Source organism: Bacteroidales bacterium (assembly GCA_012517825.1).
In the GTDB taxonomy this organism is placed as follows: domain Bacteria; phylum Bacteroidota; class Bacteroidia; order Bacteroidales; family JAAYUG01; genus JAAYUG01.
The window spans coordinates 1-55773 of the sequence record JAAYUG010000154.1 but is presented as its reverse complement, the minus strand read 5'-3'; the positions used below and the strand labels follow the sequence as shown (position 1 = coordinate 55773).

54 protein-coding genes and 2 tRNA genes are annotated in these 55773 nt (G+C 45.5%); 18 read left to right on the top strand and 38 right to left on the bottom strand.

Translation table 11 applies throughout. From position 1 onward, the window contains the following. The 5 genes from GX419_10960 to GX419_10940 all read left to right on the top strand — a co-directional run. A partial coding sequence (locus GX419_10960) for a tetratricopeptide repeat protein (GenBank protein ID NLI25212.1) occupies nucleotides 1-201 on the top strand: 201 nt, incomplete at its 5' end. A 283-nt stretch (nucleotides 202-484) separates the two neighbouring features. Further along, complete coding sequence (gene lptC, locus GX419_10955) at nucleotides 485-1063, top strand: LPS export ABC transporter periplasmic protein LptC (GenBank protein ID NLI25211.1); 579 nt, start codon at nucleotides 485-487, stop codon at nucleotides 1061-1063. Further along, nucleotides 1044-1244, top strand: a complete 201-nt coding sequence (locus GX419_10950; protein ID NLI25210.1) for a hypothetical protein — start codon at nucleotides 1044-1046, stop codon at nucleotides 1242-1244. Before lptC ends, GX419_10950 begins: the two co-directional genes overlap by 20 nt. Further along, nucleotides 1241-2506 carry an HlyC/CorC family transporter gene (locus GX419_10945; protein NLI25209.1) on the top strand — a complete coding sequence of 422 codons (1266 nt, stop codon included), beginning with the start codon at nucleotides 1241-1243 and terminating at the stop codon, nucleotides 2504-2506. Before GX419_10950 ends, GX419_10945 begins: the two co-directional genes overlap by 4 nt. 128 nt (nucleotides 2507-2634) lie before the next feature. After that, the gene (locus tag GX419_10940; GenBank protein ID NLI25208.1) at nucleotides 2635-4755 is read left to right on the top strand and encodes a hypothetical protein; all 2121 of its coding nucleotides are present in this window, start codon (nucleotides 2635-2637) and stop codon (nucleotides 4753-4755) included. Nucleotides 4756-4881: 126 nt separating this feature from the next. Here the strand turns inward: GX419_10940 and GX419_10935 are convergent, their stop codons facing one another. The 14 genes from GX419_10935 to GX419_10870 all read right to left on the bottom strand — a co-directional run bounded on the left by GX419_10935 (nucleotide 4882) and on the right by GX419_10870 (nucleotide 20744). Further along, complete coding sequence (locus GX419_10935) at nucleotides 4882-5331, bottom strand: GatB/YqeY domain-containing protein (GenBank protein NLI25207.1); 450 nt, start codon at nucleotides 5329-5331, stop codon at nucleotides 4882-4884. Between the two features lie 67 nt (nucleotides 5332-5398). Further along, nucleotides 5399-6868 (bottom strand): cell division protein FtsZ, encoded by a 1470-nt coding sequence (gene ftsZ, locus GX419_10930; protein ID NLI25206.1) that lies wholly within the window; start codon nucleotides 6866-6868, stop codon nucleotides 5399-5401. 31 nt (nucleotides 6869-6899) lie between these two features. Then, on the bottom strand, nucleotides 6900-8285 hold the full coding sequence (gene ftsA, locus GX419_10925) for a cell division protein FtsA (GenBank protein NLI25205.1): 1386 nt from the start codon (nucleotides 8283-8285) through the stop codon (nucleotides 6900-6902). Continuing rightward, nucleotides 8267-9043, bottom strand: a complete 777-nt coding sequence (locus GX419_10920; protein ID NLI25204.1) for a hypothetical protein — start codon at nucleotides 9041-9043, stop codon at nucleotides 8267-8269. Before GX419_10920 ends, ftsA begins: the two co-directional genes overlap by 19 nt. Next, nucleotides 9040-10428 carry a UDP-N-acetylmuramate--L-alanine ligase gene (locus GX419_10915; protein NLI25203.1) on the bottom strand — a complete coding sequence of 463 codons (1389 nt, stop codon included), beginning with the start codon at nucleotides 10426-10428 and terminating at the stop codon, nucleotides 9040-9042. Before GX419_10915 ends, GX419_10920 begins: the two co-directional genes overlap by 4 nt. After that, nucleotides 10418-11536 (bottom strand): undecaprenyldiphospho-muramoylpentapeptide beta-N-acetylglucosaminyltransferase, encoded by a 1119-nt coding sequence (murG, locus tag GX419_10910; GenBank protein NLI25202.1) that lies wholly within the window; start codon nucleotides 11534-11536, stop codon nucleotides 10418-10420. The genes GX419_10915 and murG overlap by 11 nt, the downstream gene beginning before the upstream one ends. Beyond that, entirely contained in the window at nucleotides 11526-12701 is a 1176-nt protein-coding gene (locus tag GX419_10905; GenBank protein NLI25201.1) for an FtsW/RodA/SpoVE family cell cycle protein, read from the bottom strand. Before GX419_10905 ends, murG begins: the two co-directional genes overlap by 11 nt. A 1-nt stretch (nucleotide 12702) precedes the next feature. Further along, nucleotides 12703-14043: a UDP-N-acetylmuramoyl-L-alanine--D-glutamate ligase gene (gene murD / locus GX419_10900; protein ID NLI25200.1), complete on the bottom strand. Its 1341-nt coding sequence runs from the start codon at nucleotides 14041-14043 to the stop codon at nucleotides 12703-12705. Between the two features lie 101 nt (nucleotides 14044-14144). Continuing rightward, nucleotides 14145-15395 carry a phospho-N-acetylmuramoyl-pentapeptide-transferase gene (locus GX419_10895; protein NLI25199.1) on the bottom strand — a complete coding sequence of 417 codons (1251 nt, stop codon included), beginning with the start codon at nucleotides 15393-15395 and terminating at the stop codon, nucleotides 14145-14147. 12 nt (nucleotides 15396-15407) lie between these two features. Then, nucleotides 15408-16871: a UDP-N-acetylmuramoyl-L-alanyl-D-glutamate--2,6-diaminopimelate ligase gene (locus GX419_10890; protein ID NLI25198.1), complete on the bottom strand. Its 1464-nt coding sequence runs from the start codon at nucleotides 16869-16871 to the stop codon at nucleotides 15408-15410. A 1-nt stretch (nucleotide 16872) separates the two neighbouring features. Further along, nucleotides 16873-18990 (bottom strand): transpeptidase family protein, encoded by a 2118-nt coding sequence (locus GX419_10885; protein NLI25197.1) that lies wholly within the window; start codon nucleotides 18988-18990, stop codon nucleotides 16873-16875. 12 nt (nucleotides 18991-19002) lie between these two features. Next, complete coding sequence (locus GX419_10880) at nucleotides 19003-19380, bottom strand: hypothetical protein (protein NLI25196.1); 378 nt, start codon at nucleotides 19378-19380, stop codon at nucleotides 19003-19005. Nucleotides 19381-19382: 2 nt separating this feature from the next. Beyond that, entirely contained in the window at nucleotides 19383-20279 is an 897-nt protein-coding gene (gene rsmH / locus GX419_10875) for a 16S rRNA (cytosine(1402)-N(4))-methyltransferase RsmH (protein NLI25195.1), read from the bottom strand. After that, nucleotides 20280-20744 carry a division/cell wall cluster transcriptional repressor MraZ gene (locus GX419_10870; GenBank protein NLI25194.1) on the bottom strand — a complete coding sequence of 155 codons (465 nt, stop codon included), beginning with the start codon at nucleotides 20742-20744 and terminating at the stop codon, nucleotides 20280-20282. 429 nt (nucleotides 20745-21173) lie between these two features. Here GX419_10870 and GX419_10865 point away from each other — a divergent pair, with 429 nt between their 5' ends. Both GX419_10865 and GX419_10860 read left to right on the top strand, forming a co-directional pair. Next, on the top strand, nucleotides 21174-22019 hold the full coding sequence (locus tag GX419_10865) for a glycerol acyltransferase (protein NLI25193.1): 846 nt from the start codon (nucleotides 21174-21176) through the stop codon (nucleotides 22017-22019). 130 nt (nucleotides 22020-22149) lie between these two features. After that, nucleotides 22150-23127: a GNAT family N-acetyltransferase gene (locus GX419_10860; GenBank protein ID NLI25192.1), complete on the top strand. Its 978-nt coding sequence runs from the start codon at nucleotides 22150-22152 to the stop codon at nucleotides 23125-23127. Here the strand turns inward: GX419_10860 and GX419_10855 are convergent. The 6 genes from GX419_10855 to GX419_10830 all read right to left on the bottom strand — a co-directional run bounded on the left by GX419_10855 (nucleotide 23121) and on the right by GX419_10830 (nucleotide 28300). Further along, nucleotides 23121-25022 (bottom strand): amidophosphoribosyltransferase, encoded by a 1902-nt coding sequence (locus GX419_10855; GenBank protein NLI25191.1) that lies wholly within the window; start codon nucleotides 25020-25022, stop codon nucleotides 23121-23123. The genes GX419_10860 and GX419_10855 overlap by 7 nt on opposite strands. A 24-nt stretch (nucleotides 25023-25046) precedes the next feature. Then, the gene (locus GX419_10850) at nucleotides 25047-25481 is read right to left on the bottom strand and encodes an SPOR domain-containing protein (GenBank protein ID NLI25190.1); all 435 of its coding nucleotides are present in this window, start codon (nucleotides 25479-25481) and stop codon (nucleotides 25047-25049) included. 125 nt (nucleotides 25482-25606) lie between these two features. Next, complete coding sequence (locus GX419_10845) at nucleotides 25607-26038, bottom strand: IPExxxVDY family protein (GenBank protein ID NLI25189.1); 432 nt, start codon at nucleotides 26036-26038, stop codon at nucleotides 25607-25609. A gap of 10 nt (nucleotides 26039-26048) precedes the next feature. Further along, nucleotides 26049-26717 (bottom strand): ribonuclease III, encoded by a 669-nt coding sequence (gene rnc / locus GX419_10840; GenBank protein ID NLI25188.1) that lies wholly within the window; start codon nucleotides 26715-26717, stop codon nucleotides 26049-26051. A gap of 74 nt (nucleotides 26718-26791) precedes the next feature. Then, nucleotides 26792-28042, bottom strand: coding sequence for a beta-ketoacyl-ACP synthase II (gene fabF, locus GX419_10835; protein NLI25187.1), 1251 nt, complete (start codon nucleotides 28040-28042; stop codon nucleotides 26792-26794). A gap of 18 nt (nucleotides 28043-28060) precedes the next feature. Further along, on the bottom strand, nucleotides 28061-28300 hold the full coding sequence (locus tag GX419_10830; protein NLI25186.1) for an acyl carrier protein: 240 nt from the start codon (nucleotides 28298-28300) through the stop codon (nucleotides 28061-28063). 173 nt (nucleotides 28301-28473) lie between these two features. Between GX419_10830 and purN the strand changes: the two genes are divergently transcribed. Beyond that, nucleotides 28474-29052 (top strand): phosphoribosylglycinamide formyltransferase, encoded by a 579-nt coding sequence (gene purN / locus GX419_10825; GenBank protein NLI25185.1) that lies wholly within the window; start codon nucleotides 28474-28476, stop codon nucleotides 29050-29052. 17 nt (nucleotides 29053-29069) lie between these two features. On the opposite strand, the gene GX419_10820 is transcribed toward purN, so the two are convergent. The 4 genes from GX419_10820 to GX419_10805 all read right to left on the bottom strand — a co-directional run bounded on the left by GX419_10820 (nucleotide 29070) and on the right by GX419_10805 (nucleotide 35376). Continuing rightward, nucleotides 29070-29933, bottom strand: a complete 864-nt coding sequence (locus GX419_10820; GenBank protein NLI25184.1) for a YitT family protein — start codon at nucleotides 29931-29933, stop codon at nucleotides 29070-29072. After that, on the bottom strand, nucleotides 29933-32692 hold the full coding sequence (locus GX419_10815; GenBank protein NLI25183.1) for a leucine--tRNA ligase: 2760 nt from the start codon (nucleotides 32690-32692) through the stop codon (nucleotides 29933-29935). The genes GX419_10820 and GX419_10815 overlap by 1 nt, the downstream gene beginning before the upstream one ends. Before the next feature lie 197 nt (nucleotides 32693-32889). After that, entirely contained in the window at nucleotides 32890-34446 is a 1557-nt protein-coding gene (locus tag GX419_10810; protein NLI25182.1) for a hypothetical protein, read from the bottom strand. Between the two features lie 6 nt (nucleotides 34447-34452). Then, a complete protein-coding gene (locus GX419_10805; GenBank protein NLI25181.1) occupies nucleotides 34453-35376 on the bottom strand; it encodes a glycosyltransferase family 2 protein in 924 nt (307 codons plus the stop codon). A 163-nt stretch (nucleotides 35377-35539) separates the two neighbouring features. Here GX419_10805 and GX419_10800 point away from each other — a divergent pair. The 3 genes from GX419_10800 (at nucleotide 35540) to GX419_10790 (ending at nucleotide 38561) form a co-directional block, all read left to right on the top strand. Further along, nucleotides 35540-35613: transfer RNA gene (locus tag GX419_10800), tRNA-Arg, on the top strand. 318 nt (nucleotides 35614-35931) lie between these two features. Next, nucleotides 35932-37611 (top strand): glycosyltransferase family 39 protein, encoded by a 1680-nt coding sequence (locus GX419_10795; protein ID NLI25180.1) that lies wholly within the window; start codon nucleotides 35932-35934, stop codon nucleotides 37609-37611. Between the two features lie 5 nt (nucleotides 37612-37616). Then, nucleotides 37617-38561, top strand: coding sequence for a glycosyltransferase family 2 protein (locus GX419_10790; GenBank protein NLI25179.1), 945 nt, complete (start codon nucleotides 37617-37619; stop codon nucleotides 38559-38561). A 192-nt stretch (nucleotides 38562-38753) separates the two neighbouring features. Here the strand turns inward: GX419_10790 and GX419_10785 are convergent, their stop codons facing one another. The 10 genes from GX419_10785 to GX419_10740 all read right to left on the bottom strand — a co-directional run bounded on the left by GX419_10785 (nucleotide 38754) and on the right by GX419_10740 (nucleotide 46404). Beyond that, on the bottom strand, nucleotides 38754-39221 hold the full coding sequence (locus GX419_10785) for a biopolymer transporter ExbD (protein NLI25178.1): 468 nt from the start codon (nucleotides 39219-39221) through the stop codon (nucleotides 38754-38756). A 20-nt stretch (nucleotides 39222-39241) separates the two neighbouring features. Beyond that, entirely contained in the window at nucleotides 39242-39832 is a 591-nt protein-coding gene (locus GX419_10780; protein ID NLI25177.1) for a biopolymer transporter ExbD, read from the bottom strand. A gap of 11 nt (nucleotides 39833-39843) precedes the next feature. Then, the gene (locus GX419_10775; GenBank protein NLI25176.1) at nucleotides 39844-40284 is read right to left on the bottom strand and encodes a hypothetical protein; all 441 of its coding nucleotides are present in this window, start codon (nucleotides 40282-40284) and stop codon (nucleotides 39844-39846) included. Nucleotides 40285-40288: 4 nt separating this feature from the next. After that, nucleotides 40289-41077, bottom strand: coding sequence for a MotA/TolQ/ExbB proton channel family protein (locus tag GX419_10770; GenBank protein NLI25175.1), 789 nt, complete (start codon nucleotides 41075-41077; stop codon nucleotides 40289-40291). Nucleotides 41078-41173: 96 nt separating this feature from the next. Beyond that, nucleotides 41174-41264 (bottom strand) — tRNA-Ser (locus tag GX419_10765). 64 nt (nucleotides 41265-41328) lie between these two features. Then, a complete protein-coding gene (locus GX419_10760; protein NLI25174.1) occupies nucleotides 41329-42357 on the bottom strand; it encodes an asparaginase in 1029 nt (342 codons plus the stop codon). A 94-nt stretch (nucleotides 42358-42451) separates the two neighbouring features. Further along, a complete protein-coding gene (locus GX419_10755; GenBank protein NLI25173.1) occupies nucleotides 42452-43222 on the bottom strand; it encodes a TatD family hydrolase in 771 nt (256 codons plus the stop codon). Between the two features lie 99 nt (nucleotides 43223-43321). Further along, on the bottom strand, nucleotides 43322-44662 hold the full coding sequence (gene gdhA / locus GX419_10750; GenBank protein ID NLI25172.1) for an NADP-specific glutamate dehydrogenase: 1341 nt from the start codon (nucleotides 44660-44662) through the stop codon (nucleotides 43322-43324). A 169-nt stretch (nucleotides 44663-44831) separates the two neighbouring features. Next, entirely contained in the window at nucleotides 44832-45938 is a 1107-nt protein-coding gene (gene dprA, locus GX419_10745; GenBank protein ID NLI25171.1) for a DNA-protecting protein DprA, read from the bottom strand. Then, nucleotides 45925-46404, bottom strand: coding sequence for a hypothetical protein (locus GX419_10740; protein NLI25170.1), 480 nt, complete (start codon nucleotides 46402-46404; stop codon nucleotides 45925-45927). The genes dprA and GX419_10740 overlap by 14 nt, the downstream gene beginning before the upstream one ends. Nucleotides 46405-46519: 115 nt before the next feature. Between GX419_10740 and aroA the strand changes: the two genes are divergently transcribed. Beyond that, entirely contained in the window at nucleotides 46520-47746 is a 1227-nt protein-coding gene (gene aroA / locus GX419_10735) for a 3-phosphoshikimate 1-carboxyvinyltransferase (GenBank protein NLI25169.1), read from the top strand. Between the two features lie 84 nt (nucleotides 47747-47830). Here aroA and nadA read toward each other — a convergent pair whose 3' ends face one another. The 3 genes from nadA to GX419_10720 form a co-directional block, all read right to left on the bottom strand. Continuing rightward, the gene (gene nadA / locus GX419_10730; protein NLI25168.1) at nucleotides 47831-48766 is read right to left on the bottom strand and encodes a quinolinate synthase NadA; all 936 of its coding nucleotides are present in this window, start codon (nucleotides 48764-48766) and stop codon (nucleotides 47831-47833) included. Nucleotides 48767-48780: 14 nt separating this feature from the next. Further along, nucleotides 48781-48972 carry a ferredoxin gene (locus GX419_10725; GenBank protein ID NLI25167.1) on the bottom strand — a complete coding sequence of 64 codons (192 nt, stop codon included), beginning with the start codon at nucleotides 48970-48972 and terminating at the stop codon, nucleotides 48781-48783. A gap of 145 nt (nucleotides 48973-49117) precedes the next feature. Beyond that, complete coding sequence (locus GX419_10720; protein ID NLI25166.1) at nucleotides 49118-49570, bottom strand: nucleoside deaminase; 453 nt, start codon at nucleotides 49568-49570, stop codon at nucleotides 49118-49120. Between the two features lie 68 nt (nucleotides 49571-49638). On the opposite strand from GX419_10720, the gene aspS reads away from it, so the two are divergent. The 3 genes from aspS to GX419_10705 all read left to right on the top strand — a co-directional run bounded on the left by aspS (nucleotide 49639) and on the right by GX419_10705 (nucleotide 52722). Continuing rightward, complete coding sequence (aspS, locus tag GX419_10715) at nucleotides 49639-51405, top strand: aspartate--tRNA ligase (GenBank protein ID NLI25165.1); 1767 nt, start codon at nucleotides 49639-49641, stop codon at nucleotides 51403-51405. Between the two features lie 61 nt (nucleotides 51406-51466). Then, nucleotides 51467-52117 carry a hypothetical protein gene (locus tag GX419_10710; GenBank protein ID NLI25164.1) on the top strand — a complete coding sequence of 217 codons (651 nt, stop codon included), beginning with the start codon at nucleotides 51467-51469 and terminating at the stop codon, nucleotides 52115-52117. 242 nt (nucleotides 52118-52359) lie between these two features. Continuing rightward, entirely contained in the window at nucleotides 52360-52722 is a 363-nt protein-coding gene (locus GX419_10705) for an STAS domain-containing protein (protein ID NLI25163.1), read from the top strand. Between the two features lie 291 nt (nucleotides 52723-53013). Here the strand turns inward: GX419_10705 and GX419_10700 are convergent, their stop codons facing one another. Further along, nucleotides 53014-53694, bottom strand: a complete 681-nt coding sequence (locus tag GX419_10700) for a zinc metallopeptidase (protein NLI25162.1) — start codon at nucleotides 53692-53694, stop codon at nucleotides 53014-53016. Between the two features lie 241 nt (nucleotides 53695-53935). Between GX419_10700 and GX419_10695 the strand changes: the two genes are divergently transcribed. The 3 genes from GX419_10695 to GX419_10685 form a co-directional block, all read left to right on the top strand. Next, on the top strand, nucleotides 53936-54361 hold the full coding sequence (locus tag GX419_10695) for an Hsp20/alpha crystallin family protein (protein NLI25161.1): 426 nt from the start codon (nucleotides 53936-53938) through the stop codon (nucleotides 54359-54361). 152 nt (nucleotides 54362-54513) lie between these two features. Beyond that, a complete protein-coding gene (locus GX419_10690; GenBank protein ID NLI25160.1) occupies nucleotides 54514-55149 on the top strand; it encodes a hypothetical protein in 636 nt (211 codons plus the stop codon). Between the two features lie 117 nt (nucleotides 55150-55266). Then, a partial coding sequence (locus GX419_10685) for a serine acetyltransferase (GenBank protein NLI25159.1) occupies nucleotides 55267-55773 on the top strand: 507 nt, incomplete at its 3' end.

Sequence of the window (55773 nt, the reverse complement as noted above, 5' to 3'; positions counted from 1 at the left end):
TTCTGGGTTGCCGTCGACGAACTGATTAAAGCAAAAAATGCCGATCCATCGGCTGCTGATAAAATCAATGATCTCCTGGGCCAGTATTCAGCAAGATTCCCCAATACCGAAGAAGCTTTCTTCAATGGATATACCGACGGACAGACTTACACTGTAGGCTGCTGGATCGGGCAAAACACCATTGTCAGAACACGCAAGTAATCCGATCCTATAACATAATCGATGCCGGGGTTATCCTCCGGCATCTTTTTTTTCTGACCAATCCTCTCTTTTTGCTGTACAGGTCAACCAACATAAGGTGCATAAACCCATTTTACGCATTGAAAAAAACGCAATCTGCCTGCTCAAGGGAATGTTCTGTCTTCATTTCAATGGTATTAACCCGCGGAATGGATCACAGCCGGATATTTCTCTGCATCAATCTTTTCCTGACCCTGTGCTTTTGGAAAGCTAATTCCTATCTTTGCAGAAGATTCATCGAAGCATGATAAAGACATCTGTCTACAGGGAAACTGTTTTTTTGATCATTCTGGCGGCATGTGCCCTCACCGGCATGCCAGGCTGTGAGAATTCGATTGAAACCATCAATACCCTCACCAAAAACCCTTCTTTCCCCACCTTGTCGCGCAATGATACCGAAATACGCTATTCCGACTCGGCCAGACTGAAGATCGTTGTGTATGCTCCGCGCCTTGAGCGCTATACCAATACCGACAAACCCTATATCGAATTCCCTAAAGGTATTCATGTCAATTTTTATAACGACAGTGCGCAGATAGAATCAACCATAACAGCAAAATATGCCCGGTATGACGAGAAAGAAAGGATCTGGACAGCACGAAATGATGTTGTGGCCCGCAATATCAGAAAAAATGAACAGCTTAATACAGAGGAAATTTTCTGGGATGAAAACAAAAAAATTATTTACTCACTGAAATTTACCCGTATAATGACATCGGACGGAATTTTTTACGGGGAAGGAGGATTTGAGGCTGACCAGGAGTTTACCCGCTGGAAACTTAAAAAAACACGCGGCTCTGTCAATGTTAAAGATGAAGAATAATCCGGCACGCATACTTGAATGGGGCTGGCTGATTGCCTCTCTCCTGGGACTTTTTGCCTCAGCACACAGCCTGATAACACACGGATTCAGGAGCAGTATTCCCCTTTTCCTGGTAACTTTTTTCTGCGCAATGATATACCTTTTACGCCGTAATAACAGGAAAAAATCTCAGGCAGAATGAAACCTTCCGTGATTTATATTTTTATCACCCTTCTTTTTTCAGCCTTTTTCTCGGGCCTTGAAATCGCTTTTCTTTCGTCCAACAAACTCCGCATTGAACTTGACAAAAAACAGGGAAAGCTTTCGGCCCGCATTCTCTCATATTTTCTGAAAAAACCGGGAGAATTCATCGTGACCATGCTCATAGGAAACAACATCGCCCTGGTTATTTATGGTATACTGATGGCCGCTCTGTTGAATCCGTTTCTGAGCCGCTATATTTCTTCGGAATTCTGGAATCTCACCATACAAACTCTCCTGTCGACACTGATTATTCTTTTTCTTGCCGAATACCTGCCCAAATCGCTTTTCAGAAACAATCCCAACCTGTTTATCAACTTATTGTCAGTGCCGGTTTTACTGCTATACATTCTTTTCTATCCTGTTATTCGCTTTTCGGTTCTTCTATCACATGGCATTCTGAGAATTCTTTTCCCGCGTCAGCATATTACTTCTGAACGGCTGCGGAATTTCGGAAGGGTAGATCTGGATCATCTGGTCAGCTCGGTTGAACCGGATGAGGATCTTGATTCAGAAAATGAAATCAGGCTTTTTCAGAATGCGTTGGATTTTTCGGGAGTCAGACTGCGCGACTGCATGATTCCCCGCACCGAAATTGTGGCCATTGATAAGGAAGCATCGCTGGAAGAAGCTTCAGCACGCTTCATAGAATCAGGGTATTCAAAAATTCTGGTTTACGAAACCAACATTGACCGTATTGTCGGATATATCAGTTCAAAAGACCTGTTTAAAAACCCTCCCGACCTGAAATCCATAATCGCAAGTCCACTTTTTGTCCCGGAAACCATGCCCGCCAATAAACTTCTCAAAAACCTCCTGCAGCAGCATAAAAGTATTGCCGTGGTGGTCGACGAATTCGGAGGCACGGCAGGATTGATTACCATCGAGGACATCCTTGAGGAAATCTTCGGCGAAATTGAAGATGAGCATGACACTCCCGACATGATCGAAAAACAAACCGGCGCAAATGAGTATATTTTTTCAGGCCGACTGGAAGTTGAATACCTGAATGAAAAATATGAACTCGGCATTCCCGAATCAGAGGAATATGAAACGCTGGCCGGATTTATCCTTTACCATTTCCAGAATCTCCCCAAACCGAACGAAATTGTCCAGATCGATCCTTTCAGAATTCAGGTACTCAAAATGAATAACACCCGGATTGATCTTGTTCACCTCGTCAAAACCGAACCAGCAGAATAGCATACTTTTCCCCATACCGGAAAGATTCTCTCTTTGGATCGCCTTTTCGTATTTCCAAATTTTATTGCTGAATCACTCTTAATTGTTATATTCGTAGCCTCAAATTTTTACACTATTTATTACGATATATGGCAACACTGGAGAAAATAAGAAACAGGATCGGCGTTTTGGCTGCCGTTTTAATCGGGTTTTCGTTACTTGCGTTTATTCTGGGCGACCTTTTGACCTCAGGTCAGTCGATATTCAGGCAGTCGCAGATGAATGTCGGTGTAATTAACGGCAATTCTATCCGTTATGAGGAATATAATGCTCTTGTTGAAGAAATGAGCAATATATACAAAGCCAACACGAACTCCCAGGCCCTTGACGAAACGATGATGGAAAACATCAGGGAGCAGGTCTGGCAGCAGCTTTTACAGGAAAATGTTCTCGGGCCTGAATTCAAAAAGCTTGGGATTGCAGTAAGTTCGGAAGAACTTTACAATATGGTAGCCGGCCCGAATCCGCATCCTTTTGTGCGGCAAATTTTTGTCAATCCTCAAACCCGCCAGTTCGACCCCTCTTTTGCCATTCAGTTTCTGAAGGCCTTTAATGCCGGTGAACTTTCTGAAGAACAGGCTGCCCAGTGGAAGTTCTACGAAAACGAGTTATACCGTGAGAAGCTGGCAGAAAAATTCAATACATTGGTGGCCAAAGGCATGTACGTTACCAAACTTCAGACACAGGAAGGGTACAAGGAAATGAGCCGTCTGGCTAATGTCCGGTTTATCGGCAAACGGTACACTGAGGTTTCAGACAGCCTGATAAAAATTTCCGACAAGGATCTGCGGGCATATTACAATGATCACAAAGCAAGTTTTCAGCAGGATGCATCGTTCGACCTGGAATATGTTTCATTCGATATAGTACCCTCGGACGCTGATTTTGCAGCCGCCCAGAAATGGATCAACGATATCAGAAATGACTTTGCTGCAGCTGACGATCCTGCCGGTTTTGTCAATGCCAATTCCGATGAATCGTACGTTGACAGATATTTTAAGAAGGAAGAGCTTACCCCTCCTGTCGACAGCTTTGCATTTGCTGCCAAACCGGGAACTACTTTCGGGCCATTTTTTACTGACAACAGTTTCCGTTTGGTTCGCTTAATTGAAACGGGCTTGGTGCCCGACTCAGTGAAGGCACGGCATATTCTTATTCAACCTACTGCCCAAACGACAGAAGCGGTGGAAAAGGCTAAAAAGCTGGCTGACAGTATTGAACAGGTTATCCGTAAAGGAGCCGACTTTACCTCACTTGCCATGCGTTTTTCGGCCGATGAAGGAAGCAAAACAAAAGGAGGCGATCTGGGCTGGTTCACCGAAGGCCGCATGATCAAACCCTTTTCCGATGCCGCCTTCTCCATGCAGAAAAATGAAGTTAAGGTGGTGGAAACCCAGTACGGCTACCATGTACTCCAGGTAACGGATATAGGCCCCAAAGTAAAGAAAGCTAAAATAGCACAGCTTGTGAGGAAAGTTGAAGCCAGCAAAGAAACCTATGAACGCATTTACGAGCAGGCAAACCGCTTTGCCTTTACCAACAATACCGGGGAGAAATTTGAAAAAGCTGTAAAAGAACAAAACCTCGTTCCCCGTTATGCCATGAGCATTAAGCCTACCGACACCCGCATCAGCGGTCTGGAATCCCCCCGGGAAATCATCCGCTGGGCCATGGAAGGAAAGGTGAATGATGTTTCTTCTGTAATGCAGGCAGGAAACCGCTTTATTGTGGCGCGGGTTACCGCTGTACGCAAGGCCGGAATTGCTCCTTTTGAGCAGGTTAAACCGCAGATTGAAATGGCCGTCACCAGAATCAAAAAGGGAGAATATCTTGCAGAGCAGTTGCAAAAGAAAATGGCTGATCATCCGTCACTCGACCAGCTTGCTCTGGCTGAAAATCTTCCCGTGAATGAAGCCAATAATGTAAGTTTCGCTGCTACTACCATTGCAGGCGCGGGTTTTGAACCAGCTCTTACCGGTACCATAGCGGCATGGCCGGCCAATAAGCTCAGTAAACCCGTCATCGGAAACAACGGAGTGTATGTTTTTGAAATTACCTCTGTGCAGGAACCATCAGAACCTGATCAATTGGCTATTACAATGCAGAAAAGCAGAATGGAAGGCATGTATCAGATGCGGGCTGCCTATGAATCGTTCGAAGCATTGAAAAAGCTTTCCAAAATTGAAGACAACCGTGCCAGGTTTTATTGATTCGGCTACCAACTGCACGCATAGAATCAAAAAGCCCCTTTTTTCGGGGCTTTTTTATTTCTGTTCGTTCACCAGGGATTTCCTACAGCATGGCAAAGCCGGTATTGCCTTATGTCATTTCTTTTATCAGCCCAGCATTTCTTTCAATTTGGCCGCTACTGTTTTATTGTCTGCTTTTCCGGCAAACCGTTTTGTTGCTGCCCCCATAACTTTCCCAAAGTCAGAAGGCCCTGAGGCTCCCATTTCAGCTATTAAAGCTTTCAGCTCTTTCTCAATTTCCTCAGCACTCATCATAGGCGGAAGGTAGGCTGAAATAAACTTTGCCTCATTTATTTCTTTCTGGTAAAGGTCGTCTCTCCCTTCCTTCTTATAGATTTCAGCAGCCTCTTCCCGCTGGCTGATAAGCTTACGGATAACCTTCAGCTCGGCCTCGTCGGTAAGAGGTTCGGAAACGCCTTTTTCGCTCCTTGCAAGGAGTAGAGCGGTTTTCACCGCCCGCAGTGCTTCCAGTTTTTCCTTTTCGCGGGCCAGCATGGCAGCCTTGATGTCAGCGTCGATGCGTTCAAAGATTTTCATGGCAATAATCTTTTAACTATGAATATCAGTACTTTAAGCTAAGGTAAGAAACAATTTTCAAATACCACTAATCCACATTGTCGTGCAGATAAGGATTGTCAGGCCGGAGAACAATTCCGTCACTCCCTTCATCAGCAATGGTAAACCGGCTTATCTGGCTATCGCGGGAATATTTCCTGGGGGAAATGGGTAATTTTTTCCGCACAAAAGCAGGTTCATTTTCCAGCGCATCAATATCTTCCGGCTGATCAGGCCTTGCAACTCCTTCCTGACGGGATACGGAAGATTTTTCCGGTACACCGGAGGTGGTATCGGATGTCTTTTTGCGTTGCTTCGCCTGGTCGGAAGGAGGATCATTGTTCAGAGACCCGAAGAGGTCATATTGCCGCTCGCCCGGCTCAACGGTATGTTCGGTAATATTGAGCAAATCATCCATGGTTTCATCCCCCGTAGGGCGGGTTACTTCAAAAGCAGGGCCAACGGGTTTTGCATTGGGTTTTATATCGGGTACCGGCACCCTTGTCGTCGGACGGCCAGATTTGCTGTACAGCTCGGGAATAGCTGAACTGGCTTCAAACCCCGTAGCAATAATTGTGACGCTAATACGGTCGCCAAGTGAGGGATCGTTGCATGTTCCCCAGATAATATTGGTTTTTCTGGTAACACTGCTTGTCACGAAATCCGTAATAATGCCAACCTCATCCATAGTTACCTCGTCGGTTCCCGAAGTAATATTCAGCAATACATTCTTAGCTCCCTTTATGTCATTATTGTTAAGGAGAGGTGAATTCAGCGCCTGGCGGATGGCAGTAATTGCCCTTTCAGGGCCACTGGCCTGAGCCGATCCCATAATGGCGGCTCCGCTGTTGGCCATAACCGTGTGCACATCGGCAAAATCAACATTGACATAACCCGGAACAGTAATAATCTCAGCTATCCCTTTGGCCGCCGTAGCCAGAACATCGTCTGCACGGGCAAAAGCATCGGAAATCCGCAAATCGCCATAGATCTCCCTCAACCTGCCATTGTTGATCACCAGCAGGGAATCGACATACTGACGGAGTTCATTAATCCCCTTGATTGCCTGTTCCAGCCTCACAGGGCCTTCAAAAGGAAACGGGATGGTTACAATGGCCACCGTCAGAATATCCATTTCCTTTGCCGCCTTGGCAATGACAGGCGAAGCACCTGTTCCGGTACCTCCACCCATGCCTGCGGTAATAAAAATCATTTTTGTATTGGAGGCCAGTATGGATTGAATCTCTTCCATACTTTCCAGGGCGGCCTTCCTTCCTGTTTCGGGGTTGTTGCCAGCACCCCTTCCTTCCGTCAGGGTAGTGCCAAGCTGAATTTTTACACCTACAGGACTATTTCTCAACGCCTGCAGGTCGGTATTGCAAACAACAAAGTTCACATCCTTGATCCCCAGGCGGTGCATATAATTCACGGCATTGCCTCCTCCTCCGCCAACCCCGATCACCTTAATAATGGAGGAACGCTCTACCGGAAGCTCGAAATTGATGATTTCATCGTTCATATGCTGTTCAGATTAATATTTGGCTAAAAGATTACATGTTGCTGTCATTGACGGTAAACAAATTGGACAACAATTCCTGGAGGTTTTTGAAAAGAGTTTTGCCCTGCTGTGCCGGCGCTTTCGTTGGTTCAGGTTCATTGACCGATTGCGATACAGCCTCTTCTGCCACCGGAATCTTCTCTGCCACGGGTTCCTCTGCGTCGGGTTTCTTCTTTGCCTGATCTTCACAGCCAAGCATAACAAGGCCCAGGCATGTTGAGTACATCGGATGATTGGCTTCCTGGGTAAGATTGCCGGCCAGGTGCTCGGAAGGATATCCAAGCCTCACATCCATTCCTGTGCGGAATTTTATCAAATGAGGAAGATTCCGGAGTAAAGCGCCTCCGCCCGTTATTACAATACCGGCAGCCAGCTTGTCAGCGTACCCTGACGTTTCAATCTGAAACAGAATACGGTCAATGATCTCTTCCATACGGGCCTGTATAATATAAGCAAGTGTGCGGAAGGAAACCTCCCTGGGCTCTCTTCCGCTGATTCCGGGAATGGTGGCAACCTTATTCTCATCTTCCAGATCGCCCAGAGCCGAACCATATTTAATTTTCAGCATTTCGGCCTGCCTGAGAAGAATGCCGCAACCTTCCTTTATATCTGTGGTGATAACATTACCACCAAAAGGAATAACGGCAGTATGACGAATAATGCCGTCATAATAAATGGCAAGATCACTTGTTCCGCCTCCGATATCGATCAACGCCACCCCTGCTTCTTTTTCATCTTCCGTCAGCACAGCTTCGGCTGAAGCGATGGGTTCAAGGATAAATGATTTTACCTTGAGATTCAAATGACTGAGGCAACGCTCGACCGTTTTCAGGGAATCAATCTTCCCGATAACAATGTGGAAATTCCCTTCCAGCCGTTTTCCCGTCATACCCACCGGATTGATGATGCCCGGTTCGTTATCCACAACGAAATCCTGTGGAAGAACATGAATGACCTTCTCCATGGCATCCACCGGAACCCGGAACGAATCATCCAGGAGCCGGCGGATTTCTTCCTCGGTTATTTCTTCCTCCCAAGAATCACGGTTCAGGTAGCTTCGGTTCCGGATGCTCCGGATGTATTCGCCCGCTACCCCAACGTATACCTCAGAGAAATCAATTCCCGACTGTTTTTTGACAAGATCGACCGTACTCTGTATGGAAGCAACCGTTTCTTCTATATTTCGTACAACGCCTCTTCGCACACCTTTGGAATCAGCCCGGCTTATGGCCAGAATTTCTATACGGTTATTCTCGTTGCGTCGGGCAACGGCAGTTACAATTTTTGTGGTGCCGATATCAACTGCGGCAACAATGTCCTTTTTTGACTTCATTCCTGTAAAAGTTATATTGTTCATATTCATTGCCTTCGCGTACATACAATCTGGTTTTTGAACTTCAGGTTGATAACCGAATACCCGTTCCAGCCTGCCTCGCCGAATCCGCGGTCGTACAGTTTTTTCAGGTTTTCTAATTTCTCGCTTACATTTTCCATTGAGCCAAGGAGAATCAAATGAGCTCCCACGCGAGGTACCAGTTCATACTCCTGTTTATTATTTACATAAATCTGCTCAATCTGTGAGCCCCAGAACCTGTCTTTTTTCAGCAGCATGGCAAAGAAATAAAGATCGGAAAGGACGGGGACAATGCTGTCGCGCACATTGATGGTTTTCTTTCCCCGAAGAACATACTGTATATTGCCGTTTGCCACCGGAACAAACGCCGAGTACCTCCCTGTCCATGGCATCAAAGCACCTTCCTCATCTATATAATAACTTTGCTGGTAAGCATTAATAATACGTACTACCGGAATGCGCTGCGATACCTCTATATGCAGGATTCCTGCGGAAGTAGTAAATACCTTGACATCCTTCACAATGGAATTGTTCCCGATAGCTTCCTCAATTTCCAGAGTATTGATCGTTGAAATCGGCAAACCGGTTGTTTTGATATGGTTTCTCTCGAGCATCCGCATTACATCACCGGAATTTACAAAACGGTTCAGCGTACTGTCTATAACCTTTACCTGTACGCCGGAGCATATGACCGAATCCATTTTACGGCCTGTAAAACTGAAAGTAACTATGAGATAGGCCATCATCAGGATCAGGAATAATATGTTCCACACTTTGTTCACGGCGCAATTCTTTTGGTTAACATATCAGTAAGTGGCTCCACCAGGGTATCAATATCCCCTGCCCCCATGGTGGCGACCACATCAAGGTTTAAGGTTTCGAGCAAAGCCGGTAACTCTTCCTTGGTGCTCAGATATTTATCGTTCAGCATTACTTTTTTGAAAATCATTCCGGAATCCACTCCCGGTATGGGCAATTCCCTGGCCGGATAAATGTCCAGCAGGATAAGCCGGTCAAGCCCGGAAAGGCTTTCGGCAAAACCATCGGCAAAATCGCGGGTACGCGTATACAAATGCGGCTGGAAAATTCCGGTAAGATGACGACCCGGAAAACGGTCGCGCATGGCCGAGATAAAAGCTTTGATTTCTTCCGGGTGATGCCCGTAATCGTCAACATAAGCAAGGCCTGGCGTATCGATGCGAATGTCAAAACGCCGCTGTACACCTTCAAATTTGGCCAAAGCCCGGTGCAACTTGTCCACACTGGTGCCGCAGGCAAAACATGCTGCAAGAGCAGCTACAGCGTTTTCAAGATTGGCTTTCCCGGGTAGTCTGATTTCAAAACCTTCAATAATTCCTTCCGGCGTTTTCAGATCAAACATATGGCCGGATTCTGTTTTCCGGCAGGAGAGGGCAGCGAAATCTGATCCGGGATCAAAACCATACCGGTAAACCTTTCTTTCCTTTGCCACAGTTTCTCTCATCGGTAAACCTTCCCTGAGAACAAGTATGCCTCCCGGTTTGATATTTTCAGCAAATTCAAAAAATGCATTCCTCACTGCCTCTTGCGTTTCATAAATATCAAGGTGGTCAGGATCCATGGAAGTAATGACTGCAACCGAAGGAAATAATTTCAGAAAAGAACGGTCAAACTCGTCAGCTTCAGCAACTACAAATTCACTTTCAGGTGTAAGTACCAGATTGGACTGGAAATTCCTGGAGATTCCCCCCATAAAAGCCGAGATCCGTTTTCCTTCATTATGCAAAAGCCAGGCTGTCAGGGTACTGACAGTAGTTTTCCCGTGTGTGCCGGCAATGGCTACTCCCATGGATTGATTAAAAACAGCTCCCAGCAAATCCGAGCGTTTGATAACCTGAAAGCTGTGTTCACGGAACCATTGCAATGCTTTATGATTTCCAGGTACAGCGGGAGTAAAGATCACCAGGGTCTTTGACGGATCAGTGAGAAAGGCAGGAGGAACCTCCTGAATATCTTCGTGGTATGTAACAGGAATTCCTTCTGATTCAAGCTTTTTCGTCAGCAGGGTGCAGGTACGGTCATATCCCGCCACTTCCTTACCAAGCGTCTTGAAATAGCGGGCCAGGGCGCTCATGCCTATGCCGCCGATTCCAATAAAATAGAAATATGTATACCTGTCAGGATTCATGTTGCAAAGTATCAGTCAGAGAAAACACTACCTTTGCTATTCGCTCATCAGCATCGGTAACCGCAAGTTCCTTTATTTTTTCCGCCATCGCCCTGCAGCGGCCAGGATCATTCAAGAGGGCCAGTGCAGACGGAATCAGTTTTTCCACGGCTTCTGCATCGGGAATTACCATAGCAGCGCCGACCGAAGCAAGCATCATTGCATTTTTTGTCTGATGGTCTTCGGCAACATTCGGCGAAGGTATCAGGATAGACGGTTTCCCAACAACACATAATTCTGAAATGGTACCTGCACCGGCACGGGAAATAATGATGTCGGCTGCTGCATACGCCAGTTCCATCCGCTCAATAAAAGGCACAAGGCGGATTTTGTTTTCCTCAGTATTTTCAGCAATCTGGCTTCCGGCTTCCTTACTGTATGCTTCTCCACATTGCCATATAACCTGCACATTATGAGATTGGAGCAATTTGATGTTTTTTGCTACACTCCGGTTGATAGTACCTGCACCCAGACTTCCTCCAAGAACAAGAATTACCGGCCTTTCTTCAGTAAGGTCAAAATGTTCCAGTGCCTCCTTTCTGAGCGCACTGCATTGAAGAATACTTGTTCTCACCGGATTTCCCGTAAATACGATTTTTTCAGGCGGGAAGTATTTTTCCATCCCCTGATAGGCCACGCAAATACGATTGACTTTGGTGGCCAGGGAACGATTCACCAAACCGGCATAACTGTTTTGTTCCTGAATAACGGTTACGATATTCATCCTGACTGCCATCTGGAGAACCGGTGCACTGGCATATCCTCCCACACCGATGACAGCGTGCGGCTTGAATTTTTTAAGGATCTTTCTTGCTTTCATCAGGCTCAGCATCCATTTCATCAAAAAAGGAACAAACCGGAAACTGAGCTTTCGGGGCATTCCGATCACAGGCAGACCCACGATGGGATACCCTGCCGCCGGAATTTTCTCCATTTCAAGTTTTCCCAATGCCCCTATGAACAAAATATCTGTCCCGGGACGCATTTTTCTGATCGCATGGGCAATGGCCAGTGCCGGAAAAACATGTCCCCCTGTACCTCCTCCGCTTATGATGATTCTAAGAGACATCGGTTTGTACTCCTTCATTTATGGTTGTTTCCTTTTTCTTTTCTTCATCAAGCCCATGGCTTACGCTCAAAATAATACCAAGAGAAGCACAGGTAAAAAACAGTGACGATCCTCCCATGCTCACCAGAGGCAATGGCTGCCCCGTTACAGGCAACAGATTTACCGCCACCCCCATATTGATAAAAGCTTGAAAAACAAGCAAAAGTGCCAAGCCTGCCGAGAGAAAAGCGGGAAAAGTCCGGTTGCTCCTTCTCACCAGAATACCTGCCCTGAAAAATAGCACCAGGTAAAGAAGAACGACTACTATCCCTCCAATTATTCCATATTCTTCAACAATAATGGCATAAATGAAATCAGAATAGGGATGTGGAAGGAAATTCCTCTGTGTACTATTGCCCGGGCCTTTTCCTATAATACCCCCTGTTACAATGGCTATTTTCGCCTGCTCTACCTGGTAGCTGTCTTCATCGTCAGAACCTCTGAAGCTTTCAATACGATGAATCCAGGTTTTTACCCTGCCTTCCGAATGGGTCCAGAGAGAAATAGCCACAAACAGGGAAAGTATTGCCACAGCAGTAACGCCCAGCAGAAGTATGTATGAAACAGGCATACGGCCGATAAACATCAGAATCACACAGGTAGCAAACAACATAACTGCCGTCGACAGATTTGCCGGAGCAATTAGGGCACAGATAATCAGAACCGGTATTATGGTAGGTAAGAAAGTATTCCTGAAATCACCAATTGACTCCTGCTTAATGGCAAGATTTCTCGCCACAAACATAATCAACGCCAGTTTGGCAAGATCAGATGTCTGAATAGTAAGCCCTATTACCGGCAAAGTAAGCCAGCGCGAAGCTTCATTTAACCTGGTACCAAGAAACAGGGTGAAAAGAAGAAGCGGCACTGAGAGAATGAGAAATATCTGGGCCAGCAGAGCATAAAACTTATATGGTACCAGATGCATAGTATATATGAACACCCATCCAACAAAAAGAATTATCGTATGCTTGAGAATGTAGTAAGCCGTATTGCCTCCCTGAAAACGGTAGGCAAGTGTTCCGGTAGAACTATACACTACCAGGATGGAGATAATGGAAAGAATGAAAATCACCATCCAGATTACCGGATCCCCTTTCAGATATTTTCTTAGTGTACCTGTCATGCTATAATTCTCTTACACATTCTTTAAACTGTTTACCTCTGTCTTCATAATTTTTAAACAGATCAAAACTGGCACAGGCAGGAGACAAGAGCACCGTGTCACCATCCTTGGCCAGATAATATGCTGAACGAACAGCATCTTTCATGGAAGTGCAGTCGACCATGGTTTCCACAACCCCTTCGAATGCTTCGTGCAGTTTTTTGTTATCAACGCCAAGGCAAACGATAGCACGCACTTTTTCCTTAACAAGGTCAAGGAGTTCGGAATAATCATTGCCTTTATCCACACCTCCGGCAATCCATATCACCGGTGTATGCATGCTCTCCAGTGCATACCAGGCTGAATTCACATTGGTAGCTTTGGAATCATTGATAAACTGTATCCCGTGAACTTTCAGTACCGGTTCAAGACGGTGTTCCACACCACGGAAATCCATCAGACTTTCGCGGATAATTTCTTTTTTAATTTTCAGCACGTTCCCGGTTATTCCGGCAGCCATAGAATTGTAAGTATTGTGTTTGCCTTTTAAAGCCAGTTCAGCCAGCGACATGGAAAAATCAACATCATCAAAACGGATGCGCATGGTATCATTTTCGTCTACCCAGGCTCCGTCAGCAGGTTCATTCTTTCTGGTGAACCCCAGCTGACGTGCTTTCATCACTATCTTTTCCAGATGCCGTATGGTAATCTCATCATCCCGGCAGAAAATAAAGAAGTTGTCTTCCTCAAGATTCTGGGTGATCCGGAACTTCGATTCGGCATACTTTTCCAGACTGTACTCGTACCGGTCGAGATGATCCGCTGTTATGTTGAGCAGGATGGCAATATCAGCCTTGAAATCATACATTCCGTCGAGCTGAAAACTGCTTAGCTCAATGACATAATAATCGTAATTTTCTGTGGCCACCTGCAAGGCGAAACTTTTTCCTACGTTACCGGCCAGGCCTGCATTCAGTCCGGCCTTCCGCAACATATGATGAATCAGGGTGGTGGTGGTAGTTTTTCCGTTGCTTCCGGTAATGCAGATTTTTTTTGCCGAAGTAAAACGGGCTGCAAATTCAATCTCCGAAATGATCCGGATTCCTTTGTTGCGCAGTTTAATAACAATGGGGGCTTTTTCAGTAATGCCAGGGCTTTTGATTACCTCATCGGCATTCAGAATTAGCCGTTCAGTATGCTTCCCCTCTTCAAAGGATATGTTGTAGCTTACCAGCATTTCCTTGTACCTGGGTTGGATGGAGGCGTTGTCGGAAACAAACACGTCAAAGCCCATTTTACGGGCCAGTATGGCGGCTCCTGTCCCGCTTTCGCCTGCACCAAGAATTACAATTCGCTTATTCATAGTCTGGGAAATATTTTGTTGGATACCTGTTTCCTTTGATTTACAGGGAAACTGTTGTTTCCCTCATTTTCGATATATCTGACTTTTTCCCGGTTCATTTCTTATCTGATTTTTAATGTTACAATTGTTAGAACTGCCAGGAGTATCTGCACAATCCAGAAGCGCGCAACAATTTTGGCTTCAGGGTATCCCAGCATCTGATAGTGATGATGCAGCGGTGCCATTTTGAAAATGCGCCGCCCCTCTCCGTATTTTTTCCGTGTATATTTGAAATATCCCACCTGCATCATTACAGAAAGGCTTTCGACGAAGAAAATTCCGCAGAGTATAGGAATCAGCAGTTCTTTGCGGACAATAATGGCAAATACGGCAATAATACCCCCCAGGGTCAGACTTCCGGTATCGCCCATGAATACCTGAGCGGGGTAAGTATTGTACCAGAGAAAGCCAATGAGGGCACCGATAAATGCCCCCATGAATACCACCAGCTCGCCGGCATTGGGTATGTACATTATATTAAGGTATCCGGCATAAATAATATTACCCGACAGATACGCAAAAATGCCAAGGGTAAAACCAATAATGGCTGATGTACCTGTTGCAAGGCCATCAAGGCCATCCGTCATATTGGCGCCGTTGGAAACAGCCGTTATAATAAAAATTACGGCAAGGATAAAAACAATCCAGCCCGCTATTTCTGCATTTTTACCGGCAAATTTCACCAGCGATGCATAATCAAACTCATGGTTCTTTACAAAAGGAATGGTTGTTTTTGTTGTCTTTACAGGTTTTGTAAAATAAATTCTTGTAACTGTTTCACTTCCCGGGCTTCTGATCTCCCTGTACACGGGAAGACCATCGCTGCCCCGCACTTTTTCCCGCACAACTGCCTGCGGACTGGTATACAGAACCACTCCGACGATAATTCCCAGAATGACCTGGCCCAGAATCTTAACGCGACCTGCAAGCCCTTCTTTGTTATGCTGGAAAACCTTTATATAATCATCGGCAAATCCGATCATACCAAGCCATACTGTTGTTATGATCATCAGAAGGATGTACACATTGGTCAGATTGGCAAAAAGCAGAACAGGAACCAGAATGGATATAATAATGATAATTCCTCCCATGGTGGGAGTACCTTTCTTCTGAAGCTGGCCTTCCAGCCCCAGGTCGCGTACCACCTCCCCGATCTGTTTCTTCTGAAGCAAGCGAATGATACGCTTGCCGATAAATAACGAAATCAACAGGGATGTGATAATAGCCAGAGCAGACCGGAAAGACAAATAGCCCCATAAGCGCCCCCCTGGAATATCAACATTTTGTAAGTGTTCAAACAAATGGTACAACATAATTTTCTTTCATTACTCAATGATTCCGAAAGCTTTTTTCACCTCCTCCATGTCATCAAATGGGTATTTAACTCCCTTTATTTCCTGATATGTTTCATGTCCTTTACCGGCTATAAGCACCACATCTCCCGGATGTGCCATAAGACATGCTGCCCGGATGGCCTCTGCCCTGTTCACAATGCTGATTACTTTGTTCCTGTCAGAAGGATCGATTCCACTTATAATTTCTTCGATAATCATTTCAGGGTCTTCGCTCCGCGGATTATCGGAAGTAACAATGAGCCGGTCGCAGAGTGATGCCGCAATACGGCCCATTTTTGGACGCTTTGTTCTGTCCCTGTCTCCTCCTGCCCCGATAACACCAATTATCGCATAGGGTTTGGAGCCTCTTATCTGCAACAAGGTTTCCAGAACATTTTTGAGAGCATCCGGCGTATGTGCATAATCCACAACAACCATCCTGCCATCGGGAGCACGGAGGCGTTCAATCCTGCCCCTCACTCCTTCCATCTGGCTCATTTTTTCCAGAACAACCCCGGGTTCTTCACCCAGCAGAACAGCTGAAGCATAAACAGCCAGGAAATTGTATGCATTGAATTCTCCGACCAGACGTGTCCAGACTTCCTGCTGACCGATTTTCAGAAGCATACCCTCCATATGGCTTTCCAGAATCCGCGCATGAAAATCCGACGGACTTTTCAAAGAATAGGTTTTCCTGTTGGCTTTCGTATTCTGAACCATCACCAACCCATTGCGGTCATCCTTGTTTACCAGAGCAAAGGCCGATGAAGGAAGTTCATCGAAAAATTTTTTCTTGGCCTGCAAGTAATTGTCAAATGTCTGGTGATAGTCGAGATGATCATGGGTCAGATTGGTGAATACCGCCCCTGAAAAATCAATGCCTGCAATCCTGTTCTGATGGGCGGCATGCGAGCTGACCTCCATAAAACAGTGGGTGCAGTTTTCCTGCACCATCTGGTGCAAAAGGCCCTGCAACTGAACAGGATCAGGTGTAGTATGCGTTGCAGGAAGCACTTTCTCTCCGACATAATTGCAGATGGTCGACATTAAACCGGCTTTGTAGCCCAGTGCATTGAACAAACGGTACAGCAAAGTAGCTGTGGTCGTTTTGCCGTTGGTTCCGGTTACACCTACTATCCTGAGATGATGGGAAGGATTTCCGTAAAAATCAGAAGCCAGCAGTCCCGGAGCCATCGAAGTATCAGGAACCTTTATCCAGGTAATTTCCCCGGAAGCATCTTCGGGTAATCTTTCGCACACCACAGCTGTAACCCCCTGCCGTATCACCTGAGAAATAAACGTATGCCCGTCATACTTTGTGCCCCTTACGGCAACAAAAAGATCTCCCGGCCCGGCATTTCTCGAATCCGTAACAATCCGGCTAACAGGAATGTCAAGGTTTCCGGATACCGTCTCAATACGAAGTCTGCCAATTATGTCGCGTAATATTCTCATCCTATTGACTCATTTCAAGCTGAACTGTTTCACCTTTCTGAATTCTTACCCCCGGCTGAGGCCATTGATTTACTACTGTTCCTTTTCCTGTTACAGTTACTTCCAGACCGTAGTTTTCAAGAATATACAATGCATCCTTCAATCCCAGACCTTTGACATCAGGCATCAGGTTCCGGTTATATAGTTTCCCGAAACAGAGCACTTTATCATCCTGTTTCTGGGTGATGACCCAATGCGAAGAAGCATCATTTCCTTTTTCTACCGGAATATCAAGCTCATCGAGTACTTTTTCCAGTTCCGGCCAGTAACCGCCTTTGGTATAAGGGGGTTCAACCTTATCGAACCATCCGATTTTCTCTACTTCATTATCGACCGCAATTCGTGTGGCATAAATTTTCTGGGCAATCTCCCTGAACACCGGACCGGCAACTACATTTCCATAATACACGCTGTTCGACGGGGAACTGACCCAGACAATACAGCTATACTTTGGGTCCTCGGCAGGAAAATATCCCACAAACGACGCCAGGTATTGTTTCCCGTAACCAAATTTCTGATTAGCAATCTGCGCGGTTCCGGTTTTTCCGGCAATTTTGCATGAGGCATTTCTCAGATTCATCGCTGTTCCGCTGTCCACGACTCCTTCGAGCATGGCACGGGCCTTCTTCAGCGTTGACCTCGAACAAATGGACGGATCAATCACCTGCGGGCTGAAGCGCTTTATGGTTTTCCCTCTCTGACGAAGCTCTTTGACAAACATGGGCCGCATCATACGACCGCCGTTGGCAACTGCATTATAAAATGTCAGAATCTGCAGGGGAGTGAGCCGAACTTCGTATCCGTGCGCCATCATGGCCAGAGAAATGCCCGACCAGTACTTTGTTCCCGGATAACGGATTTCCGGCCTCCCCTCTCCTTTGAGCTCAATTCCCAACGGTTCATTTAAATGAAAATGATAGAGGCGATCAACAAAATCCTTTTCCCTGTTTTTGTAAAGCCTTGTAATGAGCTTTGCCATTCCCACATTGGAGGAATATTCAAACACCTGTTTAACGGTAATGAGTCCGTACCCTTCATCATGGGCATCCCTGATCTCTTTGTCGTATATCCTGAATTTTCCCCTGCCGGTATTCACCGTATCGGTTAATTCAACCAGATGATCCTCAAAAGCCGCCATCAGCGCAGGCAGTTTAAAGGTGGAACCGGGTTCAGAGCTTTCACCGATGGCATAATTGTAAACTTCTCTGTAACGGCCAAGTTCATCCAATCCCAGATTGACCATGGCCCTGATTTCTCCGGTACTCACTTCCATTACCACCACAGTGCCATGATGCGCCTTGTGCAGTTCCAGCTGTCGCCTGAGAGCGGCTTCTGCAAGGTCCTGAAGATTGATGTCGATGGTGGTAACCACGTCCACCCCATCTTCGGGTTCCACCTGATCTCCGCCGCTGATAGGCATCCAGAGCCCTCCCGGAATCCGCTGCATGAGCCTTACACCTTCCTTCCCCCGGAGGTATTCGTCGTAAGCTCCTTCAATTCCCACAATGTTCCCCTCATCACTTTTGGTTATGTATCCTACGGTCCGGGCTGCCAGATCACCATGCGGCATGAAGCGGATGTTATCCTGAAGAACAATCAGCCCGCCTTTGTATTGACCCAGACGAAACAAAGGAAACGTTTTCAGCTGGTGCAATTCATCATAATTCACTCTGCGTTTCAGCAAATGAAATCTTTCTTTATTCCGGCGTGCTGAAACCAGCTCGGCCTTGTACGATTCCTTGCTTCGGTCGCGGAAAAGACGCGAAAGACAATAACTGAGCGAATCAATGCTCTTATGAAACATAACATCATTGATGGCCGATGAAGCCATATCCACCCTGATCTCATAATACGGCAGGGAGGTAGAAATAATCCGTCCGTCTTCAGAAAGAATGTCTCCCCGCTGAGGCGTAATGATCATGTTTTTCCATGCCAGTTTTTCAGCTTTTTCGCGCCAGATATTGCCTTCAGCCAGCTGGAGATATACAATCCTGCCAATAATAGCAATCCCTCCCAGGAGGAATCCGAAATAGATTACTCCCACTCTCCACAAAATGTCCTTTTTAATCTCCGCAGCCATACTTACTTTTATCTATTTCAGTACCCTGGGGGGCGTTACTGATTCTTTCAGGTCAAGGCCCTTTTCCTGAACCATTCTGGCAACCTGCGACTGCCGCGACATATTCATCAGTTCGGCCGCAATGGTTATGGAATGCGCCCTGAGTTCCCTGATTTCAGCCTGCAGTTCATTCACCTGGCGGGTTATTCGCATTGCGTTGTACCGGTTGGCAATGTAAAGCACCCCCAGTATAGCCAGAAAGAGAATGAACGGAAGTTGCCTGACAACTGCCTGTCGGGTAAGGAGAGTCCCGTCAATAATTTGTTTGAAACTGAAACTTTTCAGTTCCTCATCAACAACGGAGGATTTCTCCTTTGTTTCCCTGTCTTTTTTCTGGTCTGTTGTATTCATTTTTATATTCTTTCTCCGGTTCTGAGCTTAGCACTGCGTGCACGGGGATTGGCAGCTATTTCCTCCTCAGTTGGCTTGACTGCATGAGAACCTATTGGCCGGAAAGGCGCAACAGGATTTCCGTATAAATCTTTTACCACTTCACCCCTCACATTGCCTGCCCTGATAAAATGCTTCACCATCCTATCCTCAAGGCTGTGGTAGGAGATGATGACCAGCCTTCCTCCGGGTTTTATCCATCGCGGTGTTTGTTCCAGCATTTCCGCCAGGCATTTCTGCTCCTGATTGACTTCCATTCGCAGAGCCTGATAGACTCTTGCCAGGAAACGATTGGCAAGATGGGCGGGAATCAGACCTTCCAGGCACTTATTCAGCTCTGCTGTCGTCTGGATAGGCCTGACGCCGCGGGCCTTTACAATTGCCCGGGCTATGGATCCTGCTTCGCGCAATTCCCCGTATTCCCGAAAAATTGTTCGCAGTTGTTCTTCACTAAGCGTATTTACCAGATGAGCGGCACTCCGGTCGCCATGCAGGCTCATGCGCATATCAAGAGGCCCGTCACTGCGAAAGGTAAAACCACGTCCCGGTTCATCAAACTGATGCCACGAAACACCCAGATCGGCAAAGATCCCATCAACTGCTTCAATTTCGAGATAGCAGAGAAAATGGGAAAGAAATCTGTAATTGGCCCGGAAGAAATAAAACCTGTCTTCATCCGATATGTCAGGTCGCACATCAGGATCCTGATCAAAAGCAATCAGTTTCCCCTTCTTCAGAGCCTTCATTATCTCCCTTGCATGACCCCCACCACCGTAAGTTAAATCGACATAAACCCCATCAGGCTTTATGTCAAGTGCCTGCATACTTTCTGAAAGCATGACAGGTTGATGGTAGCTCATCTATGGGATATTATTGTTACTCTGATCTCCTCCCATAATTTTTTCTGCCAGGCGGGCAAAATCATCCGGTGCCATCTTCCCGTACCTGCCGGCAGCCCATATTTCAATCTTGCCCAACTGCCCTGCCAGTATTACCTCCCCTTCAATACCCACTTCATCCAGTAACCGGCGGGGTATGAGCAAACGATTATTTCCGTCAAGCATTATCTCGGCAGCCCCTTTGTAAAACTCCCTCACAAAACGGTTATGCTCCGGATTGTATGGATTAATGCGGCTGCGGATAATGGTATTCTGACGTTCCCATTCCTCCAGAGGATACATCACAAGACAGGCTTCATAAATATCTTTTTTAACTACAAAAGAATCATTGGAAGCCGGCGACAACTGCTTCTTGAAAGCAGCAGGAAGCATGATCCTGCCCTTTGCGTCAACCTTGCAATGATATTCTCCGATAAAGGAATTCATGATCTACAGTCTGGAGTGTAAAATTATAACATTTTTCTCCACTTTTTACCACTTTTTGCCATTTTTTACCACTTTGTTAATAACTTTTCATCCGGGAGTATTTCACTTCATCAATCAGGCTGTTTATCAATCATTTGTACCTGAGCTTGGTTCTGTAATCAGGAATGTCTCAAAACCTCACCTTCAGAAATCGCCGGCAGGAATTGAATGTACCGATTGGTCAGTAACTAATGTCAATTAATTGATATATAAATAATTAAAAATGATAAGCCTTCCTGAAGAACACCAACCCGGCACGTGTGATATTGGTCATATAGTATGGTTTTGCAGAATACGGCGCGCATTTTTTCAGAAGAAACATTTTCCCGTCTGAACTTTCCCACCCGTATCAGTTTTTGTTAAATTTGCTTTCTGCATTTTTATGCTCCTATGAACTCTGACGGATTAGAACCAGGTATACAGTTTGTTGATGTACAAAAGGTTTTTCATCAGAAAAATCCAAGGCTGGCGCCTTTGATTCCCGGTTTTGTTTACCGGTTTATAAAAAATATTGTTCACGAAGATTACATCAATGAATTTTTACGTAAACACGGGCATAAGCAAGGGCTGGAATTCATAGAAGCCATAATTGCCGATTTCAATGTAACTACTGAAATTATTGGTGAAGAAAATCTTCCTCCGCAGGGAAGGTTCATATTTGCAGGAAATCATCCCCTTGGGGGGTTCGACGGAATGGTCCTGATGCATTTTCTTGGGAAGAAATATCCGGAGGTGAAGTTTCTGGTGAACGATATTCTTATGAACATCAGGAATCTGGAACCGTTGTTTGTGCCCATCAACAAGCATGGCCCGCATGGAAGGGATGCAGCACGAAAGATGGATGAAGCCATGCGTTCCGAAGCCCAGATTCTCACTTTCCCATCCGGGCTGGTTTCCAGGCGTATAAAAGGAAAAATTGAAGACTTACCCTGGAAGAAGAACTTTATTCAGAAAGCAGTTCAATATCAGCGCGATGTAATTCCTTTCCATTTCAGCGGGCGGAATACCTCCCATTTTTATTTTCTGGCCAACCTGAGGAAGTTTCTCGGCATCAAATCAAATCTCGAAATGTTTCTGCTTCCTGACGAAACATACCGGCACAGAAACAAAAAACTCACCCTGATTTTTGGAAAGCCCATACCATGGAGAATGTTTGACCACACAAAATCACCGCAGGAGTGGGCTACCTGGGTCAGGAATATTGTCTATTCCCTGCCGGAAAAAGAAAGGATATAAATGCATTACTTTTGAAGCTAAATCAATTTGTCAGATAGTATCATGAAACCCGGATGTTTTACAAACACAAACACATCGATAATAAAATGACGAACATGTGGGTTCCATCATACCATTGAAAATCAATTTTATTATGATGAAAGAAATTATTCCTCCGGTCGAAAAAGAACTACTTCTGCAGGAACTTACCCCGGATAAACTCAAGTGTGAAACCAACTATGGGCACAACGAGATCTATATTTTCACAGCCCATGATTCCCCGCATCTGATGCGTGAGGTAGGCCGGCTCAGGGAACTCAGCTTTCGCAGGGCAGGCGGTGGAACCGGGAAAGAATGTGATATTGATGAATACGACACAGCGCCTGATCCCTATCATCAGCTGATTGTCTGGGATCCCAAATTCAAGGAAATTCTGGGAGGGTATAGGTTTTATATCCCGCATGAAGGAGAAAGCGGTGATTCCATTGCATCAAAGCTGGTGACTTCCCATTGGTTCCGTTTCTCCGATAAATTCAAGCAGGAATACCTGCCATATACCATCGAACTGGGGAGGTCATTTGTGCAGCCTGCCTACCAGTCAACCAATCCCCAGCGGGCACGGAAGGGCATTTATGCGCTCGACAACCTCTGGGATGGTTTAGGTACATTGATTGTGGATCATCCGCACATGAAATATTTCTTCGGGAAGGTCACCATGTATCCCTCGTTTAATAAAGAGGCCCGTAACCTTATTCTGTGTTTTCTCAATAAGTTTTATGGCGACAGGGAAGGACTGGTAAAACCCATCAAGCCTCTGCCGATGGATTGCAATGTTGAAGAAATGGAACAGGTATTTTCAGCACCCACCGTGCAGGAAAACTACCGGATTCTTGTGAAGAAAGTAAGGGCGCATCATGAAAATATTCCTCCGCTCATCAGCGCCTATATGAGCCTTTCCCCCACACTTAAAGTGTTTGGCACGGTAATCACCGAAGACTTCGGAAATGTGGAGGAAACCGGCATTATGATTACCATAAAAGACCTGTATATTGAAAAAGTTGAACGGCATGTATCCTCCTATAAACGCTGGAGATACTACCTGAGTCGTGACAAGTTCTTCCCTCAGTAAGCCCTTTGATTGCGGCCTTCCATGAAATTAATGAAGGACTTATTTACTACTTTGTTTCCGCCGGGGGTAGGATAATCGCCGGTAAAGTACCAGTCGCCTGTATGATTCGGGCAGGCTTTGTGCAGGTTTTCTACTGTCTGATATACAATGCACACATCGGCTTTAATGTCCTCTGTTTTCAGCAGTTCGGCAATTTTTGCCGAAATTTCTTCCTCGCTGAAAGGGGCATAGATCTCCTTTACATAATTCACGATCTCTTCTTTCGGCTTGTGCTGCTGTTCTTTGCATTTACGGTACACCTCATTCAAAATCTTATGCTGTCCTGTATCCTGCAGTAATCTGACAGCAGCGCGGAATGCGATGAAATCACCCAGCTTGGCCATATCAATTCCATAGCAATCAGGATACCGGATCTGGGGCGAAGATGAAACCACAACAATCTTCTTTGGGCCCAGCCGGTCAAGTATCCGCAGAATGCTCTTTTTTAAGGTAGTTCCCCGCACTATGCTGTCGTCAATGATCACCAGGTTGTCCACGCCCGGTTCCAGTGTACCGTATGTGATATCATACACATGTTCTACCAGATCGTCACGTCCTTTGTCCTGGCTGATAAATGTCCTTAATCTGATATCCTTTATGGCAACCTTTTCCACCCTTGGCTTACGGTACAAAATAGCCGCCAGTTCCTCCTTGCCAGGCATCTGGTTGCGTCCGTTAATGTTTCCGAACGTCTCTTCCAGCATGTAGCGCTCGATCCCTTTGATCATTCCATAGAAGGCTGTTTCAGCTGTATTGGGTATATAGGAAAACACCGTATGATCCAGGTCATAGTCAATCGCCTTCAGTATGGAGGGTACAAGCAGTTCTCCCAGAGTTTTCCTCTCCCGGTAAATATCACGGTCACTGCCCCGCGAAAAATAGATTCGTTCGAAGGAACAGGATTTCTTTGGTTTGGGTTCACGGACCTCAGAAAGGAAAACGTCCCCTTTCTTTTTAATTATCAATGCATTACCTGCGGGAATTTCATAAACCTGTTCATAAGGCACGTTAAAGACAGTTTGGATTACGGGACGTTCTGAAGCAACAACAGCTACTTCATCATCCTTATAATAATAAGCTGGTCTGATACCCCATGGATCGCGCATAACAAATGCATCGCCATGACCTATCATTCCGATAATGGCATAACCCCCGTCCCACTTTTTGCTCGATTCTCTGAGAATATAGGAAACATCAAGGTTTTCTTCGATCAGAAATGATATTTCCCGGTTGTTGTATCCCTCTGCCTTGAACTGATTGAATTTTCTCTGAACCTCCGTATCGAGAAAGTGCCCTACGTTTTCAAGAATGGTAACGGTATCTGAGAAATCCTTAGGATGCTGGCCCAGATCAACCAGAATGCTGAAAATTTCATCCACATTGGTCAGGTTGAAGTTTCCGGCCATAACCAGATTCCGTGAGCGCCAGTTATTCTGCCGCATAACCGGATGCACGTAATCGAGCGTATTTCCCCCGAAAGTTCCGTAGCGAAGGTGCCCAAGATACAATTCGGCCGCAAAAGGTATATGGCTTTTTACATACGTAACATCCGACATCAGATCCTGGTCCTTCTTTTCCAGCTTGCGGTAAGTTTTGGATATCTTTCTGAAGACATCATCGATGGCATTTGGTTCAATCGACCGGTGCCTGAAAATATAAGGCATGCCCGGGTCCATATCAAACTTCACGGCCGCAACCCCTGCTCCGTCCTGTCCCCGGTTGTGCTGTTTTTCCATCAGCAGGTACAACTTATGCAAACCGTACAGCCAGGAACCATATTTTCGCTGATAGTACTCAAGAGGCTTAAGTAGCCGTATCAGGGCTATTCCGCATTCGTGTTTGATCAGTTCGCTCATACCTCTGCCTGTTGCGGCAATATGTTAATCAGAAATTTTCACAAAATCATTCACAATGAATGCATACGGGTAGACTTTCTTTATCGCTTCATATGCTTTCAATGCTTCACTTCGAGTAAGAAAATCACCCACATAAATTTTCCAGTAAGGCGCTACATAGGAAATATACACATCATATTGCTCAAAGTGCTTCAGAAAACGGGCCTTTTCAGCAAACATTTTCTGGCGGGCCGACTGGGATCCGTCGGAAAAAATTCGGATACGATAACCCGGAAACCCTTGCTTTTGCTGCAACGAAGTCTGGTAGCATACATAATTTACCAGGGTATCAAGCTGAGCCGGGGTTATAATCTCTATTTTGCCTTTTGACAAATTGTTGTTGCGCAGATCACTGAGAAAAGCTGAATAGAAATCGTTCCCGGTGCTTCCCTGAGCCAGACAGGAAAATGAACCTGCCATACAAAGGATTATAAGAACAAAACTGCGCACACTTTCTTTTTTGGAATCACAAAGGTAATACAAATCCCTCTTATCTTATCTTCTCTTTCCTTCCCTCCTGTCATTTCCCTTCTCCTTACCATAAGTCACCTGAACTGAAATAACCGGACAAACCGCGGTTCTGTCAGAACAAGTTCAAAAGCCGTAATGATTCCCGGAGTAGTTTTCAGCCGGGCAATGATATTTTTCAGAAAATCAGCAGGAACCTCTCCGGCAATATACAGGAAATAATCGATGTTCTTGTATTTAGGCAAAAGATACCCATTTTCTGAATGATTGCTCACCAGAAAATATTCCAATAATGCATCCTGATCGGAATAACCATAGCAGGAAAACCCGGTTTCATTTTCCGTACCGGCCGAAACAGGAACAATATGATCGGATGTTTTGCGCAACTGAATTTTCAGCGATGAATTCACCAGCCAGGAAACACGGTAATCAGGCTCATGGGAGGAAACAGCAATCAAATGAAGCTGTTCCGGTGTATTATCTTTAAGCACATGTGACGTACGAGGCATAAAAGGCCTGTTAATGAAAAACCAGATACTGGTAATATGCTATTTCTGCCGCATTTTGTTCTGCTTCCTTTTTTGAGGAACCGGTTCCTTCGCCAAGTATTTGATCGCCAAGTCGTACACGGCTGAAAAAGGTGGGGACTTTGGTTTCTTCCTGATAGATTTCCTGTGTTTCAATACAAACATCTTTTTTTTCTTTCTGCGCCCATTCAATTACGCGGCTCTTAAAGTCAGCCTCCTGCGAGATCAGGGCTTCCAGATCAACATATTTGTAAAGTACACGTTCAAGAACGAATTTTCTGGCCCGCTGAAATCCTCTGTCAAGATAAACGGCACCTACCAGAGCCTCCAGAGCATCGCCATAAACATTTTTTACTCCGTTCCCATGTTCAGTATTGGAAACCAGTAATTTATGTATGCCCATTTTTTCCGCAATCTGATTAAGCTGGGTTCTCTTGACAATACGGCTCCTTAATTTTGAAAGGAACCCTTCATCCTTATCCGGGAAACTGCTAAAGAGAAAATCGCTGATAATAGCATCGAGCACAGCATCACCCAGGTATTCGAGCCGTTCGTTGTTCATGACCTCCCCGTCAGGCATGCGTATGGAAGCAGAACGGTGGATAAATGCCAGTTCGTACAGCGACAGGTTTCCCGGTCGGAAACCTGTAATAGGTGGCAACTGATAAAATAGTCTGCGTTGTAGGTCCGTTTTTCTTCGAAAACGGGTAAAAATAGGCTTAATCACACGAGAATTCAGGATAGTTTTCCAAAGACTACACTAACGTTATGCCCTCCAAACCCGAAGGTATTGCTGAGTGCATAGCGGATGTCACGTTGCTGAGCTTTATTGAAGGTAAAATTCAGTTTGTAGTCGATGTTCGGGTCTTCGGTGGTAAAGTGCATGGTGGGTGGCACCACGCTATCGCGTATGGCAAGTATGGTGGCAATAGCTTCCACCACACCGGCAGCCCCGAGCAAATGCCCCGTCATAGATTTCGTGGAACTGAGATGCATCTTATAGGCATGGTCCCCGAACACAGCTTTAACGGCTGTTGCTTCGGCCACATCGTTCAAAGGAGTGGAAGTACCATGCATATTGATGTAATCAATCTGCTCAGGTTTCAGTCCGGCATCCTGGATGGCCAGTTCCATAACCTTTTTTGCACCCAACCCTTCAGGATGCGGAGCTGTCAGATGGTATGCATCGGCTGTCAGCCCGGCACCCATCAATTCACAGTAAATACGGGCACCCCGTTTTCTGGCATGTTCATATTCCTCAATAATCAATGCACCTCCTCCTTCGCCCATAACAAAACCATCGCGCGTACCGTCAAAAGGACGGGAAGCTGTTTTATATTCCTCATTGCGGGTGCTCAAAGCGTGCATGGCATTAAACCCTCCGAGACCAGGTTCGTTAATGGCTGCTTCGGAACCGCCTGCAATGATGATATCGGCTTTCCCCAGCCGGATCAGCATTAATGCTTCCGCTATGGCGTTATTGGAAGATGCACAGGCCGATACCGTTGTATAGTTCGGCCCCCTGAAATTGTACTTTATCGAAATATGACCGCCAGCTATGTCAGCAATCATGCGGGGTATAAAGAACGGACTGTACCTGGGGGTCCCATCACCGCCCAAATACCCGCGCACTTCCTGCAAAAATGTTTCTATCCCGCCAATGCCTGATCCCCAAATAACACCGGCACGGTCATGGTCAATATGCTCCAGATCCAGACCGGAATCAAGAACCGCCTCATGGGCACAAACAAGGGAAAACTGGGAAAACAAATCCAGCTTCCTGACTTCCTTCTTGTCGATGACCTGAGTGGGATCAAAATTTTTTACCTGGCAGGCAAACCTGGTTTTATATTTGGACGTATCGAAACGGGTAATAAGCTCACAACCACTTACCCCGTCAATAATGTTTTTCCAAAACTCGGGAACATTATTTCCAACAGGTGTAACCGCCCCCAGGCCAGTAACTACCGCCCGTTTCAACTCCATAAATCCAGGTTTTGGAATTTATTTCTTAACGTTTTCTTCAATGTACTTAATAGCTTCTCCTACCGTGCTGATCCCTTCGGCTGCATCGTCAGGAATGCTCAGATTGAATTCCTTTTCGAATTCCATGATCAGCTCTACCGTGTCAAGAGAATCAGCTCCCAGATCATTGGTGAAGCTGGCTTCGGGCGTAACTTCACTTTCGTCAACACCCAGTTTGTCAACAATGATTGACTTTACTCTTGAAGCGATGTCAGACATAATTGTAAGTTTTTAGTTAATACTTCGTTTGTTTTTACCGCTGCAAAGAAATGCAATTCCTGAAAAAAAACAAAAAAAATCCCTTTGGCCCTTCAAAATTACTGTATTTTCTTTGTATTTTGACCGCTGAACTCAATCATGAAACGCAAAAAAATTGTGCTAAAACTCTAATTATGAATAATATAGCCATATTCGCCTCAGGATCAGGAACAAACGCCGAGAACATCATGCGCACCTTCCAAAATCACCCGTTCATTAAGGTGAAACTTGTCCTGTCAAATAAAAAGGATGCCAAAGTACTTGACCGGGCAAGAAAATTCAACGTCAGAACGCTGGTATTCAATAAGGAAGAGCTTTATCACACCGACATTGTTCTGCAAACCCTTCAGAATGAACAGATCAGTTTTATCGTACTTGCAGGCTTTCTGTGGCTTGTTCCGGAAAAGATCCTCCGACAATATCCCAACAAAATTATCAACATTCATCCGGCCCTTCTGCCTGCATACGGTGGAAAAGGCATGTACGGAGAGAAAGTTCATGAAGCGGTCATTGCCAATCATGAAACTGAGTCGGGCATAACTATCCATTATGTGAACAGTGAATACGACAGGGGAGAAATTATTTTTCAGGCCCGCTGTCCGGTCTTTCCTGACGATACACCGGAAACACTGGCAGAAAGGGTTCACCAGCTTGAATACAGGCACTATCCTGAAGTGATTGAAAAACTGCTTAGTAACAAGAGCTCATCATGAGATTTCCGGGTTGAATTTCAGCCTCTTATGCGGTCAAATCCCTCCCCATATACTCCCATCACCTCAGCAAGTGACATAAACGCTTTGGGGTCAACCTGACGTATGATTTTAAATACGTCATTCACTTCATGCTTACGAACCAATACCAGCAAAACTTTCTGGTCTTCCTTTGTATACCATCCCTGGCCATTGACAATGGTTACCCCTCTGTGAACCTCAGTGGCAATGCGCTCAGCGATTTGTTCATAGCGTTTCGAAAAAATGAAAAGCTGGTACGACTGCCTGGCTCCGGAAATGACAATGTCAATGGTATAAGCTGTAACGGCCATAACGACAAAGCCAAAAACCACCTTTTCGATGGATCGGAAAACCAGAAAGGAACTGGAAATAATGACGATATCGCATAAAAGAATTACACGACCCGGACTCATATTCCGGTACCTGTTTACAATCATGGCAATAATATCGGTTCCTCCGGTACTACCCCCCTGGGTGAAGACAATCCCTACTCCCGCGCCGGCCATAAACCCGCCGATTACCGTTGCCATAAAATCGTCATGCACAATCGGATTTTTCAGTATTCCCTGAAGAAAGGAAAAAAGAATTGACAGAACAATAACCGAATAAATGGTTTTCACTCCGAAAGAAGCTCCCAGAAGCCGCATGGCAATCAGAATGAGGATTACATTGATTGCCAGGTAGCTTACACCCATTGGAAACCCTGTGGCAAAATAAATAATAGCAGCTATACCGCTGACCCCACCTCCTGTAATATCAGCCGGAATAAGAAAGAGAACCCATCCCAGGGCATTTACCAGCAGACCCAGGGTAATGATCAGATAGGCTTTTACTTCTTTTCGTATGGTATTTACTATCCCCATTAAACCACCACATTAATGATCTTACCCGGCACAATGATGATTTTTTTCGGTTGCTTCCCTGAAAGCCATTTTTCTGCGGCAGGGTCGGCCAGCACTGCTTTTTCAATTTCCGGAGCAGGCATATCCAGCGGAAGGTTCATTTTGAACCTCAGTTTCCCGTTGAATGAAACGGGGTATTCAAAACTATCCTGCACAATATAGGTTTCATCGTAAGCAGGAAAAGCAGCATCACAAACTGTGCCGCTTTGGCCCAGCAAATGCCAGAGTTCCTCAGCAATATGCGGGGCAAAAGGTGCAAGGAGAACGACCAGAGGTTCCAGAATGGCTCTTTTGCGGCATTTCAGGTCAGATAACTCATTCACACATATCATAAAGGAACTTACTGCCGTGTTGAATGAAAAACGCTCAATGTCGTCCCTGACTTTTTTTATGGTCCGGTGCAAAATGGCAAGTTCCTGCTTCAGAGGGGCCTCCTCGGTAACCTCAAATTCGTTTTCTCCGTTATGAAAGAGCCTCCAGAACTTCCTCAGAAATCGGTGTACCCCGTCAATTCCATTGGTATCCCAGGGCTTAGACTGTTCCAGAGGGCCGAGAAACATTTCGTACATGCGCAAGGTATCGGCACCGTATTTTTCAATGATTTCATCCGGATTGATCACATTGTACATCGATTTGGACATTTTCTCTATTGCCCAGCCGCAAACATATTTTCCGTCTTCGAGGATGAATTCTGCCGAAGCATATTCAGGGCTCCATTTTTTAAAGGCATCAATGTCAAGTATATCGTTTTCAACCAGATGAATATCGACATGGATGGCCATCACATCGTACTGATCTTTCAAACCGTATGAAACATAGGTGTTGGTTCCTTTGATCCTGTAAACAAAATTGGAACGCCCCTGGATCATTCCCTGATTAATCAGCTTACGGAACGGTTCATCTTTGCATACATACCCGAGGTCATAAAGAAACTTGTTCCAGAACCTGGAATAAATAAGATGGCCGGTTGCATGTTCTGTGCCTCCGATGTACAGGTCAACATCCTGCCAGTAAAGATTGGCTTCGCGCGAAACAAGAGCCTCCTTGTTATGCGGATCCATGTAGCGGAGGTAATAGGCCGAAGAACCCGCAAAACCAGGCATGGTACTTACTTCATACGGATATCCTTCCGGAGTATGCCAGTTTTTTGCCCTGGCCAGGGGAGGCTCTCCCTTTTCCGTAGGAAGATAACTCTCAATTTCAGGTAATACAAGAGGAAGGTCCTTTTCGTCCAGCGGGTAAGGAATACCGTCTTTGTAATAAATCGGGAAGGGTTCACCCCAGTATCGCTGGCGACTGAAGATAGCATCCCTGATCCGGTAATTTACCTTTTTCACACCCAGGTTTCTTTTCTCCAGTTCTGCAGTAACCCGTTTAATTGCTTCAGGAACCGGAAGACCTGTTATAAAATCACTGTTCATCACCCTGGCCTCCCAGCTGTCGAAAGCCTCTTTTTCCACATTGCCCCCTTCAATTACCTGAACAATGGGCAGGTGAAATGTTCTGGCAAATTCCCAGTCGCGCTGGTCGTGTGCAGGAACAGCCATAATAGCCCCTGTACCGTAACCGGCCAGTACATAATCACTTACCCAGATGGGAATTTCTTCACCGGTAAAAGGATGTATGACATAACCTCCTGTAAAGACTCCGGTTTTCCGGGTATCGGCCATCCTTTCCCTTTCGTTTCTGCGCTTAACCTCCTCGAGGTAGGCCTCTACTTTCTGTTTGTGTTCAGGGGCAGTAACCTTCCGCACCCACTCACTCTCAGGAGCCAGTACCATGAACGTAACCCCCCAGAGGGTATCCGGACGTGTCGTAAACACAACAAGAGGTTCGCCGACTCCCTTAACGGGGAAATAAATTTCAGCACCTTCGCTTCTTCCAATCCAGTTGCGCTGCATTTCCTTTAGCGAATCGGTCCAGTCAATGGTATCAAGTCCGTCCAGAAGGCGCTGGGCATAAGCAGAAACTCTCAGCAGCCACTGCTTCATCTTCCTTTGCTCCACCGGATGGCCGCCACGAACAGAAAATCCGTCCTTTACTTCATCATTGGCCAGAACCGTACCCAGAGCCGGACACCAGTTGACCATGGCTTCCGAAAGGTAGGCAATACGGTAATTCATCAGCATTTCCTGCTGCGACTTATCATCCATCGAATTCCATTCTTCAGCCGTAAACGGTGGATGCTCATTACAGGCGGCCTGAACCCGTGAACTGCCGTGCCTGCTGAATTCTTCCACCAGCCTGGTAATCGGCTCCGCCCGATCGGTCTCCTTGTTATACCAATGGTGAAACATTTGCAGAAAAGCCCATTGGGTCCACTTGTAATAGGAAGGATCGCATGTGCGAACTTCCCTGTTCCAGTCGTATGAAAAACCAATCTTGTCAAGCTGCTCACGGTAACGTGCAATATTCCTTTCGGTGGTAACAGCCGGATGCTGCCCGGTTTGAATGGCATATTGCTCAGCCGGCAGACCAAACGCATCATATCCCATGGGATGCAGCACATTGAATCCGCAATGGCGTTTGTAGCGCGCATAAATATCCGAAGCAATGTACCCCAATGGATGACCTACATGCAAACCGGCACCCGAAGGATAAGGAAACATGTCAAGCACATAATATTTGGGCTTTGCCGGATCAACTTCCACCTGGTATACATGACTCTTGTTCCAGAATGACTGCCACTTCTTTTCTATTTCCCTGAAATTATAATCCATAGAATTCTGTTTCTTGACAATGAACCGACAAAAGTAAAAAAAATCAATTCAGTGTGTAAAAACTAAGAAAACGAGAAGATGTCTACAGACTCCGTCTTTCATTATTTCCAGCCAGCCCTTACCGGTCGGCCGGCTGGCAACATACACCAACTGATTGATAAATAATTAATTAAAACTAAGAAGAAAGAACTTTTTGCTTATTCTGCCTGTTCCCTTTCTGTCGCGGCAGATTCCTTACCGCGCACTACCTTATATAAATACAGGTAATCCTCCACGGAAATAAGCCTGAGAAAGTCCCCTTCGAGAGGACGGCAGGAAACCACAGCTCTGATATTTTTCAAGGAAGAATCCGATAAAAGAAGGCCTGGGTTATCCTGAACCTTCCGGTTCAAAAGCACTTTCCGGTACCATTCATATATTTGGTCGGCCCGTGTCGGCACAAACCGGTAAACAACAAACGGTTTTCGTTCCGATATTCTGGGTATTGAAAGAATATTATCCGGATCTTCGCATAGCAACAAAAATTCATCCTCCCGGTTGATTTCCCGTTTAATATCTTCAGCAATTGTGCGGGCAATCTGAGCATGCCTTTGATCGGTTTTTCTTTTCCCGATCCTTCCGCTGATAAGAAAACCGTACGAAACGATCAGTACCAGTAATACAACAAGGCTGTTTCCGGTTATCCTGCCAATGAAATCTCCCGGAACCTTTGCTTTCTTTCTGACAAACTCCGAAAGAAGGATAATCCCTTCCAACTGGAAGAGGAACATGGCAAGTCCATTGCCGCGGAAGGGATAATACTTGAGGAAATAGCCCTGCTTGTCAAACAATGCTATACCAAGACTAACAAATACCTGGGACAAAATGATAATCAGAAGCAAATTCAGCCGTGATAAGATCCCTGTTTTCCAGGATCTGCCAATAAGCAAAGCCGCCACGAAAACACCTGCGGCAAAAATCACCCTCAGAAAGTGACGATGAAAAAAATAGGAACTGGAGGCAAATAAACCAATATGATGAGGGTTTCTGAAAAAAACATATATATAATTGGTATTGATGCCGTTTACAATGGGTGAATTGTTTTTTATCAGTCCCGAATAGAGATAAAAAAGAAGCGGCAAAAACAGCAGAAGAAAGATGCCTGCCAGCATGATAACTTTTTTCACACTGGTTTTCCTCAGCAGAAGGTAAACAAAAAGGTAGAATGCCCACCAGCCACCGGCAAGAAGGTGCCAGTAAACCGCGATTATGGCAAAGATGACAGAGGGTAAGTATTTTTCTCTGAGCAGAAAATAAAGAGAAGCCAGTACAAAAGCATAACTGATGGTCTTGGATTCCAGCGGGCCAAAAATCCATTCACCGGCAAACAGGGATTGCTGTGGAAGATAAAAAACCGGAAACCAGATAAGAAAAGCAATATTTGAGATACCTGTCATACGCAGGATTCCTGCCAGGGGAAAAGCCACCAGAATATAACTTATCAGCCTTCCCCAGAAAGCAACCTGTTCAAATGAGAAATGCTGAAGAAAGAATCCGGTAATCCATTGAAAAAGGATCCGGGAGCCGGGAAAATCTTCAAATACGTCCGTACCGGCCATCCATGAAGGATCGTAGAATTTACGGGCATAGCCAAGGTATTGCTCTTCATTTCCGTCCAGCACAAAACCAAGAAAATAGATACTCAGGACGAATACCACCCAAACCGCAGGATGCACCTTATTGATAAAGGAAATAATCCTTGCCGACCACTTCATAGTGCCTCAGTCGATATATTCTTCCCGAACAATAAACAGTGGCCGCCGGCGTGTTTCATCATAGATGCGCACCATATATTCACCGATAAGGCCCAGCGCAACCAACTGAACTCCGCTGAACAGCGATATGAAGATAATGAGCGTGGTAAAACCTTGTGGTACGTCGCCGTAAACGTATTTTTTCACCAAAGTAATTATAATATAAACAATGGATATAACGACCACTGCCAGCCCCAGCCGGCTGATCAGACGAACCGGATATTCACTGAAACTGAAAATTCCATTAAAAGCCAGGCGCAACAGTTTTCTCAGCGTATATTTTGGTTCTCCCCCCTGCCGGCGGTCCCTGTCGTATTCAAGTCCGATCTGCCTGAATCCCAGCCATGAACGAATCCCCCGGATATACAGGCTTTGCTCCCGCATTGTAATCAGATGCCTGACCACCGTATTTCTCATTAGGGCAAAATCCCCGCTGTCAAGGGGAATATAGATATTCGACATCCGTTTAAATATCCTGTAATAGGCCCAGTACACCATTCTTTTCGGAAAGGACTCCTTTCTCTTTTTTCTTACGGCATACACTACATCGTATCCTTCTTCGGCCCTGGCGAGAAAATCGCCCAGCAGCTCCGGCGGATCCTGCAGATCACCGTCCATTACGGCTACAAACTCTCCCCTGGTGTAAGTGAGTCCGGCAAAAATTGCCGCCTGATGACCAAAATTCCTTGACAGAGAAAGAACTTTGAACCGCTTCTCCTGAGCATGGTAGTGCTTAAGTTTCTCAAGGGTTGAATCCACGCTTCCGTCATCAACACATATAATTTCATAATCGGAGGTGAGGTTATTCAACGCCCTGGTAGTCCTTTCAAATAACTGATCAATCAGTATTTCCTCATTATAAACCGGTATTACCAGCGAAAGTTTTGGCATCTTTACGGAAATAAGCAAACAAAGATAATATATGCGTTCAAGCTGACAAAATACCTGCTCCCCTGAATCTTATGGAACTCTTCCTTTGTCTTACCGCTGCATCCAACTATTTTCCGTCCATTTTGTACCTTACTTTTCTTTTTATTAATTTTGCATCGCTATTGGTCCCGTAGTTCAATTGGATAGAATATCAGATTCCGGTTCTGAGGGTTGGGGGTTCGAGTCCCTCCGGGATCACGAAAACACAAGAGGGAGTCTCATCTGAAACTCCCTCTTTTTCATGTAACCAACCTGTTACCAACCAAAACTAACCTAACTACTAACCTAACTAACCATTTAACCTGTTTTTTTAACCTTTTATTATTAGACGCAAAAAAGGGAAAAATATTGCGGTATATATCTCTTATTTAACAACCTTTAACATCTTTAACGTATCGGGAGACAAAAAGTTTAACTTTTCCATAAATAACTGAAAATGATAGATAAATGTCTTTTTATTATCCATTAAATTGCTTTCCCTTCAGAATCTGAACTTTGCTTTATATTTTTGTGTGCATGAGAAAAAGACTACCGGCCGGCACCTACCTTTTTATCCTGGCGGTTATTACGGGAACAGCCTATTTTATTAATCTGGGATATAACGACATATGGAATCCGAATGAAGGATTTTACGCCGACGCCGTCCGTCATCTTCTTCAAAACAACAACCTGCTCGATTTTTTTTTCAATAATGAATACCGGTTCAACAAACCGCCCGTGACCTATTGGGTAATTGCTCTGAGTTGCCGGCTTTTCGGACTGAGCGAGTTTTCCATCAGGCTACCGATTGTTCTTCTGGCACTAGGAACCTGTTTTTTCACCGGCAGTATAAGCGGCATGCTTTTCGGGAAAAAAACCGCCCTGTGGAGTGGCCTGGTTATGGCAGTAAGCTTTCAGTTTCTCATCAATACCCGCTATGCTGCCCCGGAAATCCCCCTCACCTTCTTCTTTACGCTTACCATGTACTTTTTTGTCAGGTTTATTGTATACCGCAAGCCATTTGCTCTGTGGTCGGCCTGGATATCGCTCGGAGTTACAATGCTTGTTAAAGGATATCCGTACCTGATTATTATTACGGCCATCATGGCATCCTATGCATTCTTCAGCACGGGCAGGAATTTCAGGAACTTCGTTCATGAACTGAAACAGTACAGAATTTTGACCGGAATTGTAATTTCACTGCTAATTGGCATGAGCTGGCCTTTTTATTCATGGATAAAATTCGGAAACGATTTTCTCCATGTGCTGGACACGGAAACTACCTACCGTGCATTTCGTTACCAGGCAGACTGGTTCCGTGATCTTTTCTTTTTCCCTTTGGTCATGCTCTGGGGATTTTTGCCGTATTCCCTGGTCTTTATCCCGGTTGCAATTGCCTCCGCAGCCAGAGCTGACTACCGGAGGGAACTGCTCTTTCCATTTGTCTGGGGAGCTATTATACTTATGGTTTTTACCATAGCACGGTTCAAACTGCCGACCTATTTTATTCAGGCCCATCCTGCCATGGCGGTTGTCACAGGCTGGTACCTTGGCCAATCACGGTTTTCGTTTGGATTTGAACGGTGGATAAAGCGTTTGGGCATTTTCCTGCCCGGCATGGTCTTTATAATGGTCTTTCTGGCCGCCATGTCTCTGTTAAATACCGGCCATTATTATTTGTTACTTCTCCTTCTGCCTGCTTCAAGCCTCATTTTGTCTTACAGAAATAGCGACAAACGCTGGATTCTTGGCACTTTTCCTCTAACCGCCCTGGTAGCATTATTTCTGTTGTTCACTGCCTCCGTACTACCTTCCTTGGAAAAAGTGAGGCCATATAAAGAAATTGGAGCAGCCATCCGGTCCCGGTCGGATGGAAAAAACAGTTATGTTTATCTTGAGAACCGTTTTCTTCATAATCTTCCATATTATAGCCGACAGAAAACAGCTGCCATCAGTTCCGGTGCCCTGCAAAAAATTTCCGTCCAGGTTCCTTACTTCCTTCTTGCCGAGGAAAAGGATACCATGGCAGTGGCTCAGGGATCGACCCTCTGGAAAGGAATTGTGTATAAAAAAAACTCCGAGGCGGCCTTTTTCCCCTTTCTGCTGAGTTATTATCATTATCTTCACGGTGATAGTTCAGGCTTCAGAAAATATCGACTTCTGATGGTTTTTCCGGGTAAAAACATACTTCCTCAAGGTTATCCTGAAAGAGAATAACAGGTATGGAAAAGATTTCCATAATTATACCGGTTTACAACGAAGAGGAGAATATTGTTCCTCTGACTGAGGAACTGCATAAGGTGCTTCAGGGTTATGATTTCGAGATCATTTTTGTTGACGATGGTTCGGTTGACCGCACAGCGGAGAAAATACAATCTCTGAAAAAGAAAAACATTACCCTGATTGAATTCACGAAGAACTTTGGACAGAGTCTGGCCATGGCGGCCGGTATTGATTATGCAAAGGGAGAATTTATTGTCACCATGGACGGCGATCTTCAGAATGATCCGGCCGACATACCTGAGATGTTGAAAAAACTGAAAGATGAAGGATGGGACATGGTTACCGGATATCGCCAGAAGCGAAAAGACCCTTTTTTTTCAAGAATATTGCCCAGCCAGATTGCCAACTTTATCATCCGTATGCTTACAGGTGTTCACTTCAGGGACTACGGATGCACCCTGAAGGTTTTCCGGGCCGACCTGGCAAAGAAGATAGAGCTGTACGGAGAACTTCACCGGTTTATTCCCGTGCTGGCAGCATTCGAAGGAGCACGCATCACGCAGATGCCGGTGAACCATCATCCCCGGCATTCAGGCCGTTCGAAATATGGGATCGGAAGGACTTTCCGGGTTATGAGCGATCTGTTGCTCATCCTTTTTTTGAAAAAATACTTTCTTCGGCCTATGCATCTCTTTGGCACTACAGGTGTCATTGTCCTTCTGGCAGGGGTCCTTATTAATCTTTATCTGTTAGGAATGAAAATTCTGGGAAACGATATCTGGGGGAAACCGCTCCTGTTTCTCGCAATTCTCCTTGTTATCGGAGGCATCCAGCTGATTACCATCGGTATTTTCGCCGAGTTTCTTATGCGGATTTATTTCCGTTCATCTGATAAACTCCCATACAGGATCAAAAAGATAACGACAGGAAAACAGGAAGAATAAACCCGGATTTCGCCTCAGGCATGAAAATAAACTAATGCATGGCCGGTTAAAATTTAGAGCCAGCCTGGGCTAGTTGCTTTGAAATGATGTGAAAGCAAACCAGGTCGAGCGCAGAATAAATCAGAAAATGACTGAATAAAAAAGACGGATACAAAATCGCATCCGTCTTTTTCTATATTAAAGTTTGCAGCTTTACTTCAGGTAACTATCGTCCTTACGGCCGGAATAGTTAATCTTAAGGGCACTGGCACGACGCAGAGCCTGCTTCACATCGGTAACGATTCCCATTTTCACATCTCTATCAATTTTCAGAGAAACAGTCATTTTGGACTGATCGGCTTCACTTTTTTGTGCCCGTTCCGAAGCAATAAAGTCACGGATATCATCCACTTCCTTAAAGGTATCGTTCAACTGAATACGAGGTTCGGTACCATACATCTTTTCATTGAATGGACGGCCAATATAGATGTAACTGACAAGTGACTTATTTTCAATTTTCTTTACTTCAGTAGCCCCGGGAACGCGTATTCTAACTTTCAGCGAAGCACTTCGGAAAGTGGTAGTTACCATGAAAAAGAACAGAAGCATGAAGACAATGTCTGACATGGAAGACAGATTCATTCTTGCTTTGCGGCTTCCTTTCTTACGAAAAACAGCCATGGTTGATTCCTCCTAATTAGTTATTTTCGACCTTTATCTGCACCAATATTCTTCGGTTCTGCTTCCGAGATCATAACAGGAACATATTGCTTAATAGCATTCTGCTGATCTTCGGACAGATCGTCGAAGTGTTTGTTGAATTTTTGCATGGCAATCTGATCTTTAATTTCATTACCAGCCGCTGTGAGTTCATTCTGCACCTCGAGGTACTTACCGTACGATGTACCCCTGTCATTCTGCAGGGAAATTACACCCTTGCCTACACGGACCTTTCCGAAGTATGGAATATCTTTTTCTTCCTTTTCGGGCAGACTAGGCAAATCTTCCGGATTCAGGAGGAACTCTTTGGTTTTTTCCCGCAATTGCCGGATATCCATCAGCTCGCCCTCCACCAGAAGCTGATCTTTGGCATTCACCAGAACCACAAATACATTCCTCTCCTTTACCTTGCTTTCTGATTTTTCCTGTTTTTCAACAATAGGAGGCAACATACGAATGATCCCTTTATCGGTATCAAAGGTTGTTGTTACCAGGAAGAAAATAAGAAGCAGAAAAGCAATATCAGCAGAGGACCCTGTATTGAGTTCCGGCATTTCAGGAGCTTTTCTCATAGTACCTTTTTTTAGATCAAATATCTTCTGATTTCAGAATAGACGATAGCCAGCAGTGCTCCGGCAAAAGCAATATACATAAGGAACAGGCCGGTATCGACGAGTTTAAGCACCCAGGGAACATTGTCACTCCCTGAATAGTTGAGCAAAGGCAATACATCTCCCTTGGCAAAATAGTAACATATCCCCGTAACTATAGCCAGACCTACCACAACAATCAGATTTCTCACCAGATTCTTCGGATTGGAAATCACATTAATGATAGGAAAAATGATTGCCAAAGCAACGGCAAGTAAAATTACAAAGAATGTATACCTGAGTGCAAGGGAAGTAATTTGCGGATCAATATTTCCACTTGGAGTATACTTAGCAGGGCCTAAGTAAAAAAGTAGTCCGATGACAACAGCCGCTGCAATAAGTATATAATACAGAAACTTAGCCAGACGAATCATGGTATTATTTTTTGGTATATTTCACAATAAGGTCAACCAGCGAGATGGATGCATCTTCCATGGTATTTACAATACTTTCTACTTTGGCAAGCAGATAGTTGTAAAACACCTGAAGAATAATAGCCACGATAAGACCTCCGACCGTAGTAATAAGAGCAACCTTCATACCACCGGCAACAATTGTAGGAGAAACGTCGCCTGCTTTGGCAATATCGTCGAATGCCATAACCATACCAACGACTGTTCCGAGGAAGCCGAGCATCGGGGCGATGGCGATGAACAGGGTTACCCAGCTAAGGCCTTTTTCCAGAAGCCCCATCTGCACAGAACCATAGGAAACTACTGATTTTTCAACCACATCAACACCTTCGTTTACACGGTCAAGACCCTGGTAGAAAATGCTGGCTACCGGGCCGCGGGTATTGCGGCATACTTCCTTGGCAGCTTCCACACCTCCGCTGTTCAGAGCTTCTTCAATCCTCTTCAGCAACTTATCGGTATTGGTAGTGGCCAGGTTCAAATAGATGGTACGTTCAATAACAATAGCAAGCCCCAGAATAAGGCAGAGCAAAATAGGAGCCATCCAGGGAGCACCTCCCTCGATGAATTTTTCTTTCAACATCTGATGCAGGGTTTTCCCTTCATCCGATGCTGCCGGAGTGGCAGGAGCCTGAGTTGCAACGGCGGTGGTGTCAGTTACTGTCGCCGTAGTATCAGTCTGTCCATAAACATAACTGGCAGAGGCCATTACCATAAATCCAAGCACTGCTGCAAACGCTAAGATTTTTTTCATGTGTTTCGGTTTTTAATTGTATAACGTTAGTTTACTATAAATATTTGTTTTTAAAATTTCCTTTTCCCGTTAGAAAATCTTTTTCTGTAAAACCGGTGGCGGAGAGAGAGGGATTCGAACCCTCGAACCGCTTTTGGCGATTACACGCTCTCCAGGCGTGCGCCTTAGACCACTCGGCCATCTCTCCTCTCCTTCCCAAATCACATTATTTCAGGGCGCCAAATTATAAAAAAAAAACAAATAAAAGTATGTTATGGTGTAATTTCACCCCGTAATGATGTTCGCATCAGCTTTTTTATGATCCGGCTGTCATCGTACTTTCCGCAAAGCACCATGAGCTTGGTGATGGCCGCTTCAGTAGTACTGTCATAACCGCTTATCACTCCGGCTTTCTGCAATTCTGCTCCCGTTTCATACAGATCCATTTCCACCTTCCCTGTCTCACATTGCGTGACATTTACTATAATAACTCCCCTGTCAACCGCATTCCGTATCATCTCAATGAAATGATTGTTGCTGGGTGCATTTCCGCTGCCGAAGGTTTCCATAATTACTCCCCTCAGACCGGGAATTCCCAGAATCCCTTCGACAACAGCATCAGGTATTCCGGGGAAAATTTTCAAAATAGCCAGACGGGTGTCCAGCTTCTTATGCACGGTCAGCCCGAGAGAGGGCCGAACCGGCAGAATGGCTGACCGGTTGTATTTAATATACACGCCCGATTCTGCCAGAGGGGGGTAGTTTGCTGAAACAAAGGCACGAAACTGCTCGGCACTGTTTTTATGCGTCCGGTTCCCCCGAAAAAGCATGCTTTCAAAATAAATACATACCTCAGGCACCAAAGGGTTTCCATCTTCTTTTGCCGCAGCAATTTCAATAGCGGTAATCAGATTTTCCTTTCCGTCGGTACGCAGGGTGCCGATGGGTAGCTGAGAACCGGTAAAGACGACAGGTTTTCCAAGATTCTCCAGCATAAAGCTTAAGGCAGAGGCCGAATAGGCCATGGTATCGGTACCATGCAGAACAACAAAACCATCAAACTGATCATAGTTTTCCTCAATGATTCCGGCAATCCGCACCCAGTCCTCCGGAGTAATATTGGAGGAATCGACCGGAGGATCAAATGCAATGGTATGCAAACGAAAACCAAGCCTTTTCAGTTCAGGAACCTGACTGGCAATGGCACCAAAATCCATGGGAAGCAAAGCTCCTGTTTCAGGATCGTGCACCATCCCTATTGTACCACCTGTATAAATTATTAAAACCGACGTGTCACTCATAAGCAAAATCTTTCTTGCATGGCATTTTGTGGTTCAGCCCATATTGCGCATCAAAAAGTGCGCAATGTACCCCGGTGAAATTTTGGGCTCTGCCTTATTCAAAGTTAAAAAGTTTCTGCGCATTTTCGGTAGTTATCATGGCTACTTCTTCAACAGACAGGTTTAATAGTTCAGCAACCTTTGCTGCAATGAAAGGAAGATAGGAAGGTTCATTGCGCTTTCCTCTGTATGGGACGGGAGGCAGATAAGGAGCATCGGTTTCCAGCACCAACCTGCTGATTCCGATCTTTCTGACAAGTACATCCATACCGGCATTTTTGTATGTGACTATACCTCCAATACCCAGCATGAATCCCATATCCACTGCCTGTTTTGCCTGTTCATAACTTCCTGTAAAACAATGAAAAACACCCTTCAGGTCTTCCGAAACATATGGCCTGATGATATCCAGAAGAAGGAGTATGCTGTTACGCGAATGAATGACCAGGGGAAGCCGGTATTGCCGGGCCCACAAAATATGCTGCTCAAATGCTTCCGTCTGTTCTTTTTGAAAAGTGGTATCCCAGTATAGATCAATGCCCGTTTCTCCGATTCCGGCAAAGGAACGCTTCTGCAACCAGCTTTCGGCCTGCGTCAGCTCCTCCCGGTAGTTTTCCTTTACTGATGTAGGATGAACTCCCATCATAGCGAAGCAGGTTCCGGGATACCGGGCTTCAAGGCTAAGCATAGGCTGAACAGAGGTGCTGTCAATATTGGGCAGAAAAATCTTTTCCACCCCGGCCTTTCCGGAGCACTCAATAACCTGGTCAACCTCATCGGCAAACTCAGATAGATAAATATGGCTATGGGTATCAATCAGAACCATAAAAAGAAATTCCGGCCAAAGTTACATTTTTAAAGTATGGCCGGAATGGTGTTTTACAGCAAAAAATGAATTTTCTGATTTTCCTGAGCATTTGCCAGGCTATACAACACCCTGAGCCAGCATTGCGTCGGCCACCTTTACAAATCCTCCGATATTGGCTCCGTTTACATAATTGATGTACCCGCTTTCCTCCTTGCCATATTTTACACAGGTTTCATGGATATTGTGCATGATGGTGCGGAGCCTGCTGTCAACTTCTTCGCGCTGCCAGGGAAGGCGCATACTGTTTTGCGTCATTTCAAGACCGGAAACCGCCACACCTCCTGCATTGGCTGCCTTTCCGGGAGCATATAATATGCCGGCTTTCAGGAAAACCTCGACGGCTTCAGGAGTGGAGGGCATATTGGCTCCCTCGGCAACGCAAATGCATCCGTTTTTCACCAGCTCTCTGGCATCTTCCCCGGTTATTTCGTTCTGCGTGGCATTCGGGAAAGCAATATCGCATTTCACTTTCCAGGGGCGCTCGTTCTCGTAATACTCACATCCGAATTTGTCGGCATACTCGCGTATTCTGCCTCTCCGAATATTTTTCAGTTCAAAAATAAAAGCAAGTTTTTCGGCATCAATGCCCCGGGGGTCATAAATGTATCCGTTTGAATCGGACATGGTTACAACCTTGGCGCCCAGTTCAATACATTTCTGGGCAGCATACTGGGCCACATTGCCTGAGCCGGAAATAGCAACGGTTTTGCCTTTGATTTCCTGTCCGCGGGTTTTCAGCATCTCCTGAGCAAAGTAAACTACGCCGTAACCGGTTGCTTCAGGCCGTATCAGACTTCCTCCATATTCAATCCCCTTTCCGGTGAGCACTCCCGTAAACTCGTTCCTCAGGCGCTTGTACATTCCAAACAGGTAACCGATCTCCCGGCCGCCTACTCCTATATCTCCTGCCGGCACATCGGTATCAGGGCCGATATGGCGGAAGAGTTCGCACATAAAACTCTGGCAAAATTTCATTACTTCATTGTCAGTTTTTCCTTTGGGGTCAAAGTCCGATCCGCCTTTTCCCCCTCCCATGGGGAGTGTAGTCAGGCTGTTCTTAAAAACCTGTTCAAAGGCCAGAAATTTGAGAATACTGAGGTTTACCGTAGGATGAAACCGCAGGCCTCCTTTGTATGGGCCAATGGCGGAGTTCATTTCAATCCGGTAGCCCCTGTTAATCTCAATTTCACCTTTGTCATTGATCCACGGAACCCTGAAAATTATCACCCTTTCCGGTTCTGCAATCCGTTCAAGGATCCGTGCATACTTGTATTTAGGGTGTTCCTCAATAAAGGGGATCAACGATTCAGCCACTTCCATCACTGCCTGGTGGAATTCCGGTTCACCCGGATTGCGGGCTTTTATTCTGGCCATGAATTGCTCAATACGTATGTCCATATGTTCGAAATTTTTATTATTCAAACTTATTAATTCAGTCCGGTATTGCTTATTTCAATGGATATATTTAACAACATATTTTTTGAGAATGTGCATTTTTATAAAGGTCTGCCTTAAAAGCAGGGGTCTATACTTTTCAAGAAATGGCTTTTTTTTCAATACATATAGTTCAGCCCAATTGATAGACCTTTCCCGGCAGGCATTCCACTCTGCCCGACAACTCGAGGTTCAGGAGGATTCCGGCCAGTTTGTTGACCGGAATATCAGCCGCCAGTGCCAGCTCATCTACCAGCATAGGCCCCCGGGTGCGCAACATGTCAAGAATGTCCTTTTCGATGCCCTGTGGTTCAGTAAACAAGGCCTGCTGGCGGGCATTGTCTTTTTTCTCGGGAATCCATCCAAGTGCGTATTCCAGGTCAGAAGCCGATACAATCAGTGCGGCCTTGTTCAACCGTATCAGGCGGTTGCACCCGGCCGAATAGATATCGGTGGCCTTGCCCGGAAAAGCAAGCACATCCCGGTTGTACGATACGGCAATATCGGCAGTAACAAGCGCTCCTCCTTTTTCAGCTGATTCAACCACGATGGTGGCTTCCGAAAGACCGGCAATGATTCTGTTGCGGCGCAGGAAATTTTTTCGCTCTGCCTTCACATCGCTTACAAAATCAGTAACCAGGGCACCTTCCCTGCAAATTTCTCTGGCTACCTGAGCGTGCAGAGGGGGGTAGATACTACTGAGCCCATGCCCCAGCACAGCAATGGTTGGCTGTTTCGCCTTCAGCGAAGCTCTGTGGGCCGCCACATCGATACCATAGGCCAGTCCGCTTACAACGGTAAAACGATACCCTTTTGCCGTCAGGCGGTCAATCAGTTCGTAACACATTTTTTTGCCGTAACTGGTAGCCGACCGGGTACCGACTACAGCAATCATGTGCTCCGCATTCAGGTCAGCCTCTCCTTTTACATATAAAACCAGAGGAGCATCAGGACATTGCCGCAGACGTTCGGGGTAAGCGCTGTCGCGGAATGTCAAGGCCTTTATCTTGTACCTTTCAATAAAACGAAGCTCCTCTTCGGCGCGGGAAAGGGTATTGGCCTGAAGAATACGATCGGCCATGGTTTCTCCTATTCCAGGTATCTGCAGAAGATCCTTGCGCCGCATGGACAAAACTGCCTGGCTGCTGCCCGCATAGGAAATCAGCTGGCGCGCGGTAATGCTTCCAACCCCCGGAATAAGGCTCAGGGCAATGTCGTGTAATAAGCTATCTTCCTCCATATTTCTGCAACGATCTCAGCAGCAAATTCTTCTCCTTCTCTGAAAGGGAAGAAATACTAACGGGAGGATACCGGAACAAACCTGCCTTATCTTTCTGGTACAAGACTATTTTAGGTACCAGCCCCAGAAAACCTTTCCTGATCTCAAAACCGGCAAATGATTCCTTGGGTATCTCCACCGAACTTTTTACCTGGCTGAGTGGTCGCATGGAGTAATAACGGAAAATAATCTTCTGGCCGTCGTCATTGAAATAAATATAATTCAGATCCAGAAGAAAGGTATAAAGAGAATAAAGTACATACAAAACTGAAATAATAAGAATATAATGAGCCCGGGTAAGGCCAAGAACCGGATCTCTGAAAACCTCCAGAAACAATATCACACAAATAAGGCTGACGAACAAAACAGCCATAAAAAGGCCACGGAGACGAATTTTGATGGCAGTACGCTGAAGGTCGATGGTCATACTGATAAATTACGACTCTAAAAATAGTCTTTTTTATCATTACCCGAAACAGGAAACATTATCTTTGCAGCACCCCCGATAAAATTAACTACCTGCGACCTTGAAACCAGAAATCATCAGAGTTACAGCTCCCGAAGGAAGAATTACCGCCCGCATCACTCTTCCTTCTTCCAAGAGCATCAGCAACCGGCTGCTGATCATGAATGCACTGAGCGGAAACAAAATCCGCATCAGGAATCTCTCTTCCAGCAACGACACAACGGTTCTCCTGGAGGCCCTTCAGCCGGGCAAAAAGGAAATCAATGCGGGAAATGCCGGCACGGCTATGCGCTTCCTCACAGCCTACCTGGCAGTAACAGAAGGGGAGTATGTACTAACCGGCTCGGAAAGAATGTGCCAGCGTCCTGTTGGAAAGCTGGTGGATGCCCTCCGTCAGCTGGGTGCCGATATTGAATATCTTCAGAACGAAGGTTTCCCGCCGCTGAAAATCAGGGGAAAAACACTTCATAAACAGGAAGCCGAGATCGACGGGAGCACCAGCAGCCAGTTTATCAGTGCCCTGCTGATGATCGCTCCGGTTCTTCCTCATGGACTTACCCTGAAGCTGACCGGAAAAATAATTTCCCACCCCTATATAAACCTCACCCTGAAGCTCCTGAAAATGGCGGGAATAGAAAGCGTGTATTCCGGAAACCTGATTCGCATTGATCCTCAGCTGTATCGGGAAACGGAAATCACTGCAGAACCCGACTGGAGTTCAGCTTCCTACTGGTATTCCATAGCAGCCCTTTCAGGGGAATGCCTTATTACGATCTGCGATCTTCCTGAAGCCAGCCTGCAGGGCGATGCAGTCATTGCACGGCATTTTGCTACCCTTGGAGTTAAGACCGAATTCACGCCGGAGGGAGCTGTGCTTTCCCGCATACCGGTAAGCTGTTCCGTGTTCGAGGAAAATTTCGAAGACACGCCCGACATGGTACAAACCTTTGTGGTATGCCTTGGCCTGCTGGGTATTCCTTTCCGGATTTCCGGTGCCCAAAGCCTCCGAATAAAGGAAACCGACCGTATAGCAGCTCTTGTAAACGAAATGAAAAAACTGGGAATAGCCATCACCGAACCTGAAAACGGAGTTCTTGAATGGAACGGCCGCAAGGAAAAACCCCGGCCCGGCCCTTTACGTTTCTCAACCTATGATGACCATCGTATGGCTATGTCCTTTGCCCCGGTTTGCCTCTCGGGCCAGCCTGTTGATATTGAAGACCCCGGAGTAGTAAGCAAATCGTATCCGGGTTTCTGGAAAGATCTTGAAAAGGCAGGGTTTAAAACCGAAACATCATTCTGAAAATTCGACCCAACATTCAGCTAACAGGCTAATTCCCCATAATTCCCGTTGCCCGCAACACCGATAAAACGGTAAGAAAACAGCTCAGGAAGACAATTCCAGCATTTTTTCAATTGGTCTTCTTGCCCGCTCAATAAGTTCAGGATCGAGCAGTATTTCATATTTCTCTTCCTTAAGGCTGTCGTAAATTTTCTGCAGAGTGTGCATTTTCATGAAGATGCATTCACTGCACCCGCAGGTTGAATCAAGAGGAGGCGCAGGAATAAAGGTCTTGTGCGGATTGCGTTTCCTCATCTGGTGCAAAATACCCGACTCAGTGGCTACTATATATTCATTTCCTGAATCGGTTTCCGCAAAGCGCAATAATGCAGAGGTTGAGCCCACGTAATCGGCCGCCAGCAAAACCGGCCTTTGACACTCCGGATGGGCAATCAGTTTGGCTCCCGGATATTGCTGTTTGAGAGCCAGTATTTTCTCCAGCGAAAACTTCTCATGTACATGGCAGGCACCATCCCATAACACCATATTCCGTCCTGTGATGCTGTTCAGAAAATTGCCCAGATTCTTATCAGGGGCGAATATAATCTTCCGGTCTTTCGGAATGCTTTCTATGATCTGCAAGGCATTGGAAGAAGTACAGGTAATATCGGTCATTGCTTTGATCTCAGCCGATGTATTTACATAAGAAACAACCAGGTGGTCGGGATATTTTGCCCTGAACGCCCTGAAAGCATCGGCAGGACAGGAATCGGCCAGAGAACACCCTGCATTGGGGTCAGGAATCAGCACTTTTTTTTGGGGGGATAAAATCTTGGCGGTTTCGGCCATAAAGTGAACGCCGGCAAAAACAATAATATCAGCATCTGTTGCTGCCGATTTCCGGGATAAATCAAGGCTGTCACCAACAAAATCAGCAATATCCTGAATTTCAGGAATCTGATAAAAATGCGCAAGAATAACCGCATTTTTCTCCTTCCTGAGCTGATGAATTTTATCAATTAAGGCGGAATCATTTTCCATGACGCACTTTGAGTTTACTCCTCATACTTGATCACTTCAACCGGACAACTTTCGGCTGCCTCTTTAATCTGCGCCTCAAAATTACTGTAAGTGACACCTTCAATCACCCTGGCCTGGTCTTCAACGATAAAAACTTCAGGGCACGTATCCTGGCATAGTCCGCAGGCAGTGCAGCCCTCTTCGATCCAAACTTTCTTGATTGCCATTTCTGAAAAACTTTAATTGTTTATAATCAGTATTTAAATTTTTATAATGTATTGCTGAACAAGCTTTTTCCGAGATACAACTGATTCCTGAATACCATTGCAAAGGTACAATATATTCAGGATATAATTATCTTTTTCTATTCATTTATCCGGTTCGTTTTTTCCGGAAGAAATCCCGCATCAGTTGGGCACATTCATTTTCCAGCACACCCGGTTTAACAAGGGTTCCCGGATGCAGTATTTCGCCTTTGAGAAGGCTATAGCCTCTTTTGGGGTCAGCCGCACCGTAAACGATTCGTCCGATCTGTGCCCAGAACAAGGCACCCGCGCACATAACGCAAGGTTCCACCGTTACAAACAGAGTACAGTCGGGAAGGTACTTCCCTCCCATGGCATTGGCAGCGGCAGTGAGTGCCATCATTTCTGCATGGGCAGTAACATCATTCAGGGTTTCCGTCAGATTGTGGGCACGGGCAAGAATGCGGTTTTCAGCCACAATGACTGCACCTACCGGAACCTCATCCTTTTCCATGGCTTTACGGGCTTCCTTCAGGGCTTCGTTCATAAAATACTCATCCGAAAATAAAGGCCAGTTCATGAAAGAAGGATATTTCCGTCAAAGTTCGCTTTTTTTCCTATTTTCGCAACCGTTGTAAATCATTAAGTATGTACAGAACTCACACCTGCGGAGAACTGAGAATAAGCGACACCGGCAAAAAAGTAACCCTGGCGGGATGGGTACAGCGAAGCCGGGATCTTGGCGGTATGACTTTTATTGACCTGCGCGACCGGTATGGCATTACCCAGCTCGTTTTTAACATGGATACCCGACCTGATTTATGCGTTCAGGCCCGCAAACTGGGCAGGGAATATGTCATTTCTGTTACCGGCAGGGTGAAGGAACGGGACAGTAAAAACCCGAAACTTCCTACGGGTGATATAGAAATTGAAGCCGAAGAACTTATCGTGCTGAATCCATCGGAAGTTCCTCCCTTTACCATAGAAGAAGTCTCAGACGGAGGTGATGACCTGCGCATGAAATACCGTTATCTCGACCTCCGCCGGCCTCCGCTGAAAAGAAATCTGGAACTGCGCCACCGCATGGCTCAGGAAGTACGCAAATATCTTGACCAGCAGGATTTTATTGAAATCGAAACCCCCGTTCTGATGAATTCAACTCCTGAAGGTGCCCGCGACTTTGTTGTCCCCTCACGTATGAATCCCGGGCAGTTTTACGCCCTTCCACAATCACCCCAGACGCTCAAACAATTGCTGATGGTAGCCGGTTATGACCGGTATTTCCAGATCGTTAAATGTTTTCGCGACGAAGACCTGCGGGCTGACCGACAGCCGGAATTTACCCAGATTGACTGTGAAATGTCCTTTGTGGACGTACCTGATATTATTGCCACATTTGAAGGTCTTGCCCACCACCTTTTCCTTACGGTGAAAGGCCTCCGGTTCGAAGAGCCTTTTCTCCGCATGACCTACCGGGAAGCCATGGATAAATACGGCAGCGATAAGCCTGATCTGCGGTTTGGAATGGAAATTAACGATTTTACTGCTCTTTCCAGAGGAAAAGGCTTTCAGGTGTTTGATACAGCCGAATTTGTTGGCGGGATTTGCGTGCCCGGCTGCGGGAACTACTCACGAAAAGAACTCGACGCCCTGACCGAGTGGGTTAAACGGCCCCAGGTCGGTGCAAAAGGATTAATTTATATTAAATCAGAAGCAGAAGGACAAATTAAATCTTCTGTCGACAAATTTTTCTCCTCTGCTGACCTGCAGGAATGGATGAAGGCAGCAAAAGCCCATGCCGGCGACCTGATTCTTGTCATGGCCGGAGCGAAAGAAAAAACGCTTAAAGCACTCGGCGAACTTCGGCTTGAAATGGGTAACCGCCTGGGACTGCGCGATAAAAACACATTTAAACCTCTCTGGGTGATTGACTTCCCCTTACTCGAATGGGACGAAGAAGAAAAACGGTACTTTGCCATGCACCATCCTTTTACTTCGCCGCTTGAAGAAGATATACCCCTGCTCGAAACCAATCCGGGCATGGTGCGTGCCAAAGCATACGATTTTGTAATCAACGGTGTGGAAATCGGCGGAGGGTCCATCCGTATTCACCGTGCCGATATTCAGCAACTTATGTTTAAATGCTTAGGGTTTACACCTGAAGAAGCAGAAAAAAAATTCGGTTTTCTCATGAACGCTTTCAAATACGGAGCACCACCCCACGGAGGAATTGCTTTCGGATTCGATCGCTGGTGTGCCCTCTTTGCCGGACTTGACTCCATCCGCGATATCATAGCTTTTCCTAAAAACAACTCCGGCAGGGATGTGATGCTCGATACACCTTCGGAATTAATGCCACAGCAACTTGACGAACTTCATATCAGGGTTGTTACCAATCAGTCTAAGGACCTTTAATTTGGCAATTTTATAAATAAGTATTAAATTTACCCAAATTAAGAACCTTATTCCTACCACCATGAAAAAGCTCATTATTTTATTGCTGGGAATCAGCCTGCTGGGGCCGGTTTTTTCTCCTGCGGTTTCAGCTCAGGAGCAGGAAAAAGATTTCCGTTTTACCATTAAAACCAATCCACTTGCCGCTGCCGCAGGCCCTTTGTGGGTTGTTGTAATCCCTATTACAGGAGAATACCGCCTTTTGTTCGAAAGCAGAACCTTACAGAAACAATCCGTTCAAATAGGAGCCAGTTATCTGGGAGCTCCCTTGATTATCAACCCCGACACATGGACAAAAGGCGATACAGGACTAAACTTCGGCGGTTACCGGGTACAGTTTATGTATAAGTTTTTTATAACCGGAGAAAAAGCGCCGGAAGGTTTCTACATTGCGCCCCATATATCATGGGCTACGGCTAAAATCAAGAGTACCATCAACGAAAATGACTACCTTCAGGCATCCAAGCTTAACCTGAATGCGGTGCTGGGATACCAGATCATTTCAAAAGGAGGATTTGCTCTCGATATTTTCACCGGGTTGGGACTGAAAAACCGCGATTACAAACTGTCAGAGAACGGCAACTTTCTCAATATCGACAACCTGAATGATGTTCTGGGCAAAAAATACAAACCCTCACTCGCATTTGGTCTGAATTTCGGATACGCATTCTGAGAGGCATTATTCTGCTCCAACCTCTTTTAAAAATCACGCGAAGGAAATCTTTTCCTCAGGGAAGATGCCGTGTGTGTTTTGCATCCCGAAATAATTGATTTCAAGGATAGTATATGCATTGAAAAAACATGTTGTGAAAAATATTTCCTTTTGTGTTGAAAATTATGTTCCAAAAATTACATTTGTTGCCAATTACTTACTTATTTTCGGGAATCTGAATTACAAAGAAGAGAGAGGATGATATGCTGCTGATTGAACGAACCAGTCATGATGACCTGAAAGTCCGGTTCAGAAATCTTACCCGACTCACTGCCGAAAAGGCTTCCAGGCTGAATGAAGACATTGCCGGGTATATTGAAAGTCCCTGCCGCTGCCTTAACCTTGACATGGAAGGTATTCATTTCATCGATGCAAGAAGTTTTGACATTCTGGTAAAACTGCATCATGTTCTTGAAGAAAGAGGCATACGGCTTTTCCTGCTGAATGTTTCGGATGAAATACTGGATCTGATTGACTTAATGCAGCTTACAGGAACATTTCATATCGAACCAACACAGGGTACAGCACACGAAGTTCCACTGGCAAATCCCTATCCTCTCAGCTGAGGCAATCACCTGCCATAGAATCAGCCTTTAAGAGAACAATACCCCTCAGATACACACAGGATATTAAGGATTTATCAATTTAGTGTATATCAACAACAGGAGGTTACCCGTGTAACCTCCTGTTATATTTTCCTTAAAAAACTTTCATTTATCCCGGAATGCGCATCAGTTCGCTTCGCTCCTGATGCGCAGTGGGTTGTCCTTGCGCACAGGCATCCGGGCAAATCCCGCTGAAACGAAGTGAAAGCGGCCCTTGCGGCACATTGCGCATTAAAAACTGCGCAATGTGGACTAATCCCTTCTTCCCAGATAAATGAGAATATAGTAAAGCAGAGTTGCCAGGGAAGTAATGGCAGCAATAAAGTAGGTATAAGCAGCCCAGCGCAATGCATCGGTGGCTTTATCGTGGGTTTCATAGTTGGTAATGCCGGCATTGCTGAGCCATGCAAGAGCCCTGCGGCTGGCATCAACTTCCACGGGGAGGGTAATAATGCTGAAAATGGTGGTCAGAGCAAATAATACAATACCCGCCAGAAGAAGCTGGGGAAAAACTCCGATCAGCAGAATTCCTGCCAGCAGAATCCATTGCACCCAATTGGAGGCAAAACTGACAACCGGCACGAGGGCTGAACGCATCTGCAGCCAGGCATAAGCACGCGCATGCTGAACCGCATGTCCGCACTCATGTGCCGCCACAGCCGCCGCAGCCACGCTGTTGCTGTTATAAACACTACGGCTGAGATTGACCGTCTTTTTTAAAGGATTGTAATGGTCAGTGAGTTCACCTTCTGTGGAAATAACCTCCACATCATAAATGCCATTATCCCGCAGCATTTTCTCTGCAACTTCCTTCCCCGTAAGGCCTGAAGGCAAGGGTATCTGCGAATATCTGCGGAAACGCGACTTTAACATTTCGCTGACCAACAGACTGATCAGCATTAATACACCAAAAAATACATAAAATCCAATCATTTTCTGTTCCTTTTTAAAGTTCTGCAAATATAACACAAAAGGGGTTCCAAAGTTTTAAAATGTCAGTTTGGCATACTTGATCGACAATAAAGTGCCATATTGACATTTTGCACAAAAGGGCCTTTATAATTAAATAATTGTATATCAATTTTTTAATTACCATTTACCTTGCATGGCACAACACTTGCTATAAAGGGGGTGAAAATGAAAAAAAAATAAAAAAAGAAAGGAGGGTTGAGCTATGTCACTGATGTTAAGACGTTCATTACTTCCTTCGTGGATGGATGAATTCTTTAACAGAGATTTGCTGTCCGAAATGGACCTTGGCGAATCGATGAGCATGCCGGCAGTAAACGTTATCGAAGACAAGGATGCTTTCCGGATTGAGGTGGCAGCTCCAGGCCTTGAAAAGAAAGATTTTAAGATTGATGTTGACGACAAGCTGCTTACCATATCTTCTGAAAAAGAAGTATCCAAGGAAAGCAAAGAGTCGAATTATCTGAGGAAAGAATTCTCCTACACTTCTTTCCGCAGATCATTCACCTTGCCCGATATCGTGGATGCCGACAAGATCAAAGCCAACCATAAGGACGGTATCTTAACCATCACCATCCCGAAGAAGGAAGAAGCTAAAAAGAAAGCCGGCCGGACTATTGAAATTCAATAATCCGGTCGCCCGGAAAAGAGCAGGACGGTTCGGATTCATTCTGTACCGTCCTGCTTTTTCTGTTATTCATAGTTTAACATAATTTAACTATCTGCCGTTCAGATTACTATATAATTTTACACTGATATTTTCTGAAAGGAGGTGGTTGTTGTATGAAAACATCTTTTCTGAAAAACAAAAGAGTGCTCATAGGAATATTGGCCGGATTGTTCACCATCTTCATCTTTGGAGCTCTCACTCTTGTCCGGCCACAGCTGGCTTCATTATCTCCTGTTTCCCTGGCCAGGAACGATACACTTGGCAGTTCAATGCCAAAGGTTGATATTAAGGTAAATAAGAAATACGACGACAAAGGGAATCTGATTGAATACGATTCATTATATACCTATGAGTCACAATCTGGTGACAGCATTTTCCGGTCGTCGAAATTTCGCTTCGGACACCAATCGGGGCGTTCCGGTTCCTTTTTTGACTTTGGCGACCCTTTTGCCGACACTTCTGAATGGTTTCACGGTTTCGGCCCTTTTTCCGGACATCAGGATATAGAGGAAATGGAACGTGAAATGTACCGGCATATGCAATGGATGGACAGCATCATGAACCGCATGTGGCCGGGAAAGTTTGACCAGAAAGATGAGTTTTTCCGCAAACCTTTTGATGATTTTTTCAGAAGAAAACCCGTACCTTTTTCTAAACATTTCTTCTATTCCGAACCGGACAGTTTCTTTTACCATTTTAACCTACCTGTTCCTCAGCGCGAAATGAAAAGGGATACTATTTGGTATTGATTCCGTCTTCGGTAAATTAACCGGTTTGCCCGACCGGATTCAGGCACTAAACAATTTTCCAAAATATGTGTTTTATAACATGTAAATTTCAGATATTTGTGTCTGAATTAAATTCCGATGGAATCATTTGCCAAAAAACTTGAACAGGTCAATCGCGATTATTGTTTTGACGTTCCCCCTCTGGAGGCGACGCGTGATTTTACCCGTGACCTTGTCAATCTTCTTTTCCCTATCAGGCAGAACAGGCTTCTTTCAGCTCAGGCTATCTTCGAACGGCTGACCCTCTTAAAACAACAATGCATTCAGCTTATTGGTGTTTTCGGTAACCGATTGCCCGCTCCTACAACGGAACTTGCCGAGAGCTTTTTTTTGAAATTGCCGGAGATCTATGATATTTTGCTTGAGGAAGCCGAAGGTTACATGAAGAACGATCCTGCTGCCGATTCGGTGGAAGAAGTAATCATGTGTTATCCGGGTTTTTTTGCGGTAACTGTTTACCGTCTGGCCCATGCCTTGCATGAACTTGGTGTTCCGGTTATGCCGCGTATGATGACGGAATATGCCCATTCACGTACCGGCATCGACATCCACCCTGCAGCCCGCATCGGCAGGAAATTTTTCATT

Excerpts from the sequence above, each read along its gene's own strand:
- lptC (NLI25211.1), top strand. The coding sequence starts at position 485 with ATGATAAAGACATCTGTCTACAGGGAAACTGTTTTTTTGATCATTCTG.
- GX419_10950 (NLI25210.1), top strand. The coding sequence starts at position 1,044 with ATGTTAAAGATGAAGAATAATCCGGCACGCATACTTGAATGGGGCTGG.
- GX419_10945 (NLI25209.1), top strand. The coding sequence starts at position 1,241 with ATGAAACCTTCCGTGATTTATATTTTTATCACCCTTCTTTTTTCAGCC.
- GX419_10940 (NLI25208.1), top strand. The coding sequence starts at position 2,635 with ATGGCAACACTGGAGAAAATAAGAAACAGGATCGGCGTTTTGGCTGCC.
- GX419_10935 (NLI25207.1), bottom strand. The coding sequence starts at position 5,331 with ATGAAAATCTTTGAACGCATCGACGCTGACATCAAGGCTGCCATGCTG.
- ftsZ (NLI25206.1), bottom strand. The coding sequence starts at position 6,868 with ATGAACGATGAAATCATCAATTTCGAGCTTCCGGTAGAGCGTTCCTCC.
- ftsA (NLI25205.1), bottom strand. The coding sequence starts at position 8,285 with ATGTACGCGAAGGCAATGAATATGAACAATATAACTTTTACAGGAATG.
- GX419_10915 (NLI25203.1), bottom strand. The coding sequence starts at position 10,428 with ATGAATCCTGACAGGTATACATATTTCTATTTTATTGGAATCGGCGGC.
- murG (NLI25202.1), bottom strand. The coding sequence starts at position 11,536 with ATGTCTCTTAGAATCATCATAAGCGGAGGAGGTACAGGGGGACATGTT.
- GX419_10905 (NLI25201.1), bottom strand. The coding sequence starts at position 12,701 with ATGACAGGTACACTAAGAAAATATCTGAAAGGGGATCCGGTAATCTGG.
- murD (NLI25200.1), bottom strand. The coding sequence starts at position 14,043 with ATGAATAAGCGAATTGTAATTCTTGGTGCAGGCGAAAGCGGGACAGGA.
- GX419_10895 (NLI25199.1), bottom strand. The coding sequence starts at position 15,395 with ATGTTGTACCATTTGTTTGAACACTTACAAAATGTTGATATTCCAGGG.
- GX419_10890 (NLI25198.1), bottom strand. The coding sequence starts at position 16,871 with ATGAGAATATTACGCGACATAATTGGCAGACTTCGTATTGAGACGGTA.
- GX419_10885 (NLI25197.1), bottom strand. The coding sequence starts at position 18,990 with ATGGCTGCGGAGATTAAAAAGGACATTTTGTGGAGAGTGGGAGTAATC.
- GX419_10880 (NLI25196.1), bottom strand. The coding sequence starts at position 19,380 with ATGAATACAACAGACCAGAAAAAAGACAGGGAAACAAAGGAGAAATCC.
- rsmH (NLI25195.1), bottom strand. The coding sequence starts at position 20,279 with ATGAGCTACCATCAACCTGTCATGCTTTCAGAAAGTATGCAGGCACTT.
- GX419_10870 (NLI25194.1), bottom strand. The coding sequence starts at position 20,744 with ATGAATTCCTTTATCGGAGAATATCATTGCAAGGTTGACGCAAAGGGC.
- GX419_10865 (NLI25193.1), top strand. The coding sequence starts at position 21,174 with ATGAACTCTGACGGATTAGAACCAGGTATACAGTTTGTTGATGTACAA.
- GX419_10855 (NLI25191.1), bottom strand. The coding sequence starts at position 25,022 with ATGAGCGAACTGATCAAACACGAATGCGGAATAGCCCTGATACGGCTA.
- GX419_10850 (NLI25190.1), bottom strand. The coding sequence starts at position 25,481 with ATGGCAGGTTCATTTTCCTGTCTGGCTCAGGGAAGCACCGGGAACGAT.
- GX419_10845 (NLI25189.1), bottom strand. The coding sequence starts at position 26,038 with ATGCCTCGTACGTCACATGTGCTTAAAGATAATACACCGGAACAGCTT.
- fabF (NLI25187.1), bottom strand. The coding sequence starts at position 28,042 with ATGGAGTTGAAACGGGCGGTAGTTACTGGCCTGGGGGCGGTTACACCT.
- GX419_10830 (NLI25186.1), bottom strand. The coding sequence starts at position 28,300 with ATGTCTGACATCGCTTCAAGAGTAAAGTCAATCATTGTTGACAAACTG.
- purN (NLI25185.1), top strand. The coding sequence starts at position 28,474 with ATGAATAATATAGCCATATTCGCCTCAGGATCAGGAACAAACGCCGAG.
- GX419_10820 (NLI25184.1), bottom strand. The coding sequence starts at position 29,933 with ATGGGGATAGTAAATACCATACGAAAAGAAGTAAAAGCCTATCTGATC.
- GX419_10815 (NLI25183.1), bottom strand. The coding sequence starts at position 32,692 with ATGGATTATAATTTCAGGGAAATAGAAAAGAAGTGGCAGTCATTCTGG.
- GX419_10810 (NLI25182.1), bottom strand. The coding sequence starts at position 34,446 with ATGAAGTGGTCGGCAAGGATTATTTCCTTTATCAATAAGGTGCATCCT.
- GX419_10805 (NLI25181.1), bottom strand. The coding sequence starts at position 35,376 with ATGCCAAAACTTTCGCTGGTAATACCGGTTTATAATGAGGAAATACTG.
- GX419_10795 (NLI25180.1), top strand. The coding sequence starts at position 35,932 with ATGAGAAAAAGACTACCGGCCGGCACCTACCTTTTTATCCTGGCGGTT.
- GX419_10790 (NLI25179.1), top strand. The coding sequence starts at position 37,617 with ATGGAAAAGATTTCCATAATTATACCGGTTTACAACGAAGAGGAGAAT.
- GX419_10785 (NLI25178.1), bottom strand. The coding sequence starts at position 39,221 with ATGGCTGTTTTTCGTAAGAAAGGAAGCCGCAAAGCAAGAATGAATCTG.
- GX419_10780 (NLI25177.1), bottom strand. The coding sequence starts at position 39,832 with ATGAGAAAAGCTCCTGAAATGCCGGAACTCAATACAGGGTCCTCTGCT.
- GX419_10775 (NLI25176.1), bottom strand. The coding sequence starts at position 40,284 with ATGATTCGTCTGGCTAAGTTTCTGTATTATATACTTATTGCAGCGGCT.
- GX419_10770 (NLI25175.1), bottom strand. The coding sequence starts at position 41,077 with ATGAAAAAAATCTTAGCGTTTGCAGCAGTGCTTGGATTTATGGTAATG.
- GX419_10760 (NLI25174.1), bottom strand. The coding sequence starts at position 42,357 with ATGAGTGACACGTCGGTTTTAATAATTTATACAGGTGGTACAATAGGG.
- GX419_10755 (NLI25173.1), bottom strand. The coding sequence starts at position 43,222 with ATGGTTCTGATTGATACCCATAGCCATATTTATCTATCTGAGTTTGCC.
- gdhA (NLI25172.1), bottom strand. The coding sequence starts at position 44,662 with ATGGACATACGTATTGAGCAATTCATGGCCAGAATAAAAGCCCGCAAT.
- dprA (NLI25171.1), bottom strand. The coding sequence starts at position 45,938 with ATGGAGGAAGATAGCTTATTACACGACATTGCCCTGAGCCTTATTCCG.
- GX419_10740 (NLI25170.1), bottom strand. The coding sequence starts at position 46,404 with ATGACCATCGACCTTCAGCGTACTGCCATCAAAATTCGTCTCCGTGGC.
- nadA (NLI25168.1), bottom strand. The coding sequence starts at position 48,766 with ATGGAAAATGATTCCGCCTTAATTGATAAAATTCATCAGCTCAGGAAG.
- GX419_10725 (NLI25167.1), bottom strand. The coding sequence starts at position 48,972 with ATGGCAATCAAGAAAGTTTGGATCGAAGAGGGCTGCACTGCCTGCGGA.
- GX419_10720 (NLI25166.1), bottom strand. The coding sequence starts at position 49,570 with ATGAACTGGCCTTTATTTTCGGATGAGTATTTTATGAACGAAGCCCTG.
- aspS (NLI25165.1), top strand. The coding sequence starts at position 49,639 with ATGTACAGAACTCACACCTGCGGAGAACTGAGAATAAGCGACACCGGC.
- GX419_10710 (NLI25164.1), top strand. The coding sequence starts at position 51,467 with ATGAAAAAGCTCATTATTTTATTGCTGGGAATCAGCCTGCTGGGGCCG.
- GX419_10705 (NLI25163.1), top strand. The coding sequence starts at position 52,360 with ATGCTGCTGATTGAACGAACCAGTCATGATGACCTGAAAGTCCGGTTC.
- GX419_10700 (NLI25162.1), bottom strand. The coding sequence starts at position 53,694 with ATGATTGGATTTTATGTATTTTTTGGTGTATTAATGCTGATCAGTCTG.
- GX419_10695 (NLI25161.1), top strand. The coding sequence starts at position 53,936 with ATGTCACTGATGTTAAGACGTTCATTACTTCCTTCGTGGATGGATGAA.
- GX419_10690 (NLI25160.1), top strand. The coding sequence starts at position 54,514 with ATGAAAACATCTTTTCTGAAAAACAAAAGAGTGCTCATAGGAATATTG.